This window comes from Escherichia sp. MOD1-EC7003, assembly GCF_002965065.1.
GTDB lineage: Bacteria > Pseudomonadota > Gammaproteobacteria > Enterobacterales > Enterobacteriaceae > Escherichia.
In genome coordinates, this window is record NZ_PTRE01000039.1 from 1 (window position 1) to 55,917 (window position 55,917).

At 49.7% G+C, this 55,917-nt stretch carries 62 protein-coding genes and 3 pseudogenes; 29 read left to right on the plus strand and 36 right to left on the minus strand.

Translation table 11 applies throughout. The features are described from left to right. Window positions 1–59: 59 nt before the first annotated feature. Window positions 60–1,205 (plus strand): annotated as a pseudogene (gene dgcJ, locus A7090_RS07030) (diguanylate cyclase DgcJ); the annotation flags it as partial. A gap of 42 nt (window positions 1,206–1,247) precedes the next feature. Further along, a complete protein-coding gene (gene yeaK / locus A7090_RS07035; RefSeq protein WP_105273474.1) occupies window positions 1,248–1,751 on the plus strand; it encodes a mischarged aminoacyl-tRNA deacylase in 504 nt (167 codons plus the stop codon). Here yeaK and yoaI read toward each other — a convergent pair whose 3' ends face one another. Next, window positions 1,752–1,856, minus strand: a complete 105-nt coding sequence (gene yoaI / locus A7090_RS07040) for a small membrane protein YoaI (protein ID WP_123056937.1) — start codon at window positions 1,854–1,856, stop codon at window positions 1,752–1,754. A 169-nt stretch (window positions 1,857–2,025) separates the two neighbouring features. On the opposite strand from yoaI, the gene A7090_RS07045 reads away from it, so the two are divergent. Beyond that, the gene (locus tag A7090_RS07045) at window positions 2,026–2,472 is read left to right on the plus strand and encodes a DUF441 domain-containing protein (protein WP_000460707.1); all 447 of its coding nucleotides are present in this window, start codon (window positions 2,026–2,028) and stop codon (window positions 2,470–2,472) included. A gap of 21 nt (window positions 2,473–2,493) precedes the next feature. On the opposite strand, the pseudogene A7090_RS25740 reads toward A7090_RS07045, so the two are convergent. After that, window positions 2,494–2,616 (minus strand): annotated as a pseudogene (locus A7090_RS25740) (AraC family transcriptional regulator); the annotation flags it as partial. 39 nt (window positions 2,617–2,655) lie between these two features. Between A7090_RS25740 and A7090_RS07050 the strand changes: the two are divergent. Beyond that, window positions 2,656–3,003, plus strand: a complete 348-nt coding sequence (locus tag A7090_RS07050) for a DUF488 domain-containing protein (protein ID WP_105273476.1) — start codon at window positions 2,656–2,658, stop codon at window positions 3,001–3,003. Between the two features lie 21 nt (window positions 3,004–3,024). On the opposite strand, the gene yoaF is transcribed toward A7090_RS07050, so the two are convergent. Next, window positions 3,025–3,279 (minus strand): DUF333 domain-containing lipoprotein YoaF, encoded by a 255-nt coding sequence (yoaF, locus tag A7090_RS07055; RefSeq protein WP_105273477.1) that lies wholly within the window; start codon window positions 3,277–3,279, stop codon window positions 3,025–3,027. A gap of 182 nt (window positions 3,280–3,461) precedes the next feature. On the opposite strand from yoaF, the gene dgcP reads away from it, so the two are divergent. From dgcP to yoaJ, 3 genes are read left to right on the plus strand one after another with little or no spacing between them, the layout of a single operon-like run. Next, the gene (gene dgcP / locus A7090_RS07060; RefSeq protein WP_105273478.1) at window positions 3,462–4,487 is read left to right on the plus strand and encodes a diguanylate cyclase DgcP; all 1,026 of its coding nucleotides are present in this window, start codon (window positions 3,462–3,464) and stop codon (window positions 4,485–4,487) included. 32 nt (window positions 4,488–4,519) lie between these two features. Beyond that, on the plus strand, window positions 4,520–4,618 hold the full coding sequence (locus A7090_RS07065) for a YoaK family small membrane protein (protein WP_001219350.1): 99 nt from the start codon (window positions 4,520–4,522) through the stop codon (window positions 4,616–4,618). Between the two features lie 2 nt (window positions 4,619–4,620). Next, on the plus strand, window positions 4,621–4,695 hold the full coding sequence (gene yoaJ, locus A7090_RS07070; protein ID WP_001386836.1) for a protein YoaJ: 75 nt from the start codon (window positions 4,621–4,623) through the stop codon (window positions 4,693–4,695). Window positions 4,696–4,873: 178 nt separating this feature from the next. Here the strand turns inward: yoaJ and leuE are convergent, their stop codons facing one another. The 6 genes from leuE to A7090_RS07100 form a co-directional block, all read right to left on the minus strand. Continuing rightward, complete coding sequence (gene leuE, locus A7090_RS07075) at window positions 4,874–5,512, minus strand: leucine efflux protein LeuE (RefSeq protein WP_105273479.1); 639 nt, start codon at window positions 5,510–5,512, stop codon at window positions 4,874–4,876. A gap of 367 nt (window positions 5,513–5,879) precedes the next feature. Next, complete coding sequence (rnd, locus tag A7090_RS07080) at window positions 5,880–7,016, minus strand: ribonuclease D (RefSeq protein ID WP_123056938.1); 1,137 nt, start codon at window positions 7,014–7,016, stop codon at window positions 5,880–5,882. An 81-nt stretch (window positions 7,017–7,097) separates the two neighbouring features. Continuing rightward, entirely contained in the window at window positions 7,098–8,783 is a 1,686-nt protein-coding gene (gene fadD / locus A7090_RS07085; RefSeq protein ID WP_105273481.1) for a long-chain-fatty-acid--CoA ligase FadD, read from the minus strand. Window positions 8,784–8,987: 204 nt separating this feature from the next. Beyond that, window positions 8,988–9,569, minus strand: a complete 582-nt coding sequence (yeaY, locus tag A7090_RS07090; RefSeq protein WP_105273482.1) for a Slp family lipoprotein YeaY — start codon at window positions 9,567–9,569, stop codon at window positions 8,988–8,990. Between the two features lie 39 nt (window positions 9,570–9,608). After that, window positions 9,609–10,304 carry a tRNA (adenosine(37)-N6)-threonylcarbamoyltransferase complex dimerization subunit type 1 TsaB gene (gene tsaB / locus A7090_RS07095; RefSeq protein ID WP_105273483.1) on the minus strand — a complete coding sequence of 232 codons (696 nt, stop codon included), beginning with the start codon at window positions 10,302–10,304 and terminating at the stop codon, window positions 9,609–9,611. A 57-nt stretch (window positions 10,305–10,361) separates the two neighbouring features. Beyond that, window positions 10,362–12,272 carry an ATP-dependent DNA helicase gene (locus tag A7090_RS07100; protein WP_105273484.1) on the minus strand — a complete coding sequence of 637 codons (1,911 nt, stop codon included), beginning with the start codon at window positions 12,270–12,272 and terminating at the stop codon, window positions 10,362–10,364. 131 nt (window positions 12,273–12,403) lie between these two features. Between A7090_RS07100 and A7090_RS07105 the strand changes: the two genes are divergently transcribed. Next, window positions 12,404–12,748 (plus strand): RidA family protein, encoded by a 345-nt coding sequence (locus A7090_RS07105; RefSeq protein WP_001295493.1) that lies wholly within the window; start codon window positions 12,404–12,406, stop codon window positions 12,746–12,748. A gap of 271 nt (window positions 12,749–13,019) precedes the next feature. Then, window positions 13,020–13,319, plus strand: a complete 300-nt coding sequence (locus tag A7090_RS07110; protein WP_206748390.1) for a DUF1889 family protein — start codon at window positions 13,020–13,022, stop codon at window positions 13,317–13,319. Between the two features lie 137 nt (window positions 13,320–13,456). On the opposite strand, the gene A7090_RS27120 is transcribed toward A7090_RS07110, so the two are convergent. Both A7090_RS27120 and A7090_RS07120 read right to left on the minus strand, forming a co-directional pair. Continuing rightward, window positions 13,457–13,639: a pentapeptide repeat-containing protein gene (locus tag A7090_RS27120; RefSeq protein WP_105273486.1), complete on the minus strand. Its 183-nt coding sequence runs from the start codon at window positions 13,637–13,639 to the stop codon at window positions 13,457–13,459. After that, window positions 13,626–13,805, minus strand: coding sequence for a YoaH family protein (locus A7090_RS07120; protein WP_105273487.1), 180 nt, complete (start codon window positions 13,803–13,805; stop codon window positions 13,626–13,628). Before A7090_RS07120 ends, A7090_RS27120 begins: the two co-directional genes overlap by 14 nt. 73 nt (window positions 13,806–13,878) lie before the next feature. Here A7090_RS07120 and pabB point away from each other — a divergent pair, with 73 nt between their 5' ends. The 4 genes from pabB to A7090_RS07140 all read left to right on the plus strand — a co-directional run bounded on the left by pabB (window position 13,879) and on the right by A7090_RS07140 (window position 19,099). Beyond that, window positions 13,879–15,240, plus strand: coding sequence for an aminodeoxychorismate synthase component 1 (gene pabB / locus A7090_RS07125; RefSeq protein WP_105273488.1), 1,362 nt, complete (start codon window positions 13,879–13,881; stop codon window positions 15,238–15,240). Between the two features lie 3 nt (window positions 15,241–15,243). Continuing rightward, a complete protein-coding gene (locus tag A7090_RS07130) occupies window positions 15,244–15,822 on the plus strand; it encodes a CoA pyrophosphatase (protein ID WP_105273489.1) in 579 nt (192 codons plus the stop codon). Window positions 15,823–16,005: 183 nt separating this feature from the next. Next, the gene (sdaA, locus tag A7090_RS07135) at window positions 16,006–17,370 is read left to right on the plus strand and encodes an L-serine ammonia-lyase (protein WP_105273490.1); all 1,365 of its coding nucleotides are present in this window, start codon (window positions 16,006–16,008) and stop codon (window positions 17,368–17,370) included. A 130-nt stretch (window positions 17,371–17,500) separates the two neighbouring features. Then, entirely contained in the window at window positions 17,501–19,099 is a 1,599-nt protein-coding gene (locus A7090_RS07140) for an EAL domain-containing protein (protein ID WP_105273491.1), read from the plus strand. A gap of 3 nt (window positions 19,100–19,102) precedes the next feature. On the opposite strand, the gene yoaE is transcribed toward A7090_RS07140, so the two are convergent. Together yoaE and A7090_RS27005 are read right to left on the minus strand one after the other, a co-directional pair. Then, on the minus strand, window positions 19,103–20,659 hold the full coding sequence (yoaE, locus tag A7090_RS07145; protein WP_105273492.1) for a CNNM family cation transport protein YoaE: 1,557 nt from the start codon (window positions 20,657–20,659) through the stop codon (window positions 19,103–19,105). Then, window positions 20,647–20,805 (minus strand): protein YoaL, encoded by a 159-nt coding sequence (locus A7090_RS27005; RefSeq protein ID WP_274541157.1) that lies wholly within the window; start codon window positions 20,803–20,805, stop codon window positions 20,647–20,649. Before A7090_RS27005 ends, yoaE begins: the two co-directional genes overlap by 13 nt. A 316-nt stretch (window positions 20,806–21,121) precedes the next feature. Here A7090_RS27005 and manX point away from each other — a divergent pair, with 316 nt between their 5' ends. The 5 genes from manX (at window position 21,122) to mntP (ending at window position 25,316) form a co-directional block, all read left to right on the plus strand. After that, entirely contained in the window at window positions 21,122–22,093 is a 972-nt protein-coding gene (gene manX, locus A7090_RS07160) for a PTS mannose transporter subunit IIAB (RefSeq protein ID WP_105273494.1), read from the plus strand. Window positions 22,094–22,155: 62 nt separating this feature from the next. Then, window positions 22,156–22,956 (plus strand): PTS mannose transporter subunit IIC, encoded by an 801-nt coding sequence (manY, locus tag A7090_RS07165; protein WP_071678707.1) that lies wholly within the window; start codon window positions 22,156–22,158, stop codon window positions 22,954–22,956. Window positions 22,957–22,968: 12 nt separating this feature from the next. Then, on the plus strand, window positions 22,969–23,820 hold the full coding sequence (gene manZ, locus A7090_RS07170) for a PTS mannose transporter subunit IID (protein WP_105273495.1): 852 nt from the start codon (window positions 22,969–22,971) through the stop codon (window positions 23,818–23,820). A gap of 54 nt (window positions 23,821–23,874) precedes the next feature. Beyond that, window positions 23,875–24,333: a DUF986 family protein gene (locus A7090_RS07175; RefSeq protein WP_096977995.1), complete on the plus strand. Its 459-nt coding sequence runs from the start codon at window positions 23,875–23,877 to the stop codon at window positions 24,331–24,333. A gap of 416 nt (window positions 24,334–24,749) precedes the next feature. After that, on the plus strand, window positions 24,750–25,316 hold the full coding sequence (gene mntP / locus A7090_RS07185; RefSeq protein WP_001353153.1) for a manganese efflux pump MntP: 567 nt from the start codon (window positions 24,750–24,752) through the stop codon (window positions 25,314–25,316). Here the strand turns inward: mntP and rlmA are convergent. The 5 genes from rlmA to mgrB form a co-directional block, all read right to left on the minus strand. Further along, the gene (gene rlmA, locus A7090_RS07190) at window positions 25,313–26,122 is read right to left on the minus strand and encodes a 23S rRNA (guanine(745)-N(1))-methyltransferase (RefSeq protein WP_105273497.1); all 810 of its coding nucleotides are present in this window, start codon (window positions 26,120–26,122) and stop codon (window positions 25,313–25,315) included. The two genes, mntP and rlmA, sit on opposite strands and share 4 nt — an antisense overlap. 168 nt (window positions 26,123–26,290) lie before the next feature. After that, window positions 26,291–26,500, minus strand: coding sequence for a transcription antiterminator/RNA stability regulator CspE (gene cspE, locus A7090_RS07195; RefSeq protein WP_001062678.1), 210 nt, complete (start codon window positions 26,498–26,500; stop codon window positions 26,291–26,293). 12 nt (window positions 26,501–26,512) lie between these two features. Then, window positions 26,513–26,656, minus strand: a complete 144-nt coding sequence (locus tag A7090_RS07200; protein WP_001295496.1) for a DUF2627 domain-containing protein — start codon at window positions 26,654–26,656, stop codon at window positions 26,513–26,515. Window positions 26,657–27,323: 667 nt separating this feature from the next. Further along, window positions 27,324–27,611 carry a YebO family protein gene (locus A7090_RS07210; protein WP_105273498.1) on the minus strand — a complete coding sequence of 96 codons (288 nt, stop codon included), beginning with the start codon at window positions 27,609–27,611 and terminating at the stop codon, window positions 27,324–27,326. 74 nt (window positions 27,612–27,685) lie between these two features. Then, entirely contained in the window at window positions 27,686–27,829 is a 144-nt protein-coding gene (mgrB, locus tag A7090_RS07215; protein ID WP_000714544.1) for a PhoP/PhoQ regulator MgrB, read from the minus strand. 159 nt (window positions 27,830–27,988) lie between these two features. Between mgrB and A7090_RS07220 the strand changes: the two genes are divergently transcribed. Beyond that, window positions 27,989–28,228 (plus strand): YobH family protein, encoded by a 240-nt coding sequence (locus A7090_RS07220; protein WP_105273559.1) that lies wholly within the window; start codon window positions 27,989–27,991, stop codon window positions 28,226–28,228. Between the two features lie 143 nt (window positions 28,229–28,371). Here the strand turns inward: A7090_RS07220 and kdgR are convergent, their stop codons facing one another. After that, window positions 28,372–29,163, minus strand: a complete 792-nt coding sequence (gene kdgR, locus A7090_RS07225) for a DNA-binding transcriptional regulator KdgR (RefSeq protein ID WP_105273499.1) — start codon at window positions 29,161–29,163, stop codon at window positions 28,372–28,374. A 176-nt stretch (window positions 29,164–29,339) separates the two neighbouring features. Here kdgR and A7090_RS07230 point away from each other — a divergent pair, with 176 nt between their 5' ends. Next, window positions 29,340–30,713, plus strand: coding sequence for an MFS transporter (locus A7090_RS07230; RefSeq protein ID WP_105273500.1), 1,374 nt, complete (start codon window positions 29,340–29,342; stop codon window positions 30,711–30,713). Between the two features lie 146 nt (window positions 30,714–30,859). Here the strand turns inward: A7090_RS07230 and A7090_RS25960 are convergent, their stop codons facing one another. From A7090_RS25960 to msrC, 6 genes are all read right to left on the minus strand, one after another. After that, window positions 30,860–31,117 carry a hypothetical protein gene (locus tag A7090_RS25960; protein WP_157941448.1) on the minus strand — a complete coding sequence of 86 codons (258 nt, stop codon included), beginning with the start codon at window positions 31,115–31,117 and terminating at the stop codon, window positions 30,860–30,862. 92 nt (window positions 31,118–31,209) lie between these two features. Continuing rightward, a complete protein-coding gene (locus A7090_RS25965; RefSeq protein ID WP_157941449.1) occupies window positions 31,210–31,467 on the minus strand; it encodes a hypothetical protein in 258 nt (85 codons plus the stop codon). Between the two features lie 164 nt (window positions 31,468–31,631). Next, a complete protein-coding gene (gene htpX / locus A7090_RS07250) occupies window positions 31,632–32,513 on the minus strand; it encodes a protease HtpX (protein WP_105273504.1) in 882 nt (293 codons plus the stop codon). Window positions 32,514–32,704: 191 nt separating this feature from the next. After that, complete coding sequence (gene prc, locus A7090_RS07255; RefSeq protein WP_105273505.1) at window positions 32,705–34,753, minus strand: carboxy terminal-processing peptidase; 2,049 nt, start codon at window positions 34,751–34,753, stop codon at window positions 32,705–32,707. A gap of 19 nt (window positions 34,754–34,772) precedes the next feature. Further along, window positions 34,773–35,471, minus strand: a complete 699-nt coding sequence (gene proQ, locus A7090_RS07260) for an RNA chaperone ProQ (protein WP_000431368.1) — start codon at window positions 35,469–35,471, stop codon at window positions 34,773–34,775. A gap of 96 nt (window positions 35,472–35,567) precedes the next feature. Further along, the gene (gene msrC / locus A7090_RS07265) at window positions 35,568–36,065 is read right to left on the minus strand and encodes an L-methionine (R)-S-oxide reductase (RefSeq protein WP_105273506.1); all 498 of its coding nucleotides are present in this window, start codon (window positions 36,063–36,065) and stop codon (window positions 35,568–35,570) included. Between the two features lie 129 nt (window positions 36,066–36,194). Between msrC and yebS the strand changes: the two genes are divergently transcribed. The 5 genes from yebS to A7090_RS07290 all read left to right on the plus strand — a co-directional run bounded on the left by yebS (window position 36,195) and on the right by A7090_RS07290 (window position 42,250). Continuing rightward, entirely contained in the window at window positions 36,195–37,478 is a 1,284-nt protein-coding gene (yebS, locus tag A7090_RS07270; RefSeq protein WP_105273507.1) for a membrane integrity lipid transport subunit YebS, read from the plus strand. Next, a complete protein-coding gene (gene yebT / locus A7090_RS07275) occupies window positions 37,447–40,080 on the plus strand; it encodes a lipid-binding membrane homeostasis protein YebT (RefSeq protein ID WP_105273508.1) in 2,634 nt (877 codons plus the stop codon). The genes yebS and yebT overlap by 32 nt, the downstream gene beginning before the upstream one ends. Window positions 40,081–40,159: 79 nt before the next feature. Then, on the plus strand, window positions 40,160–41,599 hold the full coding sequence (gene rsmF / locus A7090_RS07280; RefSeq protein ID WP_105273560.1) for a 16S rRNA (cytosine(1407)-C(5))-methyltransferase RsmF: 1,440 nt from the start codon (window positions 40,160–40,162) through the stop codon (window positions 41,597–41,599). A 118-nt stretch (window positions 41,600–41,717) separates the two neighbouring features. Then, entirely contained in the window at window positions 41,718–41,954 is a 237-nt protein-coding gene (locus A7090_RS07285; RefSeq protein WP_105273509.1) for a YebV family protein, read from the plus strand. 104 nt (window positions 41,955–42,058) lie between these two features. Beyond that, window positions 42,059–42,250: a YebW family protein gene (locus A7090_RS07290; protein WP_105273561.1), complete on the plus strand. Its 192-nt coding sequence runs from the start codon at window positions 42,059–42,061 to the stop codon at window positions 42,248–42,250. Here the strand turns inward: A7090_RS07290 and A7090_RS07295 are convergent. The 4 genes and pseudogenes from A7090_RS07295 to yobA form a co-directional block, all read right to left on the minus strand. Beyond that, window positions 42,251–42,503, minus strand: a pseudogene (locus tag A7090_RS07295) (serine/threonine-protein phosphatase); the annotation flags it as partial. It lies immediately after the preceding gene. 410 nt (window positions 42,504–42,913) lie between these two features. After that, a complete protein-coding gene (locus A7090_RS07300; protein WP_098944960.1) occupies window positions 42,914–43,255 on the minus strand; it encodes a YebY family protein in 342 nt (113 codons plus the stop codon). A 12-nt stretch (window positions 43,256–43,267) separates the two neighbouring features. Further along, window positions 43,268–44,140 carry a copper homeostasis membrane protein CopD gene (gene copD / locus A7090_RS07305; protein WP_105273511.1) on the minus strand — a complete coding sequence of 291 codons (873 nt, stop codon included), beginning with the start codon at window positions 44,138–44,140 and terminating at the stop codon, window positions 43,268–43,270. A 3-nt stretch (window positions 44,141–44,143) separates the two neighbouring features. After that, entirely contained in the window at window positions 44,144–44,518 is a 375-nt protein-coding gene (gene yobA / locus A7090_RS07310; RefSeq protein ID WP_105273512.1) for a CopC domain-containing protein YobA, read from the minus strand. A gap of 138 nt (window positions 44,519–44,656) precedes the next feature. Here yobA and holE point away from each other — a divergent pair, with 138 nt between their 5' ends. The 3 genes from holE to exoX all read left to right on the plus strand — a co-directional run bounded on the left by holE (window position 44,657) and on the right by exoX (window position 46,089). Further along, entirely contained in the window at window positions 44,657–44,887 is a 231-nt protein-coding gene (gene holE / locus A7090_RS07315; RefSeq protein ID WP_000916759.1) for a DNA polymerase III subunit theta, read from the plus strand. Window positions 44,888–44,971: 84 nt separating this feature from the next. After that, on the plus strand, window positions 44,972–45,403 hold the full coding sequence (locus A7090_RS07320) for a carbon-nitrogen hydrolase family protein (RefSeq protein ID WP_105273562.1): 432 nt from the start codon (window positions 44,972–44,974) through the stop codon (window positions 45,401–45,403). A gap of 23 nt (window positions 45,404–45,426) precedes the next feature. Beyond that, window positions 45,427–46,089, plus strand: coding sequence for an exodeoxyribonuclease X (exoX, locus tag A7090_RS07325; protein ID WP_105273513.1), 663 nt, complete (start codon window positions 45,427–45,429; stop codon window positions 46,087–46,089). On the opposite strand, the gene ptrB is transcribed toward exoX, so the two are convergent. The 4 genes from ptrB to yebG form a co-directional block, all read right to left on the minus strand. Then, entirely contained in the window at window positions 46,086–48,146 is a 2,061-nt protein-coding gene (gene ptrB, locus A7090_RS07330; protein ID WP_105273514.1) for an oligopeptidase B, read from the minus strand. The two genes, exoX and ptrB, sit on opposite strands and share 4 nt — an antisense overlap. A 208-nt stretch (window positions 48,147–48,354) precedes the next feature. Beyond that, on the minus strand, window positions 48,355–49,014 hold the full coding sequence (locus A7090_RS07335; protein WP_105273515.1) for a tellurite resistance TerB family protein: 660 nt from the start codon (window positions 49,012–49,014) through the stop codon (window positions 48,355–48,357). A gap of 326 nt (window positions 49,015–49,340) precedes the next feature. Then, on the minus strand, window positions 49,341–49,697 hold the full coding sequence (gene yebF, locus A7090_RS07340) for a protein YebF (protein WP_105273516.1): 357 nt from the start codon (window positions 49,695–49,697) through the stop codon (window positions 49,341–49,343). A gap of 66 nt (window positions 49,698–49,763) precedes the next feature. Beyond that, complete coding sequence (gene yebG, locus A7090_RS07345) at window positions 49,764–50,054, minus strand: DNA damage-inducible protein YebG (protein ID WP_105273517.1); 291 nt, start codon at window positions 50,052–50,054, stop codon at window positions 49,764–49,766. A gap of 133 nt (window positions 50,055–50,187) precedes the next feature. Here yebG and purT point away from each other — a divergent pair, with 133 nt between their 5' ends. After that, complete coding sequence (gene purT / locus A7090_RS07350) at window positions 50,188–51,366, plus strand: formate-dependent phosphoribosylglycinamide formyltransferase (protein WP_105273518.1); 1,179 nt, start codon at window positions 50,188–50,190, stop codon at window positions 51,364–51,366. 54 nt (window positions 51,367–51,420) lie between these two features. On the opposite strand, the gene kdgA is transcribed toward purT, so the two are convergent. From kdgA to zwf, 3 genes are all read right to left on the minus strand, one after another. Further along, on the minus strand, window positions 51,421–52,062 hold the full coding sequence (gene kdgA, locus A7090_RS07355) for a bifunctional 4-hydroxy-2-oxoglutarate aldolase/2-dehydro-3-deoxy-phosphogluconate aldolase (RefSeq protein ID WP_000800512.1): 642 nt from the start codon (window positions 52,060–52,062) through the stop codon (window positions 51,421–51,423). 36 nt (window positions 52,063–52,098) lie between these two features. Beyond that, window positions 52,099–53,910 carry a phosphogluconate dehydratase gene (gene edd, locus A7090_RS07360; protein WP_105273519.1) on the minus strand — a complete coding sequence of 604 codons (1,812 nt, stop codon included), beginning with the start codon at window positions 53,908–53,910 and terminating at the stop codon, window positions 52,099–52,101. A 234-nt stretch (window positions 53,911–54,144) separates the two neighbouring features. Further along, the gene (zwf, locus tag A7090_RS07365) at window positions 54,145–55,620 is read right to left on the minus strand and encodes a glucose-6-phosphate dehydrogenase (protein WP_105273520.1); all 1,476 of its coding nucleotides are present in this window, start codon (window positions 55,618–55,620) and stop codon (window positions 54,145–54,147) included. Window positions 55,621–55,917 lie beyond the last annotated feature (297 nt).

Genomic DNA, 55,917 nt, shown 5'->3' on the forward strand with positions numbered 1-55,917 from the left:
TAATGACCAATAGCGGACATTAAAAATGGCGAAAAACGGCCAATAATCTTGGCGTTGACAACTGCGACACAATTGTGGAAGCAGCAGCACTATTACCCGCTTTTGATCAGGCAGTGGAAAGCAACCGTCATCAGGATGATTACGGTTCAGGTCTTGGGATGGCCGAAGAGAAATTTCACTATTATCTCGATCTCAATGACCACTATATCTATTTTTATGAGCCGGTTAATGTTGAATACTTTGCGATGAATAACTGGTCCTTTCTGCAGCCAGGAAGAATTGGCATCGTTCGCAAAGATATTGAAAAAGTATTTACCGGGCGTACCGTATTATCAAGCATTTACCAGGACCAGCGTACAAAACAGAACGTGATGAGTTTGCTGACGCCAGTGTATGTTGCAAGGCAATTAAAAGGGATTGTGCTGCTGGATATTAACAAAAACAATCTGCGAAATATCTTTTACACTCATGACCGCCCTCTCCTCTGGCGTTTTCTTAATCTCACGCTAACCGATACAGATTCTGGGCGCGACATTATCATTCACCAGAGCGAAGATGATCTGTTCCAGTATGTCAATTACGTCCATGACTTACCAGGCGGCATTCGTGTCTCGTTATCCATTGATATTCTTTACTTTATCACGTCCTCGTGGAAAAGCGTTCTGTTCTGGATTTTGACGGCGTTAATTTTGCTGAATATGGTCCGGATGCACTTCCGTTTATACCAAAATGTGTCGCGAGAAAATATTAGTGATGCGATGACTGGACTCTATAATCGCAAAATATTAACCCCTGAACTGGAGCAGAGGTTGCAGAAACTGGTGCAATCCGGTTCTTCGGTGATGTTTATTGCAATTGACATGGATAAGTTAAAGCAAATAAATGACACCCTCGGTCATCAGGAGGGAGATTTAGCGATTACGTTATTAGCTCAGGCGATTAAACAGTCGATTCGTAAAAGTGATTATGCCATCCGACTCGGTGGCGATGAATTCTGCACCATTCTTGTCGATTCGACGCCGCAAATTGCAGCACAACTGCCTGAACGTATCGAAAAACGTCTGCGACATATCGCGCCGCAGAAAGAGATCGGCTTCTCTTCCGGTATTTACGCAATGAAAGAAAACGATACCTTACATGATGCGTATAAAGCGTCCGATGAGCGTTTATATGTCAATAAACAGAACAAAAACAGCCGTTCATGATAATCTTCTGTGATTGTTTGACTGTAATCTCAGGAGCGTGAAATGTCTGAAATGGCTAAAGGAAGCGTGACGCATCAGCGGTTAATCGCTTTATTATCACAAGAAGGTGCTAACTTCCGCGTCGTTACCCATGAAGCAGTAGGTAAATGTGAAGCGGTGTCAGAAATTCGTGGCACCGCTTTAGGCCAGGGTGCTAAGGCACTGGTATGCAAAGTCAAAGGCAATGGCATAAATCAACATGTTCTGGCGATCCTCGCTGCCGATCAACAGGCCGATCTGAGCCAACTCGCCAGCCATATAGGTGGATTACGCGCTTCGTTGGCCAGCCCGGTGGAAGTCGATGAACTGACAGGCTGTGTCTTCGGCGCGATCCCCCCTTTCAGCTTCCATCCCAAACTCAAACTGGTCGCCGACCCATTACTCTTCGAGCGATTCGATGAAATCGCCTTCAATGCAGGCATGCTGGATAAATCCATTATTTTGAACACCGCGGATTATTTGCGCATTGCGCAACCAGAACTCGTGAATTTCCGCCGCACGATGTAACTAACCTGTCCGTTCAATAAGCAGAACGGACAAAATCAGCACAACCGCAATGGCAAAAAACGATGACGTGATAATCAGTGTCTCGACGAACATTTGATCGTTCATAGTATGACCCCGGAAGATAGCTGTTTTCACGTTATTGTTAGTGTGCACAAATGGCAGTTTAATGACAGTTCGCCTGATTTTTTATGCAAAAAACGTAAAGATTGTCTACTTCATTCCTGCAGCAAGCGTAAAGTAAGCAGGCTTATTATTTTTTGGCAAGGAAACCACGATGTTTGATGTCACTTTGCTGATCCTGCTCGGGTTAGCTGCACTGGGCTTTATCAGTCATAACACCACTGTCGCCGTTTCAATTCTGGTGTTGATCATTGTCCGCGTCACACCATTAAGCACCTTTTTCCCGTGGATTGAAAAACAGGGGTTAAGTATCGGGATAATCATTCTGACTATTGGCGTTATGGCCCCCATCGCCAGCGGGACGCTACCGCCCTCAACACTGATTCACTCGTTTCTGAACTGGAAATCGCTGGTGGCTATTGCAGTAGGCGTTATTGTCTCCTGGCTGGGTGGGCGCGGCGTGACATTAATGGGCAGCCAGCCGCAACTGGTCGCTGGGCTGCTGGTGGGCACTGTTTTAGGCGTGGCGCTGTTTCGCGGCGTACCGGTCGGCCCGCTTATTGCCGCGGGTCTGGTTTCGCTGATTGTGGGGAAACAGTAGTTAATCCCGCAATATATCGGCCTGGCTTTTGCGTTGCTGATGTACAGGACTGGTTAACTCATCCGTTCCGGCATGAATATAAAATGCGACCGCAGCTTCATGGTGTCGATCGAGTTCATAGCCATTGAAACTCAACCTGTGCAATGACGTGACAAATCATGCGTGAAAGAGAGAACAAACACGATGAATATTCAGTGCAAACGCGTTTATGATCCGGCTGAACAGAGCGATGGTTATCGTGTACTGGTCGACCGTCTCTGGCCGCGTGGTATCAAGAAAATCGATTTAGCCCTTGATGAGTGGGATAAAGAAATCACACCGTCAACGGAACTGCGCAAAGCCTTTCACGGCGAAGTGATCGATTTTGAAACCTTTCGCGAGCAATATATAGCTGAACTGGCGCAACACGAGCAAGAAGGGAAGCGGCTGCTGGACATCGCCCACAAACAGCCTCTGACCCTGCTCTACTCGGCAAAAAACACCACGCAGAACCATGCGCTGGTGCTGGCCGACTGGCTACGTAGCTTGTGATTTTAGTACAGCATCCGGCGGTTATTTTTCACCAGCCGGATGGTCTCGCCGCCACAATGCCCATTCATCAATCATTTCACCGCCCGGTAATTTGCAATTGTTGCTGACCCCTTGCGCTGTCTGCACTGGAATGAGCGTTCCCCCCTTCTGCTGGCAATAGACCGACGCCGGATTCGCCATCCCAATCTGCGGCGGTTTAGGTGCTTCGGGCTGAGAAGTGGTTGAACAGCCAGCCAGAACCAGCAAGCAAGGCAGAGCAAAACGGATAATTTTCATTTATTGATCTCACACATTTATCTACGCTTAGAATATCGCGGTATCGTTCTGTTTTGCAGCTCTATTTTTATTACATTCACTCAAAACATAATACGTCTTGTTTCATCTTTGTTGATGATGTTTTATCATGCCTGCAAAGATTAAATAATCAGCATTTACCCGCCCTATCCTGGAGTTATTTCGTGTCAGATCAGATCATCGCCCGCGTCTCGCAATCCCTTGCCAAAGAACAGTCACTGGAAAGTCTGGTCCGACAGCTTCTGGAGATGCTGGAAATGGTCACTGATATGGAATCAACCTACCTGACCAAAGTGGATGTCGAAGCGCGCCTGCAGCATATTATGTTTGCCCGTAACAGCCAAAAAATGCACATCCCGGAGAACTTTACTGTCTCGTGGGATTGCTCGTTATGCAAGCGCGCCATTGATGAAAACTGCTTTTTCAGTGATGAAGTCCCCGACCGTTGGGGCGACTGTATTGCGGCACGCAATCTTGGCATCACCACATTTCTGAGCACGCCAATTCACTTACCGGATGGATCATTCTATGGCACACTTTGCGCCGCCAGCAGTGAGAAGCGCCAGTGGAGTGAACGCGCGGAACAGGTATTACAGCTATTCGCCGGACTGATTGCACAATATATTCAAAAAGAGGCGCTGGTTGAACAGCTGCGCGAAGCCAACGCCGCGCTGATTGCGCAATCGTATACCGACTCGTTAACCGGGCTACCGAATCGGCGGGCGATTTTTGAAAATCTGACGACGCTGTTTTCCCTCGCCCGACATCTTAACCATAAGATAATGATCGCTTTTATCGATCTGGATAACTTCAAATTAATCAATGATCGTTTTGGTCATAATAGCGGCGATCTGTTCCTCATTCAGGTTGGCGAGCGTCTTAATACACTCCAGCAAAATGGCGAAGTTATTGGTCGCCTCGGCGGTGATGAGTTTTTGGTTGTTTCACTGAACAACGAGAATGCGGATATTCCGTCGCTGCGAGAACGTATTCAACAGCAAATACGCGGAGAATATCACTTAGGTGATGTTAATTTGTATTATCCTGGTGCCAGTCTTGGCATAGTAGAGGTCGATCCTGAAACGACCGATGCAGACAGTGCTCTGCATGCTGCCGATATCGCGATGTATCAGGAGAAAAAACACAAACAGAAAACACCTTTTGTCGCGCATTCAGCACGACATTCGTGAGACGTATTCACATCCTTTTGATTGGTGATAACATGCGAATCGGTATTATTTTTCCGGTTGTAATCTTTATTACAGCGGTCGTATTTTTAGCATGGTTTTTTATTGGCGGCTATGCTGCCCCGGGAGCATAAAGATGAAAAAAACAACGATTATTATGATGGGTGTGGCGATTATTGTCGTACTCGGCACTGAGCTGGGATGGTGGTAACGTCATATCTAAAAAATAGCAAAGGCTGTCTGTGTGCAGCCTTTGTGCAATTTACGTAACTTTTAATCTTCCTGTAGATAAATAGCACGGCAATTATTGGTTACTTTTTAGCACCGTATCAGCAATGAATCAGGGAGAATTACAGGCGGGAAGCCCGCGACAACGCGGGCTAAAAGCATCAGGACTGCAGCGTCGCCAGTCGGGCGGCGAAACCTACGAACATCAAACCAATCAGTGAGTTACCCACTTTAGCCAGTTTCTTTTTGGTACGTATGTACTGCGTGACAAAAGCACCAGAAATAATCAGGAAGCTCAAATAGCAGAAACTCACCAGTTCCAGCGTCGTCGCCAGAATAAAGAATGAAATTCCCGTATGTGGGGCATTAACATCGATAAACTGTACAAAAAACGATACATAGAACAAGATGGCTTTCGGATTAGTCAGGCTCAAAATTAACGCGCGCTTGAAGATAGCACCGTATTGGGGCTCATCGGACTTGGCCTCGCTATTTTTACCCTTCAGGGTCGTGTAGAGAATTTTACTCCCCAGATAGAGCAAATAAAACGCACCAAGATAACGTACAATGTTGAATAATATCGGGGTGGTCTTAATTAATGTCGCCACTCCAGCCCATGCCAGAAACATCAATACCGCATCGCCAATAAATACGCCACAGGCCGCAAGGTAACCGCCTTTCATACCGCTACTGACGCTATTTTTGAGTACAAACAGGGTATTTGGCCCTGGCACCAACACAATAAAAATGGCCCCAACCAGATAGGTCCAGTAATTCAGAACCCCGAATTCAGCGAACACATTAACCTCTTTAATTATCTTTCGATCATGCGCGATTAAAGGTGAATATGCTAACCAATCTGTGGCGGCTTAGAAAGGAGAAAATCAGGTTTTAACCTGACATCAACCCGATAATTGAATCATTAATCAGGCATGTTCCAGTGAAAAATTCGGGTAGTGCTCGGCGAAATACTGGCGTAAAAATTATTCATGATTCGTGTTTTATGTTTCACCAGTTGCGGGGATTAATTCCTTTTCAGTCAATTATAGGATGGTGATGTTGTCAATTTTGATGGTCAGGAAGTGAAGACCCAATGATGAAAACGATGCGTATTGCTGCGATCCCTGGTGACGGGATTGGCAAAGCCGGATGTGGCGCTGAGTGCGCTCAGTCCGGCTTCGGAAGATTGTACTGTGGATATTCCAGCAATAAATTGTGTAATGCTTTCGCCATCAGCTCACCGCGCCAGCCGGAAATCAGCTCGGGCAAATTGTTCTGCGGTTTCAGTTTCCAGTGCCAGTTCAGCAGTTGGTTGATTTGCCGACGCGATGCCAGCAATTCGGCGCTGATATTGTGCGTTTCGCTCACGTCAGTAATCAGCGACTTAATCGCTTTAAACGCTTTACGATAACCCGGCATGTCCATCAGGTTAAGCATCGGTTGCGGTAAGGCCTCTTCCGGCAATGCCTGCGCTTTTTCCACCAGCGCCAGCAGTGTTTTACCGTGAAAGCGGATTTCGCTACCGGATAAGCCCAGGCTGTCCAGCTCGCCCAGACTTCCCGGCATATAACGCGCTACCGACCACAAATGCTCTTCACGCACAACAAAGTTCACCGCCAGATCGCGCTCCCGTGCCTTGCGCAGTCGCCAGTCGGCTAACAGTTGCAGACAGGCCAGTTGGCGTGTACGTAACTGCCAGGCATTGGTGATATCACGCCAGGCATCTTCCGGCGCAACGACTTCCTGACGACGCATTTGCATCAGGCGGCATTCATCCAGCGCCGCAGGTAGCCAGCCAGAGGCTTCCGTTTCTACCATCAGCTTTGCGGTGATCGGTAACAGATACCAGACATCTGCCGCCGCGTATTCGCACTGACGTTCGGTCAGCGGTCTGGCCAGCCAGTCGGTGCGCGATTCACTCTTATCGAGCGTAACACTGGAATACTCTTCCACCATGGAAGCGAAACCCCATGACATCGGGCGTCCGCAGAAGGCAGCGAGGATTTGCGTGTCAATCAGGGGGTGTGGTAATTCACCGAAGACATTGAGGAACACTTCCAGATCTTCACTGCCCGCATGGAGATATTTTGTGATGGACGGATCGCGCAAGATCGCTTTTAGCGGTGACCAGTCGGTGATCCCGAGAGGATCAATTAGCGCCAGATGCTCGCCATCAAAAAGTTGAATCAACCCCAACTGCGGGTAATAGGTGCGCGTACGAACAAATTCAGTATCCAGGGCTATGGCCGGAAAGACACGGACGGCCTCACACAAAGAAGCCAGCGCATCGTCCGTGGTAATCATTTGGTAATTCAAATTGTATTCTCTTTAGTGGGCGTCAAAAAAAACGCCGGATTAACCGGCGTCTGACGACTGACTTAACGCTCAGGCTTTATTGTCCACTTTGCCGCGCGCTTCGTCACGTAATTCTCGTCGCAAAATTTTTCCGACGTTAGATTTCGGTAACTCATCACGAAACTCCACCAGCTTCGGTACTTTGTAACCCGTGAGCTGACGGCGGCAAAAGGTCACCAGTGACTCTTCGGTAAGCGACGATTCTTTTTTCACTACGAAGATTTTTACCGCTTCACCACTGGAGCCGGAAGGTACGCCAACAGCCGCGACTTCCTGTACGCCAGGATGCTGCATGACGACATCTTCAATCTCGTTGGGATAGACGTTAAAACCGGAAACCAGAATCATGTCTTTTTTACGATCGACAATGCGCAGGAATCCTTCTTCATCCATCACCGCGATGTCGCCGGTGTGTAACCAGCCATTTTTGATGATTTCATCGGTAGCATCCGGACGCTGCCAGTAACCCAGCATCACCTGCGGTCCTTTGACACAAAGCTCACCCGGTTGACCCGGTGGTACTTCATTATCATCATCATCCACCAGTTTGGCTTCCGTCGACGGCACAGGCAAACCGATGCTACCACTATGATAATCAATATCATACGGGTTCACGCTGACCAGCGGCGCACACTCGGTCAGGCCATAACCTTCCAGCAGATATTGTCCGGTCAGTTTCACCCAACGTTCTGCCACCACTTGCTGAACAGGCATCCCACCGCCTGCGGAAAGGTGCAGACTGGAGAAATCCAGCTGCTGGAACTCTTTATTGTTCAGCAACGCATTGAACAAGGTGTTAACGCCGGTGATCGCGGTAAACGGATATTTCGCTAACTCTTTTACCAACCCCGGAATATCGCGCGGGTTAGTGATAAGCAGGTTCTGCCCACCCAGTTCGATAAACAGCAGGCAGTTAATGGTCAGTGCAAAAATGTGATACAGCGGCAGCGCCGTCACCACCAGTTCTTTGCCAGGATGCAACAGCGGCCCATACGTAGCGTTAACTTGTTCCAGGTTCGCCAGCATATTGCGGTGAGTTAGCATCGCGCCTTTCGCCACACCGGTGGTGCCGCCGGTGTATTGCAGGAAAGCTAAATCTTCCGGCACCAGTTCGGGTTTGACGTACTGCATCCGGTAGCCGTTATGCAGGGCATTACGAAATGAAATGGCGTCTGGCAGATGGTATTTCGGCACCAGACGCTTGATGTATTTAACAACGAAATTGACTACCGTACCTTTTGCCGTAGATAGCTGATCGCCCATACGGGTCAGAATAACGTGCTGAACGGCGGTTTTATCAACCACTTTTTCCAGAGTGTGGGCAAAGTTAGACACGATAACAATCGCCGATGCGCCGCTATCGTTAAGCTGATGCTCAAGCTCACGCGGGGTATACAACGGGTTAACGTTTACGACGATCATCCCGGCACGCAAAATGCCAAACAGCGCCACCGGATATTGCAATAAGTTAGGCATCATCAACGCCACGCGATCGCCTTTCTTCAGCCCCAACCCTTGTTGCAAATAAGCGGCAAACGCGCGACTGCGTTCTTCCAGTTTGCGGAAGGTCATCACCTCCCCCATATTCACAAACGCAGGCTGATCGGCGTAGCGCACGACCGACTGCTCAAACATATCTACCAGAGATTGATAACGGTCAGGGTTGATCTCCGTCGGAACGTCCGCGGGATAACGGTTAAGCCAAACCTTCTTCAATTCTTCACCTCTAAAAAGCGTGTTCGTCGTCATCGCAACCCCAAATGATATACATGTTGTTAACACAATATTAACTCATCATACCAGATCAATAATTACCCAACGGAAAGGTTGCGAAGCGCGTCACTATTTATTTTTATCTTTACCGTAAGAATGCAGAAACAGCGGGCCTGCCGCTGTTTCTTTTTCTTTAAAAACAATCAATTATTCAGTTACAACTGTTTGTACTCTCACGGGACCGGGATTATACCAGCCCCATCCACCGTAGCCATAGGGCCAGCCACGACCGCCATAAAACCATGGATCAATTGGCTGAGGCGGCATAATCACCTGCTGGGTTAAATGCCAACGTTTGTAACCCGTTACTTGCATCACCATAAATTTATAGGGCGTGTTGCCGATTTTGCCGTCAACCGCACCGGTGATTGGCCCGACTACCGTGACCAGTTGTCCACGGAAATCCACCGGGTCCAGAAAACCATTCACATCGGCATAAATGCGACCACGAGAAGGTTCTCCCAGCGTCGGTCTGGCTCCGCTGTCCAGCGGTACGGTAGCAATTTCCAGGCGGGTTTTCCCTTGCTGGTTTTGTACCGCAACCACTTTGCCACCAAAGCGTGCTTCCTGACCAACGTACAGTTGCGGCGCCCCCATCACCCGAACTAAATCTTGTTGCGGCGTGGGACTGCTGCCTTTAATGGCGTCCGGCACAGTGACACAACCGCTCAGGATTAGCGCAAACGTACCTGCCAGTATGCCTTTGATAACATTCTTTTGAACCGCCATGATGCGACTCCTTTTTTTCTCAGGGCATACTCTTAAGATTCATTCTTTGCCCGGAAGTTTCTTCCACGCGACGTTGTTACGTAAATAAACCGGTTCGGCATGTTCCACCGCCACCGTTTTACCCTCGACAAACATCTGGCAGGCAATCGGCAGCATATCTTCGGCGGCAGGCAGTAATACATCGCCATCGCGTAAAACCAGTCCGCTGTCTTTACCGAGATCCAGCCAGGCTTGCCAGCCCGTCCCTACGGTCACCCATTCGCCGGAAAGCTGTTGCATCCGCTCATGAACGAGTTCTGGTTTGAGTACGGCTTCGGTTTTTTCACCGTGCCAGACACCGTTTTCATCACGCTGATATTCAGCCCAGTAAACTTCGCCCATTCGCGCATCAATGGCTGCCAGCACGCGGGTAGCGCCGTTTTTGCGCCACGCCCCTTGCGCCATCGTCATCAGCGTGGAGACGCCAATCATCGGTAACTCCGCGCCAAGCGCCAGCCCTTGCGCGATGCCAATACCAATGCGCACGCCGGTAAAGCTACCGGGACCGCGCCCGTAAGCCAAAGCATTTATGTCAGTCAGGGAAGTTCCGCTGGTGGTCAGGATATCCTGCACCATCGGTAAAATTCGTTGAGTATGTTCACGAGGGCAAAGCTCAAAATGAGCGTTGACAGTACCGTCGTTCCACAAGGCGACAGAGCAGGCCTCTGTCGCGGTATCGATAGCCAGAATTCGCATGGGTCTTCGTGCTTAGATCAATAAAAAGGTGCGCATCATACCATACTCCGTAACAAATTACCTGGAGGATGGTATCGCAAGGAAACGAACCGCACGGGCAATGTCACGGGTGCGCGGTGCGGGAGGCAGGCTGGCGAGGAAAGTCGCGCCGTAAGGGCGCATCACCAGCCGATTGTCACAAATCACTAACACACCACGATCGTCGGCGTCGCGAATCAGTCGCCCTACCCCCTGCTTGAGAGTAATGACCGCATCCGGCAGCTGCACTTCATCGAACGGGTCACCACCGCGCAAACGGCAATCTTCCATGCGCGCTTTTAACAGTGGGTCATCCGGCGAGGTAAACGGCAACTTGTCGATAATAACCAGAGACAGCGTATCGCCGCGCACGTCCACGCCTTCCCAGAAACTGCTGGTTGCCACAAGAAGTGCGTTACCAGCGCTGACAAACTGCTGCAACAGTTGTCCTTTGCTGGTTTCGCCCTGCAACAACACGGGAAGCGTCATGGTGGCACGGAATTGCTCAGCCAGATCGCGCATCATGGCGTGCGAGGTACAAAGCATAAAGCAACGACCGTTGTTAGCTTCGATGATCGGGCGCAGCATTGCCGCCAGTTGCCGTGCACAACCCGGTTGATTGGTTTGCGGCAGGTTACGCGGCACACAGAGTAACGCCTGACGGCTGTAATCAAAGGGGCTCGGTAACAGCAACGACTCTGCCTGTTCGATGCCAAGTCGTGAGGTGAAATGATGCAGATCGTCATTCACCGACAGCGTTGCCGAGGTAAAGATCCAACTACCGGTTTTTTGCGCCATTAACTCTTTGAATTTATCTGCCACGCTTAACGGCGTCAGCGCCAGGGTAAAATGGCGCGAAGTGCATTCGTACCAGTAGCTGTAGCCTGGCTGATTGATCTCTTTTAGCCGTTTCAGTCGTGTGCGATATAACGTGGCGCGTTCAAATGCCGCATCCAGTAAGGCAGAACGCCCCAGCGACAGTTTCGCCACGTCATAACAAAGTTCAAGGGTGTCATCGAGCAATAAAAACGCTCGCTGAATTTGCGGATTGGCTAACAGTTCGCGCAGGTTGCCGCGATAACCTGGCTCACCGAGTTGCAGACGAAAATCCTGCGCGCTCTGGGCAAGGCGGTCGGCGCACTTTTGTAACTGCTGGGTGTCTTTTAATTCGGTGCGGTAGGCGATGGTGATATCTTTCGCTAAATCAAGCAGTTGTCGACTGGAGAGCGACTGACCAAAGTACTGGCTGGCAATGTCCGGCAGCTGGTGGGCTTCGTCGAAGATCATGACGTCTGCTTCCGGGATCAGTTCACCAAAACCGCTCTCTTTCACCACCATATCAGCCAGAAAGAGGTGATGGTTGACCACCACCACATCTGCGTCCATCGCTTTTTTGCGTGCTTTGACCACAAAGCAATCTTTATACATCGGGCAGTCGCTGCCAAGACAGTTGTCGTTGGTGCTGGTGACCAGAGGCCACGCCTGTGAATCTTCTGCCACGCTGACGCAGGTGCTGATATCACCATCGATTGTTTGATTAGACCAGGAGCGCAGCAGGATCACATCGCTTAAGATTTGTACCGGCAGATCGCCACCCGCCAGCGCCTGCTGTTCGAGACGTTCGAGGCAGAGGTAGTTTGAGCGCCCTTTCAGCAACGCCACGTTGCCTGTGTATTTCAACGCCTTTGAGACAGTTGGCAAATCGCGGCTGTAGAGCTGATCCTGCAACGCTTTTGAGCCTGTCGAGATAATAACTTTCTTTTTCGCCCGCAGCGCAGGGGCCAGGTAAGCATAGGTTTTGCCCGTACCGGTTCCTGCTTCCACCACCAGCGGCTGGCTTTTTTCTATCGCCAGGGTGACGGCTACCGCCATCTGTCGCTGTGGTTCTCGCGGCTTAAAGCCGGGTATCGCTTTCGCCAGCTGACCGTCTGGTGCAAAATCGTCCGTCACACTACCCCCTGTTGATTTGAACAGGGATTATGTCAGGATGAGGGCGCTTTCGCCAGTTGAAGTGGTGACGGCGACCTCACATTGTGGCAGTCTTTGCAGCACGAAAATGGAAGTATAATGAGGACAAAATGATGACTATCGTTCGTATTGATGCTGAAGCCCGCTGGTCTGATGTGGTAATCCACAACAACACGCTCTACTACACTGGTGTACCGGAAAACCTCGACGCCGATGCTTTTGAGCAAACCGCCAACACGCTGGCGCAGATTGACGCCGTGCTGGAAAAACAGGGCAGCAATAAATCGAGCATTCTGGATGCCACCATTTTCCTGGCCGATAAAAACGACTTCGCGGCGATGAATAAAGCGTGGGACGCCTGGGTTGTCGCGGGTCATGCGCCGGTGCGCTGCACGGTACAAGCGGGTTTGATGAACCCGAAGTATAAAGTTGAAATTAAGATTGTGGCTGCAGTGTAACGTATCTCCGGACATAAAACACACGATAATTACTTGATAATACTGACCGATTTTGCAGGAATCGGTCAGTACTCCAGTAACAAACTCTGTTATCCCCTATTCTTAACGCAATAAAACAGGCTTAAATTGTGTCACACCTCACTGCGATCAGTAAAATATGCAGATGTCAACAGACTAACGCATGTTAGAGAGTTATAATCCCTTTGATCTTAGAGGCAATTTGAGGTCATATATACTTATTGATTACGTGGTTAATTTTAAGGATAAGAATATGCCTGCTGTAATAGACAAAGCCCTGGATTTCATTGGTGCCATGGATGTATCAGCGCCAACACCAAGTTCGATGAATGAAAGCACGGCGAAGGGAATCTTTAAATATTTGAAAGAACTGGGAGTACCCGCGAGTGCCGCTGATATTACGGCACGAGCTGACCTGGAAGGCTGGAATCCTGGGTTCACGGAAAAAATGGTTGGATGGGCAAAAAAAATGGAGTCTGGTGAACGCACTGTGATTAAAAACCCTGAATACTTTTCAACATATATGCAGGAAGAACTCAAAGCACTGGTCTGAGTTAAATCTACATCAGCATAAATAGGTCAGGACGCTTTTAATCACATATAAAAAGCGTCCTTTTTCTCACAATCAAATAACCGTCGGCTTCAATCAAAGAACACAGCCCTGCGCTTTTTGGGTTCAACCGCTGCGGGTCAAATGGTTCGCTTTTCATAACGCGTGTGATTAAACCGTGCGCCGTTCAGACACATGCCATCGAAAATAGCACGCTCCAAACTCAAGCCGGACAAATCGCAACCGATGAGGCTATCCGTATCAATATACAGTAGGTCAGCAATAACGAAATCAATACGGATTAGTGTGTTACTCGTCTTCATCCTCAAAACGCGCCACAATCCGTTCGCCGGAATGGTTGGCACGCAGCTCTTCTGCCACCAGCGCGATGGCCTGGCCGCTACTCATCCCATGCGCCATCAGTTCCTGAATCCGCTCGACGGCTTTTTGCTGCTGTTCATGGGTGAGTGAAGGTAAACCTGCAAACATTGTTAACTCCTGCTAAATTGTTGGTGCTAATTATTTCATGCTACCCGGCACATAGCCAGTAGAGTCAGGACTAATGAAGACGTTATCTCCCGCTGTGATTACTTTACCCTGGCGTCAGGACGCCGCTGAATATTATTTCTCCCGCTTAAGCCACCTGCCATGGGCGATGCTTTTACACTCTGGTTATGCCGATCATCCGCATAGTCGCTTTGATATTGTGGTCGCCGAGCCGATTTGCACTTTAACCACTTTCGGTAAAGAAACCGTTGTGAGCGAAGGTGAAAAACGCACAACGACCACTGATGACCCGCTACAGGTACTCCAGCTGGTGCTGGATTGCGCAGCCATTCGCCCAGCGCATAACGAAGATTTGCCATTTCAGGGCGGCGCGCTGGGGTTGTTTGGCTACGATCTGGGCCGCCGTTTTGAGTCACTGCCAGAAATTGCAGAGCAAGATATAGGTCTGCCTGATATGGCAGTGGGTATCTACGACTGGGCGCTGATTGTCGACCACCAGCGTCAGACAGTTTCTTTACTGAGTCATAATGATATCAATGCCCGCCTGGCCTGGCTGGAAAATCAGCAAATCGCACCGCCTGGTGATTTCGCCCTAACCTCTGGCTGGCAATCCAATATGACCCGCGAGCAATACGGCAATAAATTTCGCCAGGTACAGGAATATCTGCACAGCGGCGATTGCTATCAGGTGAATCTCGCCCAGCGTTTTCATGCGACCTATTCTGGCGATGAATGGCAAATATTCGTTCAGCTTAATCAGACCAACCACGCGCCGTTTAGCGCTTTTTTACGCCTTGAACAGGGCGCGATTTTAAGCCTTTCTCCAGAGCGTTTTATCCTTTGTGATAATAGTAAAATCCAGACCCGCCCGATTAAAGGCACGCTACCACGCCTGCCCGATCCTCAGGAAGATAGCAAACAAGCAGAAAAACTGGCGAACTCAGCGAAAGATCGTGCCGAAAATCTGATGATTGTCGATTTAATGCGTAATGATATCGGTCGTGTTGCTGTGCCTGGTTCGGTGAAAGTGCCGGAACTGTTCGTAGTGGAACCCTTCCCTGCCGTGCATCATCTGGTCAGCACCATAACGGCGCGACTACCAGAACAGCTACACGCCAGCGATCTGCTGCGCGCGGCTTTTCCTGGTGGCTCAATAACTGGGGCACCGAAAGTACGGGCTATGGAAATTATCGACGAACTGGAACCGCAGCGACGCAATGCCTGGTGCGGCAGCATTGGCTATTTGAGCTTTTGCGGCAACATGGACACCAGCATTACTATCCGCACGCTGACTACCATTAACGGACAAATTTACTGCTCTGCGGGCGGTGGAATTGTCGCCGATAGCCAGGAAGAAGCGGAATATCAGGAAACTTTTGATAAAGTTAATAAAATATTACGCCAACTGGAGAAGTAAGACGTGGAATACCGTAGCCTGACGCTTGATGATTTTTTATCGCGCTTTCAACTTTTGCGCCCGCAAATTAACCGGGAAACCCTAAATCATCGTCAGGCTGCCGTGTTAATCCCCATCGTCCGTCGACCGCAACCGGGGTTGTTGCTGACTCAGCGTTCGATTCATCTGCGTAAACATGCTGGTCAAGTAGCATTCCCTGGAGGCGCAGTCGATGACACGGACGCGTCAGTTGTCGCCGCTGCGCTGCGCGAAGCTGAAGAAGAGGTCGCTATACCGCCTTCTGCCGTGGAAGTTATCGGCGTGCTGCCGCCCGTCGATAGCGTAACTGGCTACCAGGTAACGCCTGTGGTCGGCATTATCCCGCCCGATCTGCCATATCGCGCCAGTGAAGATGAAGTCTCCGCTGTGTTTGAAATGCCACTCGCCCAGGCATTACATCTGGGTCGTTATCACCCTTTAGATATCTACCGCCGTGGCGATTCACATCGGGTATGGCTGTCCTGGTATGAACAGTATTTTGTATGGGGAATGACCGCAGGCATAATTCGTGAGCTGGCGCTGCAAATTGGTGTGAAACCCTGACTATACTTATCTTTACATCTACAAAACACTACTTTAGACAATCATCGCAATATTAGTTAAATCGCGGTTTTTGATTAGTTTAATTCATGTGAATAGTTAAGCCTGTCTCCGCGTTCCCTCTTACACTATGCGCTGTTATTAGTTCGTTACTGGAAGTCCAGTCACCTTGTCAGGAGTATTATCGTGATTAGTCTATTCGACATGTTTAAGGTGGGGATTGGTCCCTCATCTTCCCATACTGTAGGGCCTATGAAGGCGGGTAAACAGTTCGTCGATGATCTGGTCGAAAAAGGCTTACTGGATAGCGTTACTCGTGTTGCCGTGGACGTTTATGGTTCATTGTCGCTGACGGGTAAAGGCCACCACACCGATATCGCCATTATTATGGGTCTTGCAGGTAACGAACCTGCCACCGTGGATATCGACAGTATTCCCGGTTTTATTCGCGACACAGAAGAGCGCGAACGTCTGCTGCTGGCGCAAGGTCGACATGAAGTGGATTTTCCGCGTGACAACGGGATGCGTTTTCATAACGGCAACCTACCGTTGCATGAAAACGGTATGCAAATCCACGCCTATCACGGCGATGACGTTGTTTACAGCAAAACCTATTATTCCATCGGCGGCGGTTTTATCGTCGATGAAGAACATTTTGGTCAGGATGCAGCCAACGACGTGAACGTGCCGTATCCGTTTAAATCGGCCACCGAGCTGCTGGCGTACTGTAATGAAACCGGCTATTCACTGTCTGGTCTCGCTATGCAGAACGAACTGGCGCTGCACAGCAAGAAAGAGATCGATGAGTACTTCGCCCATGTCTGGCAAACCATGCAGGCATGTATCGATCGCGGGATGAATACCGAAGGCGTCTTGCCTGGCCCGCTGCGTGTTCCGCGCCGCGCGTCTGCCCTGCGCCGGATGCTGGTTTCCAGCGATAAACTGTCTAGCGATCCGATGAATGTCATTGACTGGGTAAACATGTTTGCATTGGCAGTTAACGAAGAGAACGCCGCCGGTGGTCGAGTGGTCACTGCACCAACCAACGGTGCCTGCGGTATCGTTCCGGCTGTGCTGGCTTACTATGACCACTTTATTGAATCGGTCAGCCCGGACATCTATACCCGTTACTTTATGGCGGCGGGAGCGATTGGCGCACTGTATAAAATGAACGCCTCTATTTCTGGTGCGGAAGTCGGTTGCCAGGGGGAAGTGGGTGTTGCCTGTTCAATGGCAGCTGCGGGCCTTGCCGAGCTGTTGGGCGGTAGCCCGGAACAGGTTTGCGTAGCGGCAGAAATTGGCATGGAACACAACCTCGGTCTGACCTGCGACCCGGTTGCAGGGCAAGTTCAGGTGCCGTGCATTGAGCGTAATGCCATTGCCTCTGTGAAAGCGATCAATGCCGCACGCATGGCCTTACGTCGCACCAGTGCACCGCGCGTCTCACTGGATAAAGTCATCGAAACAATGTACGAAACCGGTAAGGACATGAACGCCAAATACCGCGAAACCTCACGCGGTGGTCTGGCAATTAAAGTCCAGTGTGACTAATACTTCTTACTCGCCCATCTGCAACGGATGGGCGAATTTAGCCGGGCTTTCTCGTCTGCTGTAATTTTCCCCACTACACTTCCACTGTTGCGTCAGGCGTTTGTCGCCATACGCTTACAGGGTGGCCCGCATGCAAAAAGCACAACGGATCATTAAAACCTATCGCCGTAATCGATTGATTGTTTGTACGATTTGCGCACTCGTTACACTCGCTTCGACCCTGAGTGTACGATTTATTTCACAGCGTAACTTAAATCAACAACGGGTAGTACAATTCGCCAATCACGCTGTAGAGGAATTCGATAAAGTACTACTTCCCCTACAGGCAGGTAGCGAAGTCTTGCTTCCGCTGATTGGTCTGCCCTGCTCTGTCGCCCATTTGCCATTACGTAAACAGGCGGCAAAACTACAAACTGTGCGATCCATTGGCCTGGTGCAAGACGGCACACTTTATTGCTCCAGCATTTTTGGTTATCGCAATGTGCCCATCGTGGACTTTCTGGCTGAACTTCCTGCACCACAACCACTTTTACGACTGACGACCGACCGTGTCCTGATTAAAGGCAGTCCGGTTTTGATTCAATGGACGCCTTCAGCGGGCAGTAGTACTGCCGGGGTCATGGAGATGATTAACATCGACTTACTCACGGCAATGCTCCTTGAACCACAACTGCCGCAAATCAGTAGCGCCAGCCTGACCGTGGACGATCGGCATTTGCTCTATGGTAATGGGCTGGTAGATTCCCTTCCGCAACCTGAAGGCAATGAAAACTATCAGGTTTCTTCGCAACGCTTTCCTTTTACCATTAACGTTAACGGTCCGGGGGCTACGGCGCTGGCATGGCACTATCTTCCTACACAATTACCACTGGCGGTGCTGCTAAGTTTACTTGTGGGCTATATCGCCTGGCTGGCGACCGCTTACCGGATGAGCTTTTCTCGCGAAATCAATCTGGGCCTGGTGCAACATGAGTTCGAATTGTTCTGTCAGCCTTTGCTTAATGCACGCAGCCAGCAATGTATTGGAGTAGAGATTTTGCTGCGCTGGAACAATCCGCGTCAGGGCTGGATTTCACCGGATGTGTTTATTCCTATCGCGGAAGAACATCATTTAATTGTGCCATTGACCCGCTATGTGATGGCAGAAACCATTCGTCAACGCCATGTTTTCCCTATGAATAATCAGTTTCATATTGGCATTAACGTCGCACCCAGCCATTTTCGCCGTGGCGTGCTGATAAAAGATCTCAACCAGTACTGGTTTAGCGCTAACCCGATTCAGCAACTGATCCTCGAAATCACCGAACGCGATGCCTTACTGGATGTTGATTATCGGATTGCCCGCGAATTGCATCGTAAAAACGTCAAACTGGCGATTGATGACTTCGGCACTGGCAACAGTTCGTTTTCCTGGATTGAAACGTTACGTCCTGACATGCTGAAAATTGATAAATCATTTACCGCAGCTATAGGTTCTGACGCGGTTAACTCGACGGTGACCGATATTATCATCGCGCTGGGGCAAAGACTTAATATTGAACTGGTGGCAGAAGGCGTGGAAACGCAAGAACAGGCGAAGTATTTGCGCCGTCATGGCGTGCATATTTTGCAAGGGTATTTGTACGCACAGCCGATGCCGCTACGCGATTTTCCCAAATGGCTGGCGGGCAGCCAACCGCCGCCCGCCCGGCATAATGGACATATCACGCCCATTATGCCGTTACGTTAACGCTTACTCATCTTCATCGTGCGCCGGTTGCTCTTTAACAATGCGAACCAGATCAACACGATAATCATTGGCTTCAATGATGGTGATATGCAGTGGCCCTACATCAATCACATCGCCCACACGCGGAATGTGACCATTTGCCGAGATCACGAGGCCTGCGACCGTCGCGATATCATCGTCATCGGCAAGGTGCTCAACATCAAGCGCCTGCTGCAAGGCATGCAAATCTGTACCGCCTTTTACCAACCAGCCGTCACCGTCGACAGTGATTTCCGGCGTTTCATCAGCGTCCGGGAATTCACCCGCAATGGCTTCCAGCACATCCAGCGGCGTGACCAGACCTTGTACCACACCAAACTCGTTGGTCACGATAACAAAACTCCCGCGAGCACGACGCAACACGCCAAGCAGGTTAATCGGATCGAGGGTTTCCGGAACGATAATCGCCGGAGACGCCGAAGCAATCGCCGCCACATCAACGCCCTCTTCCAGCGCCACCAGCAGTTCTTTAGCACGCACGATACCAATGATTTCATCCAGCTCACCGCGACATACCGGGAACAGACTGTGCGGTGAAGAGAGCAGCTGCTCGCGAATTTCATCGACCCCGAGATTAGCGTCAACCCAGCTTATTTCACCGCGCGGCGTCATGATCCCGCGCAGAGAACGCGACGCCAGCGTCAGTACGCCGTTAATCATGTAACGTTCTTCTTCGGCAAACGCGCCTTCCGGCACCGGGATCGGCATCGGGTTATCGACATCGTGCTGAACATTCGCCTGACGTTTCCCGCCCATCAAACGCAGGATGGCATCGGCAGTACGCGCTCGCAGCGGCAAAGTCGACTGGTGACGAATAAAGTTGCGACGCGCAATTTGGTTAAATACTTCGATAATGATCGAGAAGCCAATCGCGGCATACAGGTAACCTTTCGGAATGTGGAAACCGAAACCTTCTGCCACCAGACTCAGACCAATCATTAACAAGAAACTCAGACAGAGCACCACTACCGTTGGATGCTGGTTAACGAATCGTGTCAGCGGTTTCGATGCCAGCAACATAACCGCCATCGCAATGACCACCGCCGCCATCATCACCGGTAGATGGTTAACCATCCCTACAGCCGTAATTACCGCATCCAACGAGAAGACGGCGTCAAGGATGACAATCTGTGTGACGACTACCCAGAAACTGGCGTAGCCTTTACCGTGGCCGGAATCATGATCGCGGTTTTCCAGCCGTTCATGCAGCTCGGTTGTTGCTTTGAACAGCAAGAATATCCCCCCGAACAACATAATCAGGTCGCGTCCGGAGAAGGAGAAGTCCATGACGGTAAAGAGCGGTTTGGTCAGCGTGACCATCCATGAAATCAGTGACAGCAGCCCCAGACGCATAATCAGCGCCAGTGATAATCCCAGCAACCGCGCTTTATCGCGTTGTTTTGGCGGCAGTTTGTCAGCAAGAATGGCGATGAAGACCAGGTTATCAATACCCAGCACAATTTCGAGAACAACAAGCGTGAGTAGCCCCGCCCAAATTGAGGGGTCCATTAAGAATTCCATGACAAGCTCCTGCTTAAGGAATAGCTATTCGGCGCCAGAAATAATGCAGGCGTAACAACAAAATGCAAACAAAAGGTGCGGCATAGAGTGCCAGAAAGGCAGGCGTTAAAAGGCCTGATGCTGAAATGACGTCGGTGACGATCCATACTGCGGGCTACTGCCCTATACTCCATAGTTGTTAAACGGGAGTTAAACATATCAGAGACGCCTCTGATTTGGCAAAGATTTACCTTCCTTTGCAAACGAATGTGACAAGGATATTTTACCTTTCGAAATTTCTGCTAATCGAAAGTTAAATTGCGGATCTTCATCACATAAAATATTTTTTTCGATATCTAAAATAAATCGCGAAACACTGGGGTTTTTGGTTGTAGCCCTTATCTGAATCGATTCGATTGTGGACGACGATTCAAAAATACATCTGGCACGTTGAGGTGTTAACGATAATAAAGGAGGTAGCAAGTGACCATTGCTATTGTTATAGGCACACATGGTTGGGCTGCAGAGCAGTTGCTTAAAACGGCAGAAATGCTGTTAGGCGAGCAGGAAAACGTCGGCTGGATCGATTTCGTTCCAGGTGAAAATGCCGAAACGCTGATTGAAAAGTACAACGCTCAGTTGGCAAAACTCGACACCACTAAAGGCGTGCTGTTTCTCGTTGATACATGGGGAGGCAGCCCGTTCAATGCTGCCAGCCGCATTGTCGTCGACAAAGAGCATTATGAAGTCATTGCAGGCGTTAACATTCCAATGCTCGTGGAAACGTTAATGGCCCGTGATGATGATCCAGGCTTTGATGAACTGGTGGCGCTGGCAGTAGAGACAGGCCGTGAAGGCGTGAAAGCACTGAAAGCCAAACCGGTTGAAAAAGCCGCGCCAGCACCCGCTGCCGCAGCACCAAAAGCGGCGCCAACTCTGGCAAAACCAATGGGACCAAACGACTACATGGTTATTGGCCTTGCGCGTATCGACGATCGTCTGATTCACGGTCAGGTCGCCACCCGCTGGACCAAAGAAACCAATGTCTCCCGTATTATTGTTGTTAGTGATGAAGTGGCTGCGGATACCGTTCGTAAGACACTGCTCACCCAGGTTGCACCTCCGGGCGTAACGGCACACGTGGTTGATGTTGCCAAAATGATTCGCGTCTACAACAACCCGAAATATGCTGGCGAACGTGTAATGCTGTTATTTACCAACCCTACAGATGTAGAGCGTATCGTTGAAGGCGGCGTGAAAGTCACTTCTGTTAACGTCGGTGGTATGGCATTCCGTCAGGGTAAAACCCAGGTGAATAACGCGGTTTCGGTTGATGAAAAAGATATCGAGGCGTTCAAGAAACTGAATGCGCGCGGTATTGAGCTGGAAGTCCGTAAGGTTTCCACCGATCCGAAACTGAAAATGATGGATCTGATCAGCAAAATCGATAAGTAACGTATTGTGTTGATTATCACTCAGTTTTCACACTTAAGTCTTACGTAAACAGGAGAAGTACAATGGAGATTACCACTCTTCAAATTGTGCTGGTATTTATCGTAGCCTGTATCGCAGGTATGGGATCAATCCTCGATGAATTTCAGTTTCACCGTCCGCTAATCGCGTGTACCCTGGTGGGTATCGTTCTTGGGGATATGAAAACCGGTATTATTATCGGTGGTACGCTGGAAATGATCGCGCTGGGCTGGATGAACATCGGGGCTGCAGTTGCACCTGACGCCGCTCTGGCTTCTATCATTTCGACCATTCTGGTTATCGCAGGTCATCAGAGCATTGGTGCGGGTATCGCACTGGCGATCCCTCTGGCCGCTGCGGGCCAGGTACTGACCATCATCGTTCGTACTATTACCGTTGCTTTCCAGCACGCTGCGGATAAGGCTGCTGATAACGGTAACCTGACAGCGATTACCTGGATCCACGTTTCTTCTCTGTTCCTGCAAGCAATGCGTGTGGCTATTCCGGCCGTCATCGTAGCGCTGTCTGTTGGTACCAGCGAAGTACAGAACATGCTGAATGCGATTCCTGAAGTGGTGACCAATGGTCTGAATATCGCCGGTGGCATGATCGTGGTGGTTGGTTATGCGATGGTTATCAACATGATGCGTGCTGGCTACCTGATGCCGTTCTTCTACCTCGGCTTCGTAACCGCAGCATTCACCAACTTTAACCTGGTTGCTCTGGGTGTGATTGGTACTGTTATGGCAGTGCTCTACATCCAACTTAGCCCGAAATACAACCGCGTAGCCGGTGCGCCTGCTCAGGCAGCTGGTAACAACGATCTCGATAACGAACTGGACTAACAGGTGAGCGAAATGGTTGATACAACTCAAACTACCACCGAGAAAAAACTCACTCAAAGTGATATTCGTGGCGTCTTCCTGCGTTCTAACCTCTTCCAGGGTTCATGGAACTTCGAACGTATGCAGGCACTGGGTTTCTGCTTCTCTATGGTACCGGCTATTCGTCGCCTTTACCCTGAGAACAACGAAGCTCGTAAACAAGCTATTCGCCGTCACCTGGAGTTCTTTAACACCCAGCCGTTCGTGGCTGCGCCGATTCTCGGCGTAACCCTGGCACTGGAAGAACAGCGTGCTAATGGCGCAGAGATCGACGACGGTGCTATTAACGGTATCAAAGTTGGTTTGATGGGGCCGCTGGCTGGTGTGGGCGACCCGATCTTCTGGGGAACGGTACGTCCGGTATTTGCAGCGCTGGGTGCCGGTATCGCGATGAGCGGCAGCCTGTTAGGTCCGCTGCTGTTCTTCATCCTGTTTAACCTGGTGCGTCTGGCAACCCGTTACTACGGCGTCGCGTATGGTTACGCCAAAGGTATCGATATCGTTAAAGATATGGGTGGCGGCTTCCTGCAAAAACTGACGGAAGGAGCGTCTATCCTCGGCCTGTTTGTCATGGGGGCATTGGTTAACAAGTGGACACATGTCAACATCCCGCTGGTTGTCTCTCGCATTACTGACCAGACGGGCAAAGAACACGTTACCACTGTCCAGACTATTCTGGACCAGTTAATGCCAGGTCTGGTGCCACTACTGTTGACCTTTGCCTGTATGTGGCTGCTGCGCAAAAAAGTTAACCCGCTGTGGATCATCGTTGGCTTCTTCGTCATCGGTATCGCTGGTTACGCTTGCGGTCTGCTGGGACTGTAAGACTGTTGTACACTACCGGGGCCTTTTGGCCCCGTTTTTTTATCTGGAGGATTAATGACAATCACGGACCTGGTACTGATTCTTTTCATCGCCGCACTCCTGGCCTTCGCGATCTACGATCAGTTCATCATGCCCCGCCGCAACGGCCCCACCCTGTTGGCAATTCCTTTGCTCCGGCGAGGTCGCATCGATAGTGTTATCTTCGTCGGATTGATTGTCATTCTTATCTATAACAACGTCACGAATCATGGTGCGCTAATAACGACATGGTTATTAAGTGCACTGGCTCTGATGGGTTTTTATATATTTTGGATCCGCGCGCCGAAGATCATCTTTAAACAAAAAGGTTTTTTCTTCGCCAATGTCTGGATTGAATATAGCCGAATCAAAGCGATGAACTTGTCGGAAGATGGCGTGCTGGTGATGCAATTAGAACAGCGTCGTCTGTTAATCCGCGTTCGAAATATCGACGATCTGGAAAAAATTTATAAGCTTCTCGTTTCAACTCAATAATTTATGAATTTAGCCAAAGCTATGTCTGGTGTATTTTTAATAATCAGACATAGCTTAGGTTATATTATCACTTCCCTTATTTGTTATTTATTTTAACGTTTTATTGATACATAAATCTAAATGAAAATCGTTATCAATAAGACAGTGAAATAATATATTCCAACAGTTGTTTTATATTCTCAAAATATGTTAAGGTTGCGCCCTCATTTGGGGAGTAGCCGATTTCCAGATTCCGGAAATGTACGTGTCAACATACTCGTTGCAAAACGTGGCACGTACGGACTGAACACTTTCAGTCAGGCGAGACCATATGCACATCAATCGCTATGCCTGCATGAACGCTTCTTGTCATTCATGTATGCATGTTTGCTGGGGGCGATGATGTGTTTTATGGATACCCCGGTCAGGACGTTGTCATGAATATCACTGCTACTGTTCTTCTTGCGTTTGGTATGTCGATGGATGCATTTGCTGCATCAATCGGTAAAGGTGCTACCCTCCATAAACCGAAATTTTCTGAAGCGTTGCGAACCGGCCTTATTTTTGGTGCTGTCGAAACCCTGACGCCGCTGATCGGCTGGGGAATGGGCATGTTAGCCAGCCGATTTGTCCTTGAATGGAACCACTGGATTGCGTTTGTACTGCTGATATTTCTCGGCGGGCGAATGATTATTGAGGGTTTTCGTGGCGCAGATGATGAAGATGAAGAACCGCGCCGCCGACACGGTTTCTGGCTACTGGTAACCACCGCGATTGCCACCAGCCTGGATGCGATGGCTGTGGGGGTTGGTCTGGCCTTCCTGCAGGTCAACATTATCGCGACCGCATTGGCCATTGGTTGTGCAACCTTGATTATGTCGACATTAGGGATGATGGTTGGCCGCTTTATCGGCTCAATTATTGGGAAAAAAGCAGAAATTCTCGGCGGGCTGGTACTGATCGGCATCGGCGTCCAGATCCTCTGGACGCACTACCACGGTTAATAAGAACGCTGCCAGAGGTGAATATTAAAGTCCGTCTGGCAGTTGAACACTTCTTTTGCTGCCAGTGTTTGCCAAACTTCTGGCTTCGCACGCCAGGCAAATGGCGTCATCTGCAATAATGCGACGGCTTCATCACCGCGAAGACGCATCGGATAACACAATTCATCACTATGCTGTAATGTAAAACCTTCCAGTTGTTCTGCATGAGGTGCATGAAGATGTACTTCATCGTAAATAAGTCCCTTCAGCTCCATCAAATGTCGTGGTCCCGGCGTAGCAGTAATGACCCAACCGCCGGGCTTCACTACACGCGCTAATTCTTTTGCTTTACACGGCGCGTAAATACGTATTATGGCGTCCATGTTGGCATCAGCAAACGGCAAACGGTGGCTGGAGGCAACACAAAAAGTGACCTGCGGATAGCGTTTCGCCGCCGCTTTGATCGCCACCTTCGAGACATCCAGACCAAACGTGGTGATTTCGGGCAACGCATCGGCAAATGCGTGCGTGTAATACCCTTCACCACAGCCGATATCCAGCACCGCCGTCGCCTTTTCATCAAGCCGTTCCCGCAATTGGGCGACAATAACATCACGTAGCGGCTGGTAATGTCCGGCATCTAAAAATGCGCGTCGTGCTTGCATCATTTCCGCGCTGTCGCCCGGATCACGAGACCGTTTATGCTGAACGGGAAGCAGATTGACATACCCTTCTTTCGCCATATCAAACTGATGTCGCTGGGGACAGATATAGCTGTTTTGTTCACGCGAAAGAGACTGATGGCAAAGTGGACAGGAAAACGACATGACAACTCCGGCAGGATACTAAAGGCCGCAAGTGTAACGCGAATCACGCAGCGGGCAAATATCCGAACGCCTGGAGCGAAGATAAAACAAAGTAAAAAGCCTCGCATTTTTGGACGAGGCTTTATAGCGAGATTGAAGCGTATTCACACTTCAGATCAGTGGATTCGATCAGATAGCGGTTACGTTAACAGCTGCCGGACCTTTCTGGCCGTCCTGAATTTCGAACTCAACGTTCTGACCTTCAGCCAGAGTTTTGAAACCATTACCCTGAATAGCGGAGAAGTGTACGAACACGTCTTTGCTGCCATCAGCCGGAGTAATGAAGCCAAAACCTTTAGACTCGTTGAACCACTTAACCTGACCTTTAATCTTTGCCATTTGAAAAATTCCTTAGATTGTTTTCTTCGCCCGCAGGCATAACATAGATAAAACTGACACATTACTGCATGAGGCACCAATATAAGGCTCGGCAGAGAAGCGGTATTCAACGTCAACGTGTTTACTCAGGACTTCTTTACTGAAAATGCCACACATAAACAGAACTGTACCTCGTTTAACCCGAAATCTGTTATCACATACAACTTTAATTATGGCAAGCCATTTTTAAACATGTCTCGATCAGACGCACAAATCTCGATACGTCTTCCACTTTTTTTGCACACTTATGCAACGGAATACGCGCCGATATATCATTGTGCTTAACCTTGCCAGTTCAGGCAGAGACTTAAACTGACGTATCTTCTAACATAGTTCAATACGTTCAATTGTTCCAGGTCAGCGGGGGAAGTTATTACATAGTGCGCGCAATATCACATTTCCTGCTATGCAATGAATAAAATGTTATATCACTTTTTCTCATAAAACAGTTAGTTGACAGCTATCAATTCCCTTAGTGAGAAGCCAATCCCTAAAGGTATTGTTAATTTAAAATAAGAAAAATTGATGAGTAAGTAAAAAATTAAGAGAGAAAGGTTTCGCTAATAAATAATACCATGACCAATCACAAATCCGATGTAAACATCTTAACAAGTTAATGGGATAAATATCTTTTTCTGATATCCCGTTGCGCAAATAAATAATATGATAATGATTTGAAGTCAGACCAGAGTTTTAATTTGAAGCAGTTGCACCATGACAGTGCGTATAATCAGGATGAATTGAGTAACCCTTCAACAACGGGTTACTCAAGTTCGAGGAAGGGTTATCGTTCGGCGACCAGACGAATAATATCTTCGTCTTCAACCGATTTTTGACTCTCAACGGTCTTTTTATCTGCTTTCTCAGGTTCGTTTGCCTGGCACAAACGACGTAACAGTGCATTTTGACGTTTTTGCTGATCCAGCAATGCCTCAAGCAGTTCAATCTGTTCGTTAGTCCGTGAACTGGCACGATTGATAAAAAACCACAAGATGAGCCCGATAAGAAGAACCACCACCGATACAACCAAAGACGCAATGTTCATCACGCCTGAATTCACAACTTCGTTCATTTCACCACCTCTGAGTAGAGTTGCTATTCTACCACTGCTGGAGAGGAAGAAAATCTAGTGCTGAAAAAATGATATCACCATGGGATAAACTGGTTAATGGCACAAATTCCGCTGAAGAATTGTACATCCTGATCGCACATCATGTTGAATACCTGCGCCCAAAGCAGCAAGCAAGCCAGCACCACGACAACCAGAGCGACCCATCGAAACTTTTTCACTCCAATCTCCGTTTCACCTACTTTATGTCATTAAACTACCATGCGTTAGTTAAACAGCGCCTAACTATGTCGATATTCGTGCTTTTTCGGAATGAGCCGCTTGCTTCAGCGCATATTGCCGCTACGATTAAGCGAACAATAAAAAGAGAAGAGGTTGTAATGCGATTCATCATTCGCACAGTTATGCTGATAGCACTGGTATGGATAGGATTATTACTCAGCGGATATGGCGTTTTGATTGGAAGCAAAGAGAATGCCGCGGGATTAGGTTTGCAATGTACCTATCTGACCGCCAGAGGCACCAGCACGGTACAATACTTGCACACTAAAAATGTTTTTTTGGGGATAACAGATTGCCCGCTGTTACGTAAAAGCAATATCGTGATCGATAATGGTTAAGGGGAATAAATAACCAGATTCTCACTCATGAGTAAAATACTCTTATGGCAAGCGCGTTTAATATAACGCCTCCTTCAACTTTATTTTTCTCATGCTAACTAAAGAACCTGTCAGTTTGATATTCAGACAGGTTCTTACTCTCATCAGAACGGATAATCGTGATAACCCATTTGGGCAGAAATTTTGCGCGCCGCGGTATGCAACATTGCGACATACTCCTGTAAACGCTCTTCAGAGAAACGCAAGGTCGGGAAAGAGATGCTCAAACCGGCAATGACAACGCCAAAACGATCAAATACCGGAACCGCAATGCAACGCAGACCTTCTTCCTGCTCTTCGTTATCTTCGCCATACCCTTGCTCGCGCACCTGGTCCAGAACGGGTAATAACGCGTCTGTACTGGTAATAGTCCGCGCGGTACTACGCTTATACTCCACGCCTTCAAGGATTTGCTTCACTTCATCACGATCGCGCCATGCCAGCAGCACCTTACCAATCGCGGTGCTGTACAGCGGATTACGACGACCAATCCGTGAATACATGCGCAAATTGTACATAGAATCAATTTTATGGATGTAAACAATACTGTCTTCGTCCAGCGCACCGAGGTGGATAGTTTCTTTGGTCAGGCGGGAGAGCTCACGCATCTGGATATCTGCGCTACGAATTAAATCGACGTTTTGTAACGCGCGAGCGCCCAGTTCAAACAGTTTCAGGGTCAGCGAATATTTCTCCGACTCCCCTTCCTGCGCCACATAGCCCAGGGTTTTCATGGTCTGTAAAAAGCGATAAACGGTGCTTTTTGACATCATGACGCGCTGCGACAGCTCGGTTATCCCTATTTCGCGCTCTTCACCCAGCGCCTGCAAAATGCCAAAAACTTTCAGCACGGAAGATACAGAATCAGGCTGTTTATCCAGATCTGCGTTAGCCATTTATCACCTCATTGCGAGTGTTTTATAAAAATCAGAACTATTTTTTATTATAATTTCGCACCAGGGTGGTCGCAATCCATCTTTTGCCGGTTAGTTACAATTCTGCGACATCCACCGTGAATATCAGTGCTAGAATCATATCCCTGTTGATTATTCACCAAAGATATAAAATTCCTATGCCAAAAGTTCAGGCCGATGGCCTGCCGTTGCCCCAGCGATACGGTGCAATATTAACCATTGTGATTGGTATTTCGATGGCTGTCCTTGACGGCGCAATCGCCAACGTCGCCTTGCCAACAATCGCCACGGACCTTCATGCTACGCCAGCCAGTTCCATCTGGGTCGTGAACGCCTATCAAATCGCCATTGTCATCTCCCTGCTCTCGTTTTCGTTTCTGGGGGATATGTTTGGCTATCGACGTATTTATAAATGCGGTTTGGTCGTTTTTCTGTTGTCTTCTCTGTTCTGCGCCCTTTCTGATTCACTGCAAATGCTCACCCTTGCACGTATAATACAAGGTTTCGGCGGTGCAGCGTTGATGAGCGTTAATACTGCACTTATCCGCCTGATCTATCCACAACGTTTTCTGGGTAGAGGGATGGGCATTAACTCGTTTATTGTTGCCGTTTCTTCTGCTGCCGGGCCAACAATTGCTGCTGCAATCCTCTCCATCGCATCCTGGAAATGGTTATTTTTAATCAACGTACCGTTAGGTATTATCGCCCTGCTTCTGGCGATGCGTTTTCTGCCACCCAATGGTTCTCGCGCCAGTAAACCCCGTTTCGACCTGCCCAGTGCCGTGATGAACGCGTTAACCTTCGGCCTGCTTATTACTGCATTGAGTGGTTTCGCTCAGGGGCAATCGCTGACATTGATTGGTACGGAACTGGTGGTAATGGTTGTCGTTGGTATTTTCTTTATTCGCCGCCAGCTTTCTCTTCCCGTACCGCTGCTACCGGTGGATTTACTGCGTATTCCGCTGTTTTCACTTTCTATTTGTACGTCTATTTGTTCCTTTTGCGCACAAATGCTGGCAATGGTTTCTCTGCCCTTTTACCTGCAAACCGTGCTCGGTCGTAGTGAAGTCGAAACGGGTTTACTTCTGACGCCGTGGCCGTTAGCAACGATGGTGATGGCTCCGCTGGCAGGCTATTTGATCGAACGCGTACATGCAGGATTGCTGGGTGCTTTAGGGTTGTTCATCATGGCTGCGGGGCTTTTTTCCCTGTATCTGTTACCCGCGTCACCTGCGGATATCAATATTATCTGGCCGATGATCTTATGTGGCGCTGGATTTGGCTTATTCCAGTCACCCAATAACCACACCATTATTACCTCTGCCCCTCGCGAACGTAGCGGTGGAGCCAGTGGCATGCTAGGGACGGCTCGTCTGCTGGGTCAGAGTAGTGGTGCGGCTCTGGTGGCACTGATGCTAAATCAGTTTGGTGATTATGGTACACACGTCTCGCTGATGACTGCGGCGATTCTGGCAGTGGTTGCCACCTGTGTTAGTGGCTTGCGCATTACCCAACCACGCACACAAGGCTAAAAAACGCATCAACTGGACGCGCTTCAGATTGTTGGCAAAGTGCGTTTTGTTCATGCCGGATGCGGCATAAACGCCTTATCCGGCCTACAAAAACATGCAATTTCAATAGATTGCAGAGATTACGCAGGCCTGATAAGCGTAGCGCATCAGGCAATTTTGCGCTTGTCATCATTCTCAAGCGCATCAACTGGACGCGCTTCAGATTGTTGGCAAAGTGCGTTTTGTTCATGCCGGATGCGGCGTAAACGCCTTATCCGGCCTACAAAAACATGCAATTTCAATAGATTGCAGAGATTACGTAGGCCTGATAAGCGTAGCGCATCAGGCAATTTTGCGCTTGTCATCATTCTCAAGCGCATCAACTGGACGCGCTTCAGATTGTTGGCAAAGTGCGTTTTGTTCATGCCGGATGCGGCATAAACGCCTTATCCGGCCTACAAAAACATGCAATTTCAATAGATTGCAGAGATTTCGTAGGCCTGATAAGCGTAGCGCATCAGGCAATTTTGCGCTTGTCATCATTCTCAAGCGCATCAACTGGACGCGCTTCAGATTGTTGGCAAAGTGCGCTTTGTTCATGCCGGATGCGGCGTAAACGCCTTATCCAGCCTACAAAAACATGCAATTTCAATAGATTGCAGAGATTACGCAGGCCTGATAAGCGTAGCGCATCAGGCAATTTTGCGCTTGTCATCATTCTCAAGCGCATCAACTGGACGCGCTTCAGATTGTTGGCAAAGTGCGCTTTGTTCATGCCGGATGCGGCGTAAACGCCTTATCCGGCCTACAAAAACATGCAATTTCAATAGATTGCAGAGATTACGTAGGCCTGATAAGCGTAGCGCATCAGGCAATTTTGCGCTTGTCATCATTCTCAAGCGCATCAACTAGACGCGCTTTTTTAATGTTTACGGCAAATTACTTCAGATACGCCCCCAAACGCAGAGCTTCAATACGTTTATCCAGCGGCGGGTGAGTCATGAACAACTCACTGAGCGATTTCGACTTACCGTTAATGCAAAAAGCCATCATGCTGGTTGCTTCTTGCGGTTCATAGCTGGTTTTCAGGCGCTGCAGCGCGGCAATCATTTTCTCGCGACCAACCAGTTTTGCCGAACCGGCATCAGCATGGAATTCACGATGACGCGAGAACCACATGGTGATAATGCTCGCCAGAATACCAAACACCAGCTCCAGAACTGTTGCAACCACAAAGTAGATCAGCGGGTTGCCGTTGCTCTCTTCACCTTCATCACGATTTCCACCCATAAAACCCGCGGCAAGCTGCGCCAGAATACGGGAAATAAAGATAACAAAGGTGTTCACCACGCCCTGAATCAGCGTCATGGTAACCATATCACCATTGGCGATGTGGCTGATTTCATGAGCAATTACTGCCTCGGCTTCATCCGGGCTCATGTTTTGCAGCAAACCGGTGCTGACAGCAACCAGAGAGGCATCACGGCGCGCACCGGTTGCAAAAGCGTTGATGTCCGGCGCATGGTAGATAGCCACTTGCGGCATAGCGATCCCCGCCTGACGAGCCTGGGTTGCTACAGTATTGACCAGCCAACGTTCCCTTTCGTTACGCGGTTGCTCGATCACTTCCCCGCCAACAGATCGTAATGCCATCCATTTGGACATCAGAAGCGAAACGAAGGAACCACCAAAACCGAACAGCAAGGCCATGATCATCAGCCCCTGAACGCTGCTCGACTGTATCCCTGTCAGGCTCAGTACCAGCCCGAAAACGACCATCACGGCCAGGTTCGTTAGCAGGAAGAGCGCGATTCGCATCATAATTTTCTTTTTACCTCAGTTTAACAAAACGCAATATGCGATACCCACATCGTATGGGTTACGCGACTATTTTCAAGTCTGGATAGTGCGTAAGTCACCAGAAAGACACAACTTTACATTTTGTAGCATCTGATTTACAGCATCCTGCCGCTGTTAAAAAATCAGGCACAATTTCTTGTGCCTGATTGATGTTACTTGACGGGGGCGGGTTGTTCCGCAGGTCTGGCTTTTTCAAGCTTCGCCAGATCGAGTGCGATATTCACCGTCTCATCCAGATAAGGATCCGGCTCCTGGTAATCTTTCGGTAGATCATCCAGTTTCTTCAACTCCGGTTTACCTTCGCGTTTAAAACGTTCGTTCAAACGCGCCAGACGCGTTGTATCATCTTCATTATTCTCTTTCTCACGCACAGCGTAATTCAGAGAAACGATATTGCGCTTGTCCTTCATGGCGTTGAAGCGCGCGATATCCTTCATGATGTTCTGAAACTCAGGATCTTTCGCGATACGCGCATTATGTTCCTTCAGCAGCTCCGGTTCAAAGGCCGTTAAATCTCCTGATTTCACATAAGTCGCGGCATCGATGCTATCCCACGGCAGCGCGTTATCTTCGAATTTCTCACCCGTTTCCGTTTCTTCATTACCCGTCGGCATGGTGATGTCTGGCGTTACGCCTTTACGTTGCGTACTGCCGCCGTTAACGCGATAGAATTTCTGGATCGTGTACTGCACAGACCCCAGCGCTGGCCATTCAGGACGTAACATCTGATCGTAAATACGGTTCAATGAACGATACTGCTGAACGGTGCCTTTACCAAATGTCGGTTCACCCACAACCAGCGCACGACCGTAGTCCTGCATTGCCGCGGCAAAGATTTCTGAAGCCGACGCACTGAAGCGGTCAACCAGCACCACCAGCGGGCCTTTATAGAAGACCTGACCGTCGGTATCGCTGTCTTCGCGAACTTTACCGTTGTTATCACGGACCTGAACAATCGGACCAGCAGGAATAAACAGACCTGAGAGCGATACTGCTTCAGTCAACGCCCCACCGCCATTGCTACGCAGGTCGATGATTACACTGCTGACATTCTGTTTTTCCAGTTTTTGCAGTTGCACTTTGACATCGTCTGTCAAACCCACATAGAAGCCCGGAATGTCCAGCACGCCGACTTTCTCTTTACCGACGGTCTTCACCGACATTTTAACCGCGCGGTCTTCGAGACGAATACGTTCACGGGTCAACGTTACAGTACGGGTTTTGGTCCCTTTACCAGCAGGTAAAATTTCCAAACGAACTTTACTGCCCTTCGGCCCTTTAATTAAGGCAACCACATCATCAAGACGCCAGCCAATCACGTCAACCATCGGCTTGCCTGTTTGACCAACACCGACAATTTTGTCACCAACGCTAATTGCTTTACTCTTCGCTGCCGGGCCACCTGCTACCATCGAATTGATAACGGTGTAGTCATCATCCATTTGCAGCACTGCGCCAATACCTTCCAGCGACAAACTCATTTCAGTGTTGAACTGTTCGGTATTACGCGGGGAAAGATAGTTGGTATGCGGGTCGATTTCACGCGCAAATGCCGTCATTGCCAGCGAGAAAACATCTTCGCTGTTGGTTTGCGCCAGACGACGAATGGCAAATTTGTAGCGGCGAGTCAGGGTTTCACGAATTTCTTTATCCGATTTTCCTGTCAGCTTCAGACTTAACTCGTCGAATTTGACTTTACTGTCCCACAGCGCGTTCAACTCAGCCTCGTTTTTCGGCCAGGGCGCTTTACTGCGGTCAAGGTTATAAGTGTCGTTGCCGGTGAAATCCATCGGTTTTTCCAGTACCGACAAAGCGTACTGGTAACGTTCAAAACGGCGCTTCTGCGCCAGATTGTAGAAATCGTAGAAAACGTCGAGTTTGCCTGAACGCAGTTCATCGCCTAACTCGGTTTTCTTTTTCGCGAACTGTTCAACATCACTTGCCAGCAGCACGTTGTGGCTGTAATCGAGCAGATTCAGGTAGCGGTCAAAGATTTTGGCCGAAAATGCCTGATCGAGGTCGAACTGGCGATAATGAGAACGGGTGAAGCGCGACGTTACGCGCTCACTCACCGTCGCATGCTGCGTCTCTTCCTTTAATACCGGAATTTGATCAGCACGCGTGATATCTTCTACAGCGAAGGTCTGGCCTGCTATTGCAAGCAGGCCAGCTAACGCGGTAAGCCTAAAAAACATGTTCATGCCTGGCCCGGCCTCCGTTTCAGAACACCAGGTGTTCTGCGCGCACAATCAAAGACATACCCGAATTCAGCTGGACGCGGACGCCGTCTTTGGTGATTTCTAATACGGTGGCATCCATCGCGTTTTGACCCGCTTTCACCTTCAGGGCCTGTCCGACAGTCAAAGCTGAAATGTCAGAAACCGGGGTGTGCTGTTCTTCGCGAGGTGCTTTTGCTGTTTTTGGTGCTTTCTCTACCGGCTTTTGCGCACGTGGTTTACGCTCAGCGCCTTCTTTGCGGCGTGGCGTGGTCGGACGTGGCTTACGTTCGCGGCGCGGTGCATCTTCTTTCTCACCAGCAGCTGCGGCAGCTTCGCGTTTTTTCGCTTGCTGTTCAGCACGCTGTGCCTGAACACGCGCTTTCGCTTCTTCAAGCTGCTTGCGAGCATGCTCTACATGTTGCTCGTCCAGCTCACCGCATGGGTTGCCGTCAAGATCGACACGCGTTGCGCCGGGTTTAACACCGTAAAGGTAACGCCAGCTCGAAGTGTAGAGACGTAAAGCAGATCGCAATTGCGTTTTGCTCAGGTTCATTTCCCCGGCAACACGATCGACCAAATCCTGAAAAATACCGATTTTCAGCGGACGCGCTTCACCTTCCGCACTGAAACAGTGGGGAAAACGTTCGGCCAGAAACGCGATTACTTCTTTACTGCTATTCAACTTAGGTTGATTTTCCATGAAATTTCCTGATTACAACGGACGTAGCCAACAAGCGCAGGCATGAACAGGCGTCATTATAATGACGCTATCAGTAAATGCTACGTTATCCGTTGATTATCCTGCGACGCTCGCAAAGAATTTTTTGTAATCCGTCATTGCAAGCACCTTTTCAAGCTGTGCCACAAGCTGACGTAAGCCTTGCTCGTCCTCGTCTGTAAAGCGACCGAAGACGGTACTGTCGATATCAAGAACACCAATAATCTGATTTTTCACCACCAGCGGCAGGACAATTTCAGAATTACTCGCCGCATCACAAGCAATATGCCCGTCAAACGCGTGAACATCCTCGATACGCTGCACTTGATTGCAGGCAACCGCAGTGCCGCACACGCCACGCCCAACGGGTATCCGAACACAGGCTATTTTGCCCTGAAATGGTCCGAGTACCAGTGTATCGTCCTCAAGTAAATAAAAACCTGCCCAGTTTACGTCTGTGAGACGTTCATATAACAACGCACTGGTGTTCGCCAGCGTTGCCAGAAAACTGGTTTCTCCCGCCATCAGCGCGTTAAAGTCGCGGTTTAAATCCGCGTAAAATTCTGTTTTGTTCATTATATAATCACTTGGTTGTCTTACCTGGAACTGCCAGCCTATTAAAATAAGCATTAAATGCGTTAATGCTCAAGATCATTCCCATCATGGGTTAAGATTAATGTTAATTCTTATTACATTTGGCACGTCATGGCTCTTAACACACCACAAATTACGCCGACAAAAAAGATAACAATGGGGGCAATCGGCGAGGAATTGCCGCGTGGTGATTACCAACGTTGCCCGCAATGTGACATGCTGTTTAGCCTGCCCAAGATAAATTCTCATCAGAGTGCCTATTGCCCGCGCTGTCAGGCAAAAATTCGTGACGGACGCGACTGGTCGCTAACGCGCCTGGCGGCAATGGCGTTCACCATGCTGTTGCTTATGCCATTTGCCTGGGGCGAACCGCTGTTACGTATCTGGCTGTTAGGTATTCGTATTGACGCCAACGTCATGCAAGGCATCTGGCAAATGACCAAACAGGGCGATGCGATAACAGGGGCGATGGTCTTTTTTTGCGTTATTGGTGCCCCCCTCATTCTGGTGACCTCTATTGCCTGGTTATGGTTTGGTAACCGACTGGGTATGAATTTACGCCCGGTACTGCTGATGCTTGAGCGGCTGAAAGAGTGGGTGATGCTGGATATCTACCTGGTCGGCATTGGCGTTGCTTCTATAAAGGTACAGGATTATGCCCATATCCAGGCTGGTGTCGGCTTGTTTTCTTTTGTGGCGTTGGTGATTTTAACGACGGTGACGTTGTCACATCTTAATGTTGAGGAGCTGTGGGAGCGATTTTATCCGCAGCGCTCTGCTACGCGTAGGGACGAGAAACTTCGTGTCTGCCTTGGGTGTCATTTTACTGGCTATCCCGATCAGCGTGGTCGCTGCCCGCGTTGCCATATCCCGCTACGCCTGCGTCGCCGTCATAGTCTGCAAAAATGCTGGGCGGCGCTGTTAGCATCCATCGTTTTGTTGTTACCTGCCAACCTGTTGCCTATTTCTATTATTTATCTGAATGGTGGACGGCAGGAAGATACGATTCTTTCCGGGATTATGTCGCTGGCAAGTAGCAACATTGCGGTCGCCGGAGTCGTGTTTATCGCCAGCATTCTGGTGCCGTTTACCAAAGTGATCGTCATGTTCACTTTACTGTTGAGCATTCATTTTAAATGCCAGCAAGGTTTACGCACGCGCATTCTGTTACTGCGGATGGTGACCTGGATTGGTCGCTGGTCGATGCTCGACCTGTTTGTCATATCTTTAACCATGTCGCTGATTAATCGTGATCAGCTCCTTGCTTTTACTATGGGGCCAGCTGCGTTTTATTTCGGCGCAGCGGTAATTTTGACTATTCTTGCTGTGGAATGGCTGGACAGCCGCTTACTTTGGGATGCACATGAGTCAGGAAACGCCCGCTTCGACGACTGAAGCGCAGATTAAAAATAAACGCCGTATCTCACCTTTCTGGCTGTTGCCGTTCATCGCGCTAATGATTGCAGGTTGGCTGATTTGGGACAGTTATCAGGACCGGGGTAATACCGTCACCATCGACTTTATATCGGCAGATGGTATTGTTCCTGGCCGTACGCCTGTTCGTTATCAGGGCGTTGAAGTCGGAACAGTGCAGGATATCAGCCTCAGCAACGATCTTCGTAAGATTGAAGTCAAGGTCAGCATCAAGTCCGATATGAAAGATGCGCTGCGCGAAGATACACAGTTCTGGCTGGTGACGCCAAAAGCCTCGCTGGCAGGTGTCTCCGGGCTGGACGCCCTCGTCGGTGGTAACTATATCGGCATGATGCCGGGTAAAGGCAAAGAGCAGGATCATTTTGTTGCACTCGATACCCAACCGAAATATCGGCTGGATAACGGCGATCTGATGATCCACCTGCAAGCCCCCGATCTCGGTTCGCTGAACAGCGGTTCATTGGTCTATTTCCGCAAGATCCCGGTGGGTAAAGTCTACGACTATTCCATCAATCCCAACAAGCAAGGCGTGGTGATTGATGTCCTGATCGAGCGGCGTTTTACCGACCTGGTGAAAAAAGGTAGCCGTTTCTGGAACGTTTCCGGCGTTGATGCCAACGTCAGTATCCGTGGCGCAAAGGTGAAACTGGAAAGTCTGGCGGCACTGGTTAACGGTGCGATTGCCTTCGATTCACCTGAAGAGTCAAAACCTGCCGAGGCAGAAGATACCTTTGGTCTGTATGAAGATCTCGCCCATAGCCAGCGTGGCGTAATAATAAAACTGGAACTGCCGAGCGGTGCCGGATTAACCACCGACTCGACGCCATTAATGTATCAGGGACTGGAAGTCGGACAGCTGACCAAACTGGATTTAAATCCTGATGGTAAAGTCACTGGGGAAATGACCGTTGATCCCAGCATCGTCACCCTGCTCCGTGAAAATACCCGCATCGAATTACGTAATCCGAAATTATCCCTTAGCGATGCTAATCTCAGCGCCCTGCTGACTGGCAAAACCTTCGAGTTAGTGCCCGGCGATGGCGAGCCACGCAAAGAGTTCGTTGTTGTGCCAGGTGAAAAAGCGCTGCTGCAAGAGCCGGATGTTCTGACACTGACCCTGACTGCCCCGGAAAGTTACGGTATTGATGCGGGTCAGCCGCTCATTCTTCACGGCGTGCAGGTAGGCCAGGTTATCGATCGTAAACTCACCAGCAAAGGTGTCACCTTTACCGTCGCCATCGAGCCTCAGCATCGTGAACTGGTAAAAGGCGATAGCAAATTTGTTGTCAATAGCCGTGTCGATGTTAAGGTGGGGCTGGATGGCGTTGAGTTTCTCGGAGCCAGCGCCTCAGAATGGATCAACGGCGGGATACGTATTCTGCCAGGCGATAAAGGCGAGATGAAAGCCCGCTATCCGCTATATGCCAATCTGGAAAAAGCGCTGGAGAACAGTCTTAGCGACTTACCCACCACGACTGTAAGTTTGAGGGCAGAGACGCTGCCGGGTGTACAGGCGGGATCGGTAGTGCTGTACCGTAAATTTGAAGTTGGTGAAGTTATTACCGTACGTCCGCGAGCTAATGCGTTTGATATCGATCTGCATATTAAGCCGGAGTATCACAACCTTCTGACCAGCAACAGCGTGTTCTGGGCAGAAGGCGGGGCGAAAGTTCAGCTGAATGGTAGTGGCCTGACCGTACAGGCATCCCCGCTCTCCAGAGCATTAAAGGGGGCGATCAGTTTCGATAACCTCAGCGGTGCCAGCGCCAGTCTGCGTAAAGGCGACAAGCGTATTCTGTATGCTTCGGAAACAGCGGCCCGTGCGGTTGGCGGGCAGATTACGCTCCACGCCTTCGATGCCGGAAAACTGGCAGTCGGGATGCCAATTCGCTATCTGGGTATTGATATCGGGCAAATCCAGACGCTGGATCTGATTACCGCGCGCAATGAAGTACAGGCAAAGGCGGTACTTTACCCGGAATATGTCCAGACCTTTGCTCGCAGTGGTACGCGCTTCTCAGTGGTCACACCGCAAATTTCGGCAGCAGGCGTTGAGCATCTTGATACTATCCTCCAGCCGTATATCAACGTCGAACCAGGCCAGGGCAATCCTCGCCGTGACTTTGAATTACAAGAGGCCACCATTACTGATTCGCGTTACCTGGATGGCTTAAGCATTATTGTTGAAGCGCCAGAAGCCGGTTCGTTAGGCATCGGTACGCCTGTGCTGTTCCGTGGTCTGGAAGTCGGTACAGTTACTGGAATGACGCTGGGGACATTGTCAGATCGCGTGATGATTGCAATGCGTATTAGTAAACGCTATCAACACCTGGTGCGTAACAATTCCGTGTTCTGGTTGGCATCAGGTTACAGTTTAGACTTTGGTCTGACGGGCGGCGTAGTGAAAACCGGCACCTTTAACCAGTTTATCCGTGGCGGCATCGCCTTTGCCACGCCTCCGGGTATCCCGCTGGCACCGAAAGCCCAGGAAGGCAAACACTTCCTGTTGCAAGAAAGTGAACCGAAAGAGTGGCGTGAATGGGGAACTGCGCTTCCCAAATAATGCCCACTGCTCCGGCGTGCCTGCGCCGGAGCGTTTATGCTAAACTGCGCGCCTGTTTTTTTGCCAGTGGTACATGCTCGTGGCCCAACACACCGTTTATTTCCCTGACGCCTTTCTGACGCAAATGCGCGAAGCAATGCCTTCGACGCTCTCATTTGATGATTTTCTCGCCGCCTGTCAGCGCCCGTTGCGCCGCAGCATTCGCGTTAATACGCTGAAAATCTCCGTTGCTGATTTCCTGCAATTAACCGCTCCTTATGGCTGGACGCTTACGCCAATTCCGTGGTGTGAAGAAGGTTTCTGGATTGAACGCGACGATGAAGAAGCATTGCCGTTGGGTAGTACCGCCGAGCATTTAAGTGGCCTGTTTTATATACAGGAAGCCAGTTCAATGTTGCCCGTTGCCGCATTATTTGCTGACGGTAATGCACCACAGCGGGTGATGGATGTCGCAGCTGCGCCTGGCTCCAAAACGACGCAAATTGCCGCGCGGATGAATAACGAAGGTGCGATCCTTGCCAATGAGTTTTCTGCCAGTCGGGTAAAAGTGTTACATGCCAATATCAGCCGCTGTGGCATCAGTAATGTTGCGCTCACGCATTTTGATGGCCGCGTATTTGGTGCGGCATTACCAGAAATGTTCGATGCCATTTTGCTGGACGCTCCTTGCTCCGGCGAAGGCGTGGTGCGTAAAGATCCCGATGCGCTAAAAAACTGGTCACCAGAAAGCAATCAGGAAATCGCAGCTACCCAACGGGAACTGATCGACAGCGCCTTTCATGCATTACGTCCTGGCGGTACGCTGGTTTACTCGACCTGTACCTTAAACCGGGAAGAAAACGAAGCCGTTTGCCTGTGGCTGAAAGAGACATACCCCAACGCAGTCGAGTTTTTACCGCTTGGCAATCTCTTTCCTGGCGCGGACAAGGCGCTGACCGAAGCCGGTTTTTTGCATGTATTCCCACAAATTTACGACTGCGAAGGCTTTTTCGTTGCTCGTCTGCGTAAAACTCAGGCGATTCCCGCCTTACCCGCGCCAAAATACAAAGTAGGCAATTTCCCGTTTAGCCCGGTGAAAGATCGCGAAGCCGGACAAATTCGTCAGGCAGCTGCAAGTGTTGGCTTAAACTGGGATGGAAACCTGCGCCTCTGGCAGCGCGACAAAGAACTGTGGTTGTTCCCGGCGGGCATTGAAGCCCTGATCGGTAATGTCCGATTTTCTCGTTTAGGGATTAAACTTGCCGAAACGCATAACAAAGGCTATCGCTGGCAGCATGAAGCCGTTATTGCCCTTGCCTCCCCCGATAACGTGAACGCTTTTGAACTAACAGCGCAGGAAGCGGAGGAGTGGTATCGCGGGCGCGATGTTTACCCACAAGCCGCGCCAGTTGCGGATGATGTCTTGGTTACTTTCCAACATCAGCCGATTGGTTTAGCCAAACGGATTGGTTCGCGACTGAAAAATAGCTACCCGCGTGAACTGGTGCGCGACGGAAAACTTTTTACTGGTCACGCCTGATAGCGCACAAAAAAAAGCGCACTTTTTGACTGGCGCATTCCGCGACCTCAGCTAGGCTGAAAAATGGTGCGATCGGACTGGTCGTACCACAACCGACAGCTAAATGGAGAGCACGAAGATGAAAACCAGTGTGCGCATAGGCGCTTTTGAAATTGACGACGGCGAATTACACGGCGAATCGCCGGGTGATCGAACGTTAACTATTCCTTGTAAATCAGACCCCGATTTATGTATGCAACTGGATGCCTGGGATGCCGAAACCAGTATTCCTGCCCTGCTAAATGGCGAACACTCTGTCCTTTACCGTACCCACTACGATCAACAATCTGATGCCTGGATTATGCGTCTTGCCTGATCCAAAAAGAACCCGTCGGCATGGCGGGTTATTTGTCCTGGTTATTCCCTCGTTGTAAAATCTCTCCTAAAATTGACGGTACGGCACCACACTTCGGGGATGAAATGTTCGCGCTGGTACTTTTTGTTTGCTACCTGGAAGACGGTTGTGAAGATATTGTTGTTGATGTCTACAACACGGAACAGCAGTGTCTTTATTCTATGAGCGATCAACGGATCCGCCATGGCGGTTGTTTTCCGATTGAGGATTTTATAGATGGTTTCGGGCGACCGGCACAGGAGTACGGTGATTTTTAATTATTGCAGTTGCACGAGAGTCAGTTCTCCCCCAAAGACAGCGCCAGTATTAATATAATGCAGGTTGCCAATATCCACGCGATGGCGCAACGGTGTATGACCAAACCAGAAATGATCTGCGCCACTCATTCCCTGCCCTTTTTGGCGTTCACGTAATCGCGAGCGGCTCCACAAGACCTGATGCAAATCGACGTCCTTTTGCCACTCTCATAACGTGTTTGCCGGTGCGACTGTGTACTTCAAGAATAAACGGGCGCAGGCTGTTTCATCAATATTTTCCTCCCACGCTAAAGATCACATAATCTTAACAAGAATGTTAAAAAACGCTGGACTCAGGCAGTAGAGTATGTGTTATGGTTGGCTATAAAGTCAGCGAAGGGAATGCTTCCGGCTTTTAACAGATAAAAAGAGACCGAATACGATTCCTGTATTCGGTCCAGGGAAATGGCTCTTGGGAGAGAGCCGTGCGCTAAAAGTTGGCATTAATGCAGGCTTAGTTGCCTTGCCCTTTAAGAATAGATGACGACGCCAGGTTTTCCAGTTTGCGTGCAAAATGGTCAATAAAAAGCGTGCTGGCCATCAACTTAAATGTTAAAAACCGCCCGTTCTGGTGAAAGAACTGAGGCGGTTTTTTATTGGAAATCAAAAAGCTATTTTAGGTAATTAGCAGAGTTTTTCAGCTCGTTCTATAAACGGTGCCAGGCTCATTTTTTCGCCGGGATTGTTGGGAGCATCAATCTGAATCACCGAAATGGGTTGAGCTTTAGTCTTCCCGCTGGCGACTTCCTTTTGTGCGATATCGTTTAAAGGATACTGCACGAGGGTACTTGGGTTAATGACATACAAAGCATTACCCGGTCGGCAAGTCAGCATCACCTCTTCGCGATTAAACGCCCATTTGTCTTTACCCACTTCAAAACGACTGACGGTAATCACCTGCGGCGCCGCCAGCGCCGCTGCCGAACTGGTGAGTAACAGAAACGCCAGAATACTTTTTTTCATCATTTTCGTAATCCATCAAAAAGGTTCGAGAGTCGCAAGCAAGCTGATTATCACCAGCACTACCGCACCTATCGCCCATTCGAGTTTAGTCATCCACACAAACCGGGGAGCCGCACGGTCTTCATCCTGTCTCATGCGCGGTACAAGAACATAACGATTTGCCAGCGCGATGACCACCATAATCATCACCAGAATGGCTTTGAGCAATAAGAGTTGGCCCCAGTAAGTCGTAAGCGTGGGGGAAAATCCGGTAATCAACAATGCATTAAGCACGCCGCTTGCCAGTACGCCGATCACCGCCAAATGACCGCACCAGGAAAAACGCATCAGCGCCTGAATAGACTGCTGTCGCCAACGCCCTTTGATGAGTTTCATACACCAGAGAACCGGCAGTAATCCCCCAAACCACGTCGCCGCACAGATCAGGTGAATCGCGTGATTAGTCTGATGGATTTTCGCCGTTACCCCTTCATTCAGCGTCGCATGCCCGACTCCCGCCAGCAGAATAAATTGCGCGGTAGTGAGCATAAACAGCAAACGTGGCATATTCCGCGGTTGCATGAGGGCGACGATCAACGTTACGAGGGCGAAAACAATTTGCCATAACCAGACGCCACCAAACTGCGTTTGCAAAACAGCCTGCCAAATGCTTGGCGAAAATACATCTGACCATCCCGCTCCCATCAGCCCACCCTGAACGGCGAGCATTGCAGTAGCACTGATCAAACTCCAGACGGCGGCGTGCTGTTGTAAACGCAGAAAACGCTTTGTCAGCAAGCGACGAATCGTTAAGGGGGCCAGCCAGGCACCGTAAATAGCGACGCCAAAGACCAGCATCAGAGAGGTGAAATGGATAAATCGCAGCGCGATCCAGGTAAACACCAGCATGATTTATTTCACGCTAAAGGTGTAGTGTCCTTTCGTTTTATGCCCGTCCACCGAAACAACATGCCAGTCAACGGTGTAGGTTCCAGATTTCAGCGAATCGGCCAGTGGAACAATCAGTTGCTTTTGGTCCTGCTCATTCCGCTTCGCCGGTAATGTCTTAATATTTTCGTTTTTTGGCCCCGTGATTTTGACACCACTGAATCCTGTTTCAACGCCTTCAGAGAAGTTTAAAGTGATTGCCTGCGGGGCAGCTGTCACTTGCGCGTTTGCCGCAGGATACTGATGCGTTAAATGCGCATGTGCCCAGACGGAGGGTGTCACCAACGAAGTGGTCAGGATTGCCAGCGCGTAGTGAAGGGAGCGTGCAGTTGAAACCATATTATCTATTCCTTTTTGTAATAACTTTTTAACAGAGCATAACCTTGTCTACTGTCTGAGTCGAGGAGCATCAATTCCGGCTTGCCATCTAGGCTCACTCTTAGTAACGTTTGCCCGCGAATGATGAGGAGATTAAGAATGCTGAAGAATCTGGCTAAACTGGATCAAACAGAAATGGATAAAGTGAATGTCGACCTGGCGGCAGCCGGGGTGGCATTTAAAGAACGCTACAATATGCCGGTGATCGCTGAAGCGGTTGAACGTGAACAGCCTGAACATTTGCGCAACTGGTTTCGCGAGCGGCTTATCGCCCACCGTTTGGCTTCGGTCAATCTGTCACGTTTACCTTACGAGCCCAAACTTAAATAAAACTTATACATAGTTACACTTTCTTACATGACGCCTGCTGAATTATGAGTATTTTCTAAACTGCCCCCATAATTTGCCGTCATGATGTCGTTCTGGAAAGTTGCAGCAGCGCAATATGAGCCTCGTAAAACCTCACTGACCGAACAGGTAGCTCATCATCTGGAATTTGTGAGGGCCGCCGCCAGGCAACAATGTCAGCTGTTAGTTTTTCCATCGCTTTCTTTATTGGGGTGTGATTACTCGCGACGTGCCCTTCCTGCCCTACCCGATCTCTCACTGTTAGACCCGCTTTGTTATGCCGCAACGACCTGGCGAATGACCATCATTGCCAGCCTTCCCGTTGAATATAACGATCGCTTTATTCGTGGAGTTGCGGTGTTCGCACCGTGGCGAAAAACGCCAGGGATCTATCATCAGAGTCTTGGTCGTCTCATCGTCCGCGCCGATCGTGGTTCATTATTAGTCGGTCAGCATTCATCACAGGGTTGGCAAGGCGATATCATTCCATTACGCTAGGCTTTTTCGGCCTGGAGCATGCCATGTTGCGCATTATCGATACAGAAACCTGCGGTTTGCAGGGAGGGATCGTTGAGATTGCCTCTGTTGATGTCATTGACGGAAAAATCGTCAACCCCATGAGCCACCTGGTGCGCCCCGATCGTCCTATTAGTCCACAAGCGATGGCGATTCATCGCATCACCGAAGCCATGGTCGCCGATAAACCGTGGATTGAAGATGTGATCCCGCACTATTACGGTAGTGAATGGTATGTCGCGCACAACGCCAGCTTTGACCGCCGCGTACTGCCTGAGATGCCCGGTGAGTGGATTTGCACCATGAAACTGGCCCGTCGTTTGTGGCCAGGGATTAAGTATAGCAATATGGCGCTATATAAAACACGCAAGCTCAATGTACAGACGCCGCCGGGCCTGCATCATCACCGCGCGTTGTATGACTGTTATATCACCGCTGCATTGCTAATCGATATTATGAACACCTCCGGCTGGACAGCAGAACAGATGGCCGATATCACCGGACGTCCGTCGTTGATGACGACCTTCACCTTTGGTAAATACCGTGGCAAAGCGGTTTCCGACGTTGCCAAACGCGATCCGGGCTATCTGCGCTGGTTGTTTAATAACCTCGACAGCATGAGCCCGGAGCTGCGTTTAACACTGAAGCATTATCTGGAAAATACTTAATCCGCTGGCTTAGCGGGTAATGCTCCCTGCGCCAGCGCAACCAGAAAAGCATATTCCATCGCTACGCCTTCGTACGATTTAAAGCGACCAGATTTACCGCCGTGGCCTGAATCCATGTCGGTACAGAGCAATAACAGATGGTCATCGGTTTTCAGCTCACGCAATTTAGCGACCCATTTTGCTGGTTCCCAATATTGCACCTGAGAATCGTGTAAACCGGTCGTTACCAGTAAATGCGGATAAGCCTGTGTGGTGACGTTGTCATACGGGCTGTAGCTTTTCATGTACTCGTAGTATTGCGGATCCTGTGGATTCCCCCACTCTTCAAATTCGCCGGTGGTAAGAGGAATTGATTCATCAAGCATCGTTGTTACAACATCAACAAACGGTACCTGGGCGATAACGCCGTGGAACAACTCCGGGCGTTCATTAATCGCAACGCCCATCAACATGCCCCCCGCACTCCCGCCCATCGCATAACAGAGCGAAGGAGAGCCATAGCCCAGTTTTAACAATGCATCGCAGGCATCAAGATAATCATTAAACGTATTTTTCTTCTTCAGAAATTTACCGTCTTCGTACCATTGTTGCCCCAGCTCGCCACCGCCGCGAGCATGAACAATGGCGTAGACAAATCCACGATCCAACAAACTCAAGCGGCTAAAACTGAAATCGGCATCAATACTTGCGCCGTAAGAACCGTAGCCATACACCAGAAGCGGGTTGTGTCCTTTGCGAAAATGCTTGCGATGATAGACCAACGAAACCGGAACTTCGACGCCATCACGGGCGAGGACCCACAGATGTTCGCTGCGATAATTTGCCGCATCAAAACCAGGAACTTCCGTTTGTTTTAATACACGACGCTCACCGGTATCCATATCCAGTTCAAACAAAGTATCTGGTGTGGTCATGGAAGAGTAACCATAACGCAATCGCGCGGTTTCAGATTCTGGATTGTAGGCAATCCAGGTTACATAGGCCGGATCATCAAAGGCAATGCCAATGACTTCACGGGTCTTGCGGTTAATTTGGCGCAAACTGGTTAACCCGCGCTGACGCTCTTCAACCACCAGCCAGTCGGTAAACAGCGTAAACCCTTCCAGCATGATGTTATCGCGTGGTGGAATTAACTCTTCCCACTGTTGCTCATCACGCATACGGGTACGGTATAAGCCAAAGTTTTTGCCGTGGCGGTTGGAACGCAGATAAAACCGATGCTGGTAGTGATCAAGGCTGTATTCGTGATCTTTGCGGCGCGGCAGAAAAACAAACGGCTCGGCATCGGCCATTTCTGCGTCCAGCAGATGAACTTCACTGGTGGTGGCACTGGCCAGATGAATGACCACATAGTGCTTCGATGTCGTTTTATGCAAACTAACGTAATAGGTATCGTCTTTTTCTTCGTAGATCAGTTTATCTTGCGATGCTGGCGTACCGATGGCATGACGCCAGACTTGATATGGCAGCAGCGTTACCGGATGCTTGCGAACATAGTAGAAAGTCCAGGAGTCATTTGCCCAGACAAAGCTGGGTTCAACGTTATCCAGCAGTTCCGGATACCAGTTACCTGTTTCCAGATTACGAAAACGAATGCCGTACTGGCGTCGGGAAAGAAAATCTTCTGCCAGGGCCATAATGGTGTTATCGGGCGTAATCGCCATTCCTCCCATCGAATAAAACTCACTGTGCGCCGCGCGCTTGTTGGCATCGAGCAATGTTTCCCACTCGCCCCACTCTTCACTGAATGCCGATTGACGCTGATAGATAGCATATTCACAGCCTGGTTCATAAATATGTCGGTAGCGGTAGCCATTTTTGATGTAGGGCGCAGAAACGTCTCTTTGCGGAATGCGGTCGATGATTTCCTTTAAGATGCGATCCTGCAAGGCTTGTTGTGAGGCCATCACCCGATGACCGTAACTATTTTCTTGTTGCAGGTAGTCCAGGACTTCCGGCTGAGAACGCGTATCGTCCCGTAGCCAGTAGTAATTATCGATGCGTGTATCGCCATGAAGCGTCATGGCGTGGGGAATGCGGGCGGCTTTTGGTAGCATGTTATTGTTCTTTCTGGTTGAAACATCTTATAAGGGTGGCAAAACTCACCGGGGATGCAAGCGAAACAGGATTGTCATTGCTCAGATGATGACAGGTAATAGCGCGGATATCGAATGTTATGCAGACAGAGAAAATCAGCCTGCTCAAATGGCTGTGCGGTTCTGGATAGCCCGAAATAGTCAACTTCAGGCTATCCAGAGAGTGGAATTATTCAACCAAAGTGCGTTTCTGCTGTTCGAGATCGCGTTCAATGCCTTCACGAACATCCTGGGGAATTTTCAGCGCGTCACCCAGTGCATTCAGGTAACTGCGCTCCATAAAATGGTCAATATCAATAGCCGCGCAGCTCAGGAAGTAGATTTCCAGCGCCTCTTCTTCATTGCGGACTCCGGTAGCCAGGCGTTGTGGATCCAGCGGTTGTTCGATTGCCTGCTCAATGAGTACACGCCCCTGCTCTTCCACGCCAGCTTCACGCAATTGCTGCTCGATTGCCGCACGTTCTTTGGCATCAATATGACCATCACTTTTAGCGGCAAAGACCAGCGCAAGGATCAAACGTTCCGTACGCTCATCCAGTGGCGTACTTTGCGCGCCAAACTGCGGTTCGTCCTGATGCGCCGCACGAATTTTATCTTTGTATTTATTCCACAGCACCGTGCCCGCTACCGCTCCACCGCCAACCAGCAACGCGTTAGTACCATATTTCGTGAGAAGTTTCCGTGCTGATTTATTTGCGACCAGCAGCCCAGCCAGTCCACCTAATGCGCCTGGTACTAAAAGTTTGCCCAATCCTTGATCCGTAGACGAGGAGGTAGAAGAACTGCCTTGCCCAAGCAGGGATTGTAGCTGATTTAACCAGTTAGCCATATTTGTTCCTCAATAACTATTTTTAGTGCCTGTAGCATAACGGATGAGGATGTCAGAAAGTGTATATCGAGGCAAAAGATGCGCAAATAAGCGGGGGCGTAAGGCCATTATTAAAAGAAATTCGCACAAGGTAAGGTGTTTACTGTATATCGGCGGGAAGGGGTATTTTGGTGATGGTGGTTTGACGTTTTGAGTGGCATTGTTTAATGCTAATTGCCCGATGCAACGCAGTTGCGTCTTATCAGGCCTACGATTTTGGTGCGTTGTAGGGCAGACAAGGCACTCGCGCCGCATCTACCAACGATCAATCGAATTATCAGAAGTCATTAACGCCGCTGATATTCTGCCATTCCCGCTTTGCAGTCCACGCTGACCAGGTAATGAATATCAGCACTTTTGCCACGTACGGTCAGCGGAACTGACCATTTATCATCTTGACCCTGGATGTCCTGCAAACTGACCCATGCCACGGGATCGGCCTGACCGACAATTTTTTGATCGTCAGCCCAGCGCGCCACGCGATTTTGTTGATAATCACGTTTTACGCTCGCGGCAATTCCGGCAGCATCCAGACCTTCACACTTTGGGAAAGTGACCGACTTGCTGGTTTCATTATTCGCAGCGAAAACTGATGCGCAGGCAGAAACCAACAACAGCCCTAAAAAGGCCCCTCTTTTTTTCATGTTTTTCTCCATAGCACAATGATTCAGGAGAAAGCATGGTACAAATTGTCAGGAGCGCAAGTTGCTTCAGGCCGCGTGTGACGCATCATCCTCTTCAGAATCAGCACCAACTACCTGTGGGGACGGTAATTTGCCGGTTTTCAGAATAGTGCTCAACACATCTTTTTGTTCTGCCAGCCATAGCGAAAGGGCTTCACGTTGCTCGTCTTCCATTTGCACTGGAGAATTTGTCAGCCAGGTGTCGAGCAGATCTGCCGTATCAAGCATTTTGTCATAAGCATCGGCTTCCTTTTTGCTGGTAAACGACATTTTCTCTTCGCCCTCACGAATGACTACGTATTTAACTTCAACCGCCATTTGCAGCCTCTCACAATAACTGTAATTTTATACAGTATATTTCTTTTCAGCCGGGAAATCAATATCAACAATAAAGACATGCGCAAACGTTTTCGTTTATACTGCGCGCGGAATTAATCAGGGGATATTCGTTATGACGTTATTAGGCACTGCGCTGCGTCCGGCAGCAACTCGCGTGATGTTATTAGGCTCCGGAGAACTGGGTAAAGAAGTGGCAATCGAGTGTCAGCGCCTCGGCGTAGAGGTGATTGCCGTCGATCGCTATGCCGACGCGCCAGCCATGCATGTCGCGCATCGCTCCCATGTCATTAATATGCTTGATGGTGATGCATTACGCCGTGTGGTTGAACTGGAAAAACCACATTATATCGTGCCGGAGATCGAAGCTATTGCCACCGATATGCTGCTCCAACTTGAAGAGGAAGGACTGAATGTTGTCCCCTGCGCTCGCGCAACGAAATTAACGATGAATCGCGAGGGTATCCGTCGCCTGGCGGCAGAGGAGCTGCAGCTGCCCACTTCAACTTACCGTTTTGCCGATAGCGAAAGCCTTTTCCGCGAGGCGGTTGCCGACATCGGCTATCCCTGCATTGTTAAACCGGTGATGAGCTCTTCCGGCAAAGGTCAGACATTTATTCGTTCTGCCGAGCAGCTTACGCATGCGTGGGAATACGCTCAACAAGGTGGACGTGCCGGAGCGGGTCGCGTGATTGTTGAAGGCGTCGTTAAGTTTGACTTCGAAATTACCCTGCTCACCATCAGCGCGGTAGATGGCGTCCATTTCTGTGCACCAGTAGGTCATCGCCAGGAAGATGGTGACTATCGTGAATCCTGGCAACCACAGCAAATGAGTCAGCTGGCTCTGGAACGTGCGCAGGAGATTGCCCGTAAAGTGGTGCTGGCACTGGGCGGTTATGGTCTGTTTGGTGTCGAGCTGTTTGTCTGTGGTGATGAGGTGATTTTCAGTGAGGTCTCCCCTCGCCCACATGACACCGGGATGGTGACGTTAATTTCTCAGGATCTCTCGGAGTTTGCCCTGCATGTGCGAGCCTTCCTCGGACTTCCGGTTGGCGGGATCCGTCAGTATGGTCCTGCCGCTTCTGCCGTGATCCTGCCACAACTGACCAGTCAGAATGTCACGTTTGATAATGTGCAGAATGCCGTAGGCACAGGTTTGCAGATTCGTTTATTTGGTAAGCCGGAAATTGATGGCTGCCGCCGTATGGGTGTCGCGCTGGCGACCGCTGAGAGTGTTGATGAAGCGATTGAGCGCGCAAAACACGCCGCTGCACAGGTAAAAGTACAAGGTTAACCCCGGCAAAAAACGCTACAAAAATGCCCGATTCACGATCGGGCATTTTGACTTTTACAGCTTAGCGCCTTCTACAGCTTCACGCGCCAGCTTAGTAATGCGGTCGTAATCGCCCGCTTCCAACGCATCTGCCGGAACCAGCCAGGAACCACCGATGCACAGCACGCTTTTCAGCGCCAGGTAGTCACGGTAGTTAGCCGGAGAAATGCCCCCTGTCGGGCAGAAACGGACCTGGGAGAACGGGCCAGCAATTGCCTGCAGGGCTTTCACACCGCCGTTAGCTTCAGCCGGGAAGAATTTGAACTCTTTCAAACCGTAGTCCATACCCAGCATCAGTTCAGAAACAGTGCTGATCCCCGGAATCAGAGGAATAGTCCCTTCGGTAGCGGCTTTCAGCAGCGGCTCAGTCAGCCCCGGGCTAATTGCGAACTGTGCCCCCGCTTCAGTGACTTCTGCCAGCTGCTGTGGATTCAGCACCGTACCGGCACCCACAATCGCTTCCGGCACTTCTTTGGCGATAGCACGGATAGCGTCAACTGCACACTCGGTACGCAGAGTCACTTCCAGAACGCGTACGCCACCTGCGACCAGCGCTTTTGCCATCGGCACCGCGTGTTCCAGTTTTTTTACCACGATAACCGGTACAACCGGGCCGGTGGTCAGGATTGATTCTGCACTTGTTTTCCAGTTTTTCATCAGAGTTTTCTCTCGCCTGATTACAAATTTGTCGTCTTAAAAAGTGATACAGGTTGCGCCCTGTTCGGCACCGGACAGTTTTTCACGTAAGGCGCTGAATAATTCACGTCCTGTTCCCACGCGTGACGCGCTCAGGTCAGGAATGTGCGGCTCGCGAGCAGCCAGTTCCGCGTCGTCTACCAGCAGCATCAGTTCGCCTGTCTGTCCATTCACACGAATGATGTCCCCGTCGCGCACTTTTGCCAGCAGCCCGCCATCGTAGGCTTCTGGTGTTACATGGATAGCTGACGGCACTTTACCTGAAGCGCCGGAGAGTCGTCCATCGGTAACTAACGCAATTTTGAAACACCGGTCCAATAATACACCAAGTGGCGGCATGAGTTTATGTAATTCTGGCATTCCGTTCGCTTTTGGCCCCTGATGACGAACAACGACGACACAATCGCGGTCCAGCAACCCCGCTTCAAAGGCCGGCATAACGTCATGTTGGCTTTCAAAAACAACCGCTGGCGCTTCAATTACCTGGTTCTCAACCGGCACAGCAGACGTTTTCATAACTGCACGGCCCAGGTTACCGCTTAACACTTTTGTCCCACCATGATGAGAGAAAGGGTGTTCGAAGGACGCTATCACGTTGCTGTCGAGTGATTTTTCTGCCCCTTCCCGCCAGTCCAGTTCACCATTATTCAGCCATGGTTCAAGGGTATAACGAGACAGACCAAAGCCCGCCACCGTATTGACATCTTCATGCAACAGGCCAGCTTTGAGCAGTTCACGCACCAGAACCGGTACACCACCCGCCGCCTGAAAGTGGTTAATATCGGCCGGACCATTCGGGTAGAGACGCGCCATCAGCGGTACAACATCAGAAAGATCAGAGAAGTCATCCCAGTTAATCTGAATACCGGCCGCACGTGCCATCGCCACCAGGTGCATGGTGTGGTTAGTGGACCCCCCCGTCGCCAACAGTGCAACGATGCCGTTCACCACCACTTTCTCATCGATCATCTTACCGATCGGCATCCATTCATTACCATTACCGGTCATGCGTGTAACCTGACGCGCAGCTGCAGCGGTCAACGCATTGCGCAGCGGGGTGTCCGGATGAACAAAAGAAGAGCCAGGCAACTGCATCCCCATAAACTCCACCACCATCTGGTTGGTGTTAGCAGTACCGTAGAAAGTACATGTCCCCGGCGCATGATAAGACGCAGCTTCTGACTCCAGTAGTGCCATACGGTCCACTTTACCTTCGGCATAAAGCTGGCGAATACGCACTTTTTCTTTATTTGGTAAACCGCTTGCCATCGGACCAGACGGCACAAACACCGCAGGCAAATGACCGAATGACAGTGCTGCCATTGCCAGCCCTGGGACAATCTTGTCGCACACACCGAGGAACAGAGCACCATCAAGCATGTTATGGGACAACCCCACCGCCGCAGACATCGCGATCACTTCGCGGCTTAACAGCGACAATTCCATTCCATCCTGCCCCTGGGTGACGCCATCACACATCGCCGGAACACCGCCCGCAACCTGACCAACCGCGTTCGCTTCATGCAGGGCTTTACGAATGATTTCTGGATAGTGTTCGTAAGGCTGGTGTGCGGAGAGCATGTCGTTATAGGAGGTAATGATGGCGATATTGTTACGCAACATGCTTTTTAAAGAGGTTTTGTCTTCTGGCTGGCAGGCAGCGAAACCGTGTGCCAGGTTACCGCATGCCAACTGCGAACGATGAACGGTCGAAGTTTTCGCTTGTTCTATCCGGGCGAGATAAGCAGAGCGAGTCTCGCGCGAACGTTCAATGATGCGCTTTGTTACGCGTAACAATTGTGGATTCATAAAGGCTCCTGAAATTGAGTTGTCAGAGCAGGATGATTCACAACGCGTTTCATACATGGAAATTATGACTGAAACGCCTGTAACCGGAGCTCATAGGGCAAAAACGTTTCAGTCAGTGTAATAAAAAAAGCCTCGTGGGTGAATCCACACGAGGCCTGAAAGTGTAAAAATTGTTCTACAATCTGTGCAAGATCATGTTACCGGTAAAATACCCATAAAGGATGAGTACAGATATTATTCAAACTCATTCCAGGAACGACCATCACGGGTAATCATCGCCACCGAGGCAACCGGTCCCCACGTTCCGGCTTGATACGGTTTCGGCGCATCATTGTCCATCGCCCACGCCTCAGTAATGGAGTCTACCCATTTCCAGGCTTCTTCCACTTCATCACGACGTACAAACAGGGCCTGAATACCGCGCATGGTTTCCAGCAGCAGGCGTTCATAGGCATCTGCCAGATGCGTCTGATTAAAGGTTTCTGAATAGCTCAGATCCAGCTTGGTGATTTGCAGGTTATGCTTGTGGTCGAGACCAGGAACTTTATTCAGTACCTGGATATCCACGCCTTCATCAGGTTGCAGACGGATAGTCAGTTTATTTTGCGGCAGATCCTGCCACGACTCTTTAAACAGATTCAGTTCAGGTGTTTTGAAATAGACCACAACTTCAGAACATTTGGTCGGCAGACGTTTACCTGTACGCAGGTAGAACGGTACACCGGCCCAGCGCCAGTTGTCGATGTCGACGCGGATCGCCACGAAGGTTTCTGTATTGCTGCTCTTGTTCGCGCCCTCTTCTTCCAGATAGCCCGGCACTTTTTTACCCTGGGCGAAGCCCGCAGTGTATTGCCCGCGTACGGTTTTTTCGCGTACGTTGGAGCGGTCAATGCGGCGCAGAGACTTCAGTACTTTGACTTTTTCATCGCGGATGCTATCTGCACTCAGGTCAGATGGCGGAGACATCGCAATCATGCAGAGAATTTGTAGCAGGTGGTTCTGGATCATGTCGCGCATCTGACCCGCTTTATCAAAATAGCCCCAGCGCCCTTCGATCCCCACTTCTTCTGCCACCGTAATCTCAACATGATCAATGGTGCGATTGTCCCAGTTGTTCACAAACAGGGAGTTAGCAAAACGCAGCGCCAACAAGTTAAGTACCGTTTCTTTTCCGAGGTAATGGTCGATGCGATAAACCTGGCACTCCTCGAAGTATTCACCGACTTGATCATTGATTTCACGCGAGGTCGCCAGCGACGTCCCCAGCGGTTTCTCCATGACTACACGTGCCGGTTTAGCATTCAGTTTTGCCTCACCAAGCCCTTTACAGATTGCGCCAAAAGTGCTGGGCGGCATGGCAAAGTAGTTAATGGTGATACGATTTTTTTGATCCAGCATCGCGCCGAGACGGCTGAATGCAGCTGTGTCATTGACATCGAGATTACAAAAATCCAGACGTGCACTCAGGGTGTCCCATAAACCTTCATCAATGGTTTCTTTCATGAAAGTTTCGAGCGCCTCGCGGACAACTTTGGTATATGCCGCTTTATCCCACTCAGCACGCCCTACGCCGATAATCCGGGTGTCCGGGTTGAGCTGACCGGCTTTTTCCAGTTGATACAGGGAGGGCAGCAATTTACGACGCGCAAGGTCGCCTTTCGCGCCGAAAATGACCAGGTCACAGGCCTGGGCTGTTTGCGTTACCGCCATGTCATTCTCCTTAAGTTAACTAACCCGGTACTTAAGCCAGGGTATACTTGTAATTTTCTTACGGTGCACTGTACTGCTTTTACGAGCTTGCGAAAACTGTAAACGCTTATCCACCCGTGCGATTACGGCAAAAGCGCGCAAAGTGCGGCAAAACTGATAAAAAAATCATCGTTTTCCATTGGGTAAAAATCTGACACTGATCATGTTATGAAAAAAAATAACAACTTTTTTATCTGCTTTTGTCATTAACACTGCACACAGGCGTAATATCTGACAAAACTGCATTTCGATTTCTTT

Excerpts from the sequence above, each read along its gene's own strand:
- yeaK (WP_105273474.1), top strand. The coding sequence starts at position 1,248 with ATGTCTGAAATGGCTAAAGGAAGCGTGACGCATCAGCGGTTAATCGCT.
- yoaI (WP_123056937.1), bottom strand. The coding sequence starts at position 1,856 with ATGAACGATCAAATGTTCGTCGAGACACTGATTATCACGTCATCGTTT.
- A7090_RS07045 (WP_000460707.1), top strand. The coding sequence starts at position 2,026 with ATGTTTGATGTCACTTTGCTGATCCTGCTCGGGTTAGCTGCACTGGGC.
- A7090_RS07050 (WP_105273476.1), top strand. The coding sequence starts at position 2,656 with ATGAATATTCAGTGCAAACGCGTTTATGATCCGGCTGAACAGAGCGAT.
- yoaF (WP_105273477.1), bottom strand. The coding sequence starts at position 3,279 with ATGAAAATTATCCGTTTTGCTCTGCCTTGCTTGCTGGTTCTGGCTGGC.
- A7090_RS07065 (WP_001219350.1), top strand. The coding sequence starts at position 4,520 with ATGCGAATCGGTATTATTTTTCCGGTTGTAATCTTTATTACAGCGGTC.
- rnd (WP_123056938.1), bottom strand. The coding sequence starts at position 7,016 with ATGATTACCACGGACGATGCGCTGGCTTCTTTGTGTGAGGCCGTCCGT.
- yeaY (WP_105273482.1), bottom strand. The coding sequence starts at position 9,569 with ATGGCGGTTCAAAAGAATGTTATCAAAGGCATACTGGCAGGTACGTTT.
- tsaB (WP_105273483.1), bottom strand. The coding sequence starts at position 10,304 with ATGCGAATTCTGGCTATCGATACCGCGACAGAGGCCTGCTCTGTCGCC.
- A7090_RS07105 (WP_001295493.1), top strand. The coding sequence starts at position 12,404 with ATGACTATCGTTCGTATTGATGCTGAAGCCCGCTGGTCTGATGTGGTA.
- A7090_RS07110 (WP_206748390.1), top strand. The coding sequence starts at position 13,020 with ATGCCTGCTGTAATAGACAAAGCCCTGGATTTCATTGGTGCCATGGAT.
- A7090_RS27120 (WP_105273486.1), bottom strand. The coding sequence starts at position 13,639 with ATGAAGACGAGTAACACACTAATCCGTATTGATTTCGTTATTGCTGAC.
- A7090_RS07120 (WP_105273487.1), bottom strand. The coding sequence starts at position 13,805 with ATGTTTGCAGGTTTACCTTCACTCACCCATGAACAGCAGCAAAAAGCC.
- pabB (WP_105273488.1), top strand. The coding sequence starts at position 13,879 with ATGAAGACGTTATCTCCCGCTGTGATTACTTTACCCTGGCGTCAGGAC.
- A7090_RS07140 (WP_105273491.1), top strand. The coding sequence starts at position 17,501 with ATGCAAAAAGCACAACGGATCATTAAAACCTATCGCCGTAATCGATTG.
- yoaE (WP_105273492.1), bottom strand. The coding sequence starts at position 20,659 with ATGGAATTCTTAATGGACCCCTCAATTTGGGCGGGGCTACTCACGCTT.
- A7090_RS27005 (WP_274541157.1), bottom strand. The coding sequence starts at position 20,805 with ATGGATCGTCACCGACGTCATTTCAGCATCAGGCCTTTTAACGCCTGC.
- manY (WP_071678707.1), top strand. The coding sequence starts at position 22,156 with ATGGAGATTACCACTCTTCAAATTGTGCTGGTATTTATCGTAGCCTGT.
- manZ (WP_105273495.1), top strand. The coding sequence starts at position 22,969 with ATGGTTGATACAACTCAAACTACCACCGAGAAAAAACTCACTCAAAGT.
- A7090_RS07175 (WP_096977995.1), top strand. The coding sequence starts at position 23,875 with ATGACAATCACGGACCTGGTACTGATTCTTTTCATCGCCGCACTCCTG.
- mntP (WP_001353153.1), top strand. The coding sequence starts at position 24,750 with ATGAATATCACTGCTACTGTTCTTCTTGCGTTTGGTATGTCGATGGAT.
- rlmA (WP_105273497.1), bottom strand. The coding sequence starts at position 26,122 with ATGTCGTTTTCCTGTCCACTTTGCCATCAGTCTCTTTCGCGTGAACAA.
- cspE (WP_001062678.1), bottom strand. The coding sequence starts at position 26,500 with ATGGCAAAGATTAAAGGTCAGGTTAAGTGGTTCAACGAGTCTAAAGGT.
- A7090_RS07200 (WP_001295496.1), bottom strand. The coding sequence starts at position 26,656 with ATGTGTGGCATTTTCAGTAAAGAAGTCCTGAGTAAACACGTTGACGTT.
- A7090_RS07210 (WP_105273498.1), bottom strand. The coding sequence starts at position 27,611 with ATGAACGAAGTTGTGAATTCAGGCGTGATGAACATTGCGTCTTTGGTT.
- A7090_RS07220 (WP_105273559.1), top strand. The coding sequence starts at position 27,989 with ATGCGATTCATCATTCGCACAGTTATGCTGATAGCACTGGTATGGATA.
- kdgR (WP_105273499.1), bottom strand. The coding sequence starts at position 29,163 with ATGGCTAACGCAGATCTGGATAAACAGCCTGATTCTGTATCTTCCGTG.
- A7090_RS07230 (WP_105273500.1), top strand. The coding sequence starts at position 29,340 with ATGCCAAAAGTTCAGGCCGATGGCCTGCCGTTGCCCCAGCGATACGGT.
- A7090_RS25960 (WP_157941448.1), bottom strand. The coding sequence starts at position 31,117 with ATGAACAAAACGCACTTTGCCAACAATCTGAAGCGCGTCCAGTTGATG.
- A7090_RS25965 (WP_157941449.1), bottom strand. The coding sequence starts at position 31,467 with ATGAACAAAGCGCACTTTGCCAACAATCTGAAGCGCGTCCAGTTGATG.
- htpX (WP_105273504.1), bottom strand. The coding sequence starts at position 32,513 with ATGATGCGAATCGCGCTCTTCCTGCTAACGAACCTGGCCGTGATGGTC.
- prc (WP_105273505.1), bottom strand. The coding sequence starts at position 34,753 with ATGAACATGTTTTTTAGGCTTACCGCGTTAGCTGGCCTGCTTGCAATA.
- proQ (WP_000431368.1), bottom strand. The coding sequence starts at position 35,471 with ATGGAAAATCAACCTAAGTTGAATAGCAGTAAAGAAGTAATCGCGTTT.
- msrC (WP_105273506.1), bottom strand. The coding sequence starts at position 36,065 with ATGAACAAAACAGAATTTTACGCGGATTTAAACCGCGACTTTAACGCG.
- yebS (WP_105273507.1), top strand. The coding sequence starts at position 36,195 with ATGGCTCTTAACACACCACAAATTACGCCGACAAAAAAGATAACAATG.
- yebT (WP_105273508.1), top strand. The coding sequence starts at position 37,447 with ATGAGTCAGGAAACGCCCGCTTCGACGACTGAAGCGCAGATTAAAAAT.
- A7090_RS07285 (WP_105273509.1), top strand. The coding sequence starts at position 41,718 with ATGAAAACCAGTGTGCGCATAGGCGCTTTTGAAATTGACGACGGCGAA.
- A7090_RS07290 (WP_105273561.1), top strand. The coding sequence starts at position 42,059 with ATGTTCGCGCTGGTACTTTTTGTTTGCTACCTGGAAGACGGTTGTGAA.
- A7090_RS07300 (WP_098944960.1), bottom strand. The coding sequence starts at position 43,255 with ATGATGAAAAAAAGTATTCTGGCGTTTCTGTTACTCACCAGTTCGGCA.
- copD (WP_105273511.1), bottom strand. The coding sequence starts at position 44,140 with ATGCTGGTGTTTACCTGGATCGCGCTGCGATTTATCCATTTCACCTCT.
- yobA (WP_105273512.1), bottom strand. The coding sequence starts at position 44,518 with ATGGTTTCAACTGCACGCTCCCTTCACTACGCGCTGGCAATCCTGACC.
- holE (WP_000916759.1), top strand. The coding sequence starts at position 44,657 with ATGCTGAAGAATCTGGCTAAACTGGATCAAACAGAAATGGATAAAGTG.
- A7090_RS07320 (WP_105273562.1), top strand. The coding sequence starts at position 44,972 with ATGTCGTTCTGGAAAGTTGCAGCAGCGCAATATGAGCCTCGTAAAACC.
- exoX (WP_105273513.1), top strand. The coding sequence starts at position 45,427 with ATGTTGCGCATTATCGATACAGAAACCTGCGGTTTGCAGGGAGGGATC.
- ptrB (WP_105273514.1), bottom strand. The coding sequence starts at position 48,146 with ATGCTACCAAAAGCCGCCCGCATTCCCCACGCCATGACGCTTCATGGC.
- A7090_RS07335 (WP_105273515.1), bottom strand. The coding sequence starts at position 49,014 with ATGGCTAACTGGTTAAATCAGCTACAATCCCTGCTTGGGCAAGGCAGT.
- yebF (WP_105273516.1), bottom strand. The coding sequence starts at position 49,697 with ATGAAAAAAAGAGGGGCCTTTTTAGGGCTGTTGTTGGTTTCTGCCTGC.
- yebG (WP_105273517.1), bottom strand. The coding sequence starts at position 50,054 with ATGGCGGTTGAAGTTAAATACGTAGTCATTCGTGAGGGCGAAGAGAAA.
- purT (WP_105273518.1), top strand. The coding sequence starts at position 50,188 with ATGACGTTATTAGGCACTGCGCTGCGTCCGGCAGCAACTCGCGTGATG.
- kdgA (WP_000800512.1), bottom strand. The coding sequence starts at position 52,062 with ATGAAAAACTGGAAAACAAGTGCAGAATCAATCCTGACCACCGGCCCG.
- edd (WP_105273519.1), bottom strand. The coding sequence starts at position 53,910 with ATGAATCCACAATTGTTACGCGTAACAAAGCGCATCATTGAACGTTCG.
- zwf (WP_105273520.1), bottom strand. The coding sequence starts at position 55,620 with ATGGCGGTAACGCAAACAGCCCAGGCCTGTGACCTGGTCATTTTCGGC.